Genomic DNA, 42,071 nt, shown 5'->3' on the forward strand with positions numbered 1-42,071 from the left:
TCAAAGACAGATTGATCATAGTCCTGATGTATAGAAACTTCAAGAACATCATATAATTTTTCCAATTGTTTAATTATTTGATCTAAAACAGAATCATTTTTTACTAGTAGAAACATCTTGCTTGTTGAACCATCACCAATTTGTGCACATAAAATTCCTTCAAGATTAAACGCACGACGTGCAAAAAGTCCTGTAATATGACTCATCACTCCAGCATGATTTCTAACATGCAGTTCAATAAGGTAGAAATTAGTATTAATCATTTTAATTTTCACTTCCTATCATCTCTATATTTGATTTACCTGGAGGAACCATTGGAAGAATATTTTCTGTTTCTTCTATGGGAATGTTGATTAAGCATGGACCTTCGATTGATAATAGTTCTTCTAATTTCTCTAATGGACTTTCTTCAATACCTAAATCACATGATTTTATTCCAAAACCATCAGCAATAATTTTAAAATTTGGATTTGAAATGAAATTTGAAGCTATATAATGCTCATTGTAAAATAATTGCTGCTGTTGACGAACTAATCCTAAGTGATGATTATTTAATATTATTACTTTTACATTGAGATTAAAATCTGAAAGAGTAGCGAGTTCTTGAATATTCATTAGAATCGAACCGTCCCCAGAAAAACATACTATTGTTTTGTTTCTATTAATTAATGCGGCACCTATGGCTACAGGAAGTCCAAAGCCCATAGTTCCAAGTCCACTAGATGTTAAATAGGTTTTGGGATGAGTAAAAGGATATCTTTGAGCAACCCACATTTGATGCTCACCAACATCTGTTGTGATAATAGTATCTTTTGAAACTACGGTACTTATAAAAGGAATTATATTAGCAGGATGCAAGTCATTCTTATACGATGGAAGCGGATATTTTTCTTTAAAACATTTAATTCTATCAATCCACGAATTTCTATTTTTTTCCTCAATGTGAGATAATATATCCTCTAGAAAATCATTAACGTCTGCAGCCATAGATAAGCTAGCAGTTTTAACTTTATTTAACTCTGAAGGATCAATATCGATGTGGATTATAGATGCATTAGGACAGAATTTCTCTATATTACCTGTAGCTCTATCATCAAATCTAACACCTAATGCTAGAATTAGGTCAGATTCGTTTAATAAGTAATTGGTAAATGGAGCCCCATGCATTCCTAGCATTCCAAGGTTTAATTCATCATCGTATGGAAAAGCACCAAGTCCCATAAGACTCAAACACACAGGAATATTACTTCTTTTAGCAAATTTATATAAATTCTGCGAAGCATTGGAGTTTATTATACCTCCACCTGCGTAAATTATAGGCCTTTTTGAATTATTAATTAATTCTGCCATGCAGTATAAAGTAGAGCCCTTCAGAGTTTTTCGGATAGGATGAATATTATCTTCAGATTCAGAAGGAAAAACGTCTAATTCTATAACTTCTGTCTGAATATTTTTTGGAATGTCAATTAAAACTGGACCTGGCCTACCTTCTGAGGCAATTTTGAAAGCCTCTGATATTACTGTGAAGAGTTCCTTTATATTTCTAACAAGAAAATTATGTTTTGTAATAGGGATAGTTAATCCATATGCATCCACTTCTTGAAATGCGTCTGTTCCAATTGCTGATAAAGGAACTTGACCTGTTATTGCAACAAGTGGAATGGAATCAAGTTTAGCATCTGCGATAGCAGTCAATAAATTTGTTGCACCAGGACCTGAAGTTGCAAAGCATACACCAACTTTATTTGTACTTCTAGATATTCCTTGTGCAATAAAACCTGCACCCTGTTCATGACGCGCTAATATATGTTTTATTTTACTTTTATATAACGCGTCATAAAGTGGAAGATTAAAGCCACCTGGAATGCCAGATATATATTCTACACCTTGATTTTCTAATAATTTAATAACAATTTCAGCACCATTATATTTCAAAATAATCACTCCTTATAAATACAAAATAATTCAAACAATAATAACTTATGAAATAGATTTAATATTTAGTTGCTAAATTCAGTATTGATGAATAAAAAAACTCTTCATCCTAATATTAATAGGACGAAGAGATAATCACCGCGGTACCACCTAATTTTGTAAATTAAATACACACTTATTTATAATACAGGCTAAGGGATAGCCGATATTATTGCTTTTGTAACGGTAAGCATCCGTTTAAGTCTACTCTCAAATAGATTTCGATTAAAAACTCCAAGGCTACATTCCATATATAAATCATGAGAATTTACAGCAAACATTCTCTCTCTTTGTTTCAATAATATATGTACTCTTCCTTTTCACAGTTTTTAGCTATTGGGTTTGTATTTATTATATTCAAAAAAACATCTCTTTGTCAATAAAATTTTAAAAATTCTGATAAATCAAACAATAATCAAATGTGGAAAAAGAAAAGGTGGGGATTAATGAAATATATATGTTGCAATTGATTTTTTACATTTAACATTTAGATATTTACTTAGCAGATGAACATCCTAAATGTAATTTTATTATTGAAACATATATATAAGGATTTAACTTATAGCATATGTATAAAATAGTTTAAATAATAATTATTATGTAAAGTAAAGTTATATAATAAAGTAAATTTAAGTGTAGATATTAAATTTAAAAAACTAAAAAAATTATAGTTTCCTTTAAAGCTGATTAAAAACATATTATTAGATTATAAAGTATCTATAGATATCTGTATCTTTTTTGGAATATATTTCCTGAGAAATATATATCAAGAAAAATAAGCGCCTCGGTAAGCTGGTTATGTATATTTTATTTTTAATTTTGGATTGTAAGCTTACTATGTTAAAATATAGAGTATACAATTGCAAGAAGGAGTTTAAAATAAATGAATATAATTACTTTAGAAAAAATTAGCAAAAGCTATAGCGATAAGGTATTACTAAAAGATGTATCTTTAGGAATCAATGATGGCGATAAAATAGGATTAATAGGAATAAATGGTGCTGGAAAATCCACATTTTTGAAAATAGTTTCTGGTAAAGAGGAATTTTACGATGGAACAATAACAAAAGGTAAAAATGTAAGAATTGAATACTTAGATCAGAATCCTTATTTTGATAAAGATGCAACTATTTTAGAACAAGTATTTAAAGGCGATACAAAAGAAATGAAGCTCCTTAGAAATTATGAGGAGCTATTAGATAGAATTAATTTATGTGCAAGTGAAGAATTTGATTCATTAAATAACGAGTTGATTAAACTTCAAAGCGAAATTGATTTGTTAAATCTATGGGATATGGAAAGTGAAGCAAAAACTATTCTTACAAAGCTTGGAATAAAAAATTATTCTGAGAAGATAGGCAACTTATCTGGAGGGCAGAAGAAGAGAATTGCTCTTGCATGTGCTCTGATTACTTCATGTGACCTTCTTATATTAGATGAACCTACTAACCATTTAGATTCTGATTCTATTGAGTGGCTTGAAGAATATCTTAATGGGCGAAAAGGTGCTCTTTTAATGATTACTCACGATAGATATTTTTTAGATAGAGTTACAAATAGGATTATTGAACTAGATAGAGGATTATTATATTCATATCCTGGAAATTATACTGCATTTCTTGAAAAGAAAATTGAGAGACTTGAAACTGAGCAAGTACAAGAAGAAAAGAAAAATGCATTAATAAGAAATGAATTGAAATGGGTTAGACGTGGTGCAAAGGCAAGAAGTACTAAGCAAAAGGCCAGACTTCAGAGATTTGATGAACTTGTGAACAGCGAGAGCATAAAGAGGCAAGAAGATGTTGATATTTCTTTTGTAGGATCAAGACTTGGTAAAAAAGTTGTTGAACTATATGATGTATGCAAGGGCTTTGGTGATAAAGTGTTAATCAAAGATTTTAGTTATACATTTCTTAGAAGTGATAGAGTTGGAGTTATTGGAAAAAATGGAGTTGGTAAGACAACTTTAGTCAATTTACTTAGAGGAAACATAGAATTAGATAGTGGAACAATAGAAATTGGTGACACTGTTAAAATAAGCTGCTTTGCTCAAGATAATAGTAATATGGATCCAAAACTCAGAGTGATTGATTATGTTAAGGAAGGTGGAGAATACATTCCAGTAGAGGATGGAACAAAAATAACTGCCTCGACCATGTGCGAAAGGTTTTTATTTGATAGTACAATGCAGTATACACCAATTGAAAAATTATCTGGTGGTGAAAGAAGAAGACTGCATTTGCTTAGAGTGCTTATGGAATCACCTAACTTTTTAATACTTGATGAGCCAACAAATGATTTAGATATAGAGACTCTTAAAATATTAGAGGATTTCTTAGATAAATTTATGGGAGTTATTATTGTTGTATCTCATGATAGATATTTTTTAGACAGGATATGTAATAAAATATTTTCCTATGAAGGTAATGGTTACATAAGAGAATATAATGGTAACTATAGTGATTTTCTAATTTCAAAAGAAATTGAGAGAGCTAAAGATATAATCGATACTAATAATAGTGCTAATACAAAGAATGACGATAAAAATAAAAATTATAAAGAGAAAACTAGGGACAATAAACCTAAGTTTACTTTTAAGGAAAAAAAGGAATATGAAACAATAGATGAGGATATTTCAAAATTAGAGGAAAATATAAAAGAATTAGATAAAGAAATGAGCAAAAATTCTTCGAGTTATGGTAAGCTCAATGAACTTATGAAGGAAAAAGAAAAAGTACAAAAGGAATTAGATAGTAAATATGAGAGATGGGAATATTTAAGCGGAATAGCCGAAGCAATTGAAGCATATGAAGGAAAATAAGATATTTTACATATTTTGAGTAAAAAAGGAGGAATAAGAGAATATTTTTATATTATTCTCTTTTATGCAAGGTGGAAATACATGTTTTTTTAAAAGGAAAATTGGAACCTACTATTTTTAAAGGTGAGCGTATAGATATTTTAGATATTGAGCTTCAAGGAAAAAAGTATAAACAAATAAGATATTTTAGAAAGGGAGTTTCTAAGTCGCAATATATTAGTATAGATTTGATAAAACAGATTAAAGAAGTTACAAAATAAAAATGCAGGTGGTAAAATTGATAAAACAAATATTGCTAGAAGGTTTTAATAAAAATATATCAAATTCAGCTCTTATTAAAGGTCAAAGAGTATTAAAAAATGATCTGGTAAGAGAGATAAATGTTAATGTGGATAAGGACTACATTAAGATTAGCTCTGATGTAGTATCAGAAAGCCTTCTAAGTGAATATTCATGTAAACTTGAAATTGATAATACAACAAAAGAAGTTATAGGTACTCATTGTAGTTGTTTGGAATTTGAAAAAAATGAATTCTTAAAAGATAATTATTGCTGCAAACATCTAATAGCTACTTTTTATACATTCTTACAAAATATTGATGAGGATGCAGAGTTAAGAAATAAAATTACAAATAATCTTAAAGAAAATAAAGTTAAAAGTAGTAAGGATAATGGAGAAGATTTATTATCTGTACTTATAGGAGATACTGGAAAGGATAAACTTAAATTTGAGATTACTATTAATAAAAATAATTGGTCTTCTAAACTTCAAGTAGAATTTAAAATCGGATTGAAAAGCAGAAGTAATAAGATGTATATCATTAAGGACATAAATCAATTTTTAATAGCTCTATATAATAGAGTCCCAATAAAATATGGGAAGGAATTTAGTTTTGATATAAAGACACAATGCTTTTCTTATGAGGATAAGAGATTAATAAAATTTATTAATAACATAAAAAACTTAGAGCAGCATGATAGAAATTTTAGGCGTTCTCAAGATAAATTAATAGATGGTAAGTTTTTAACACTTCCAGACATGATGGTCAAAGAATTTTTATATATTGTGAAGAAGAATAGGATATTTTTAGGGGATGGTTTCTTCTATAGGATATTAGAGTCAGAAGTAATAGAAGAGGATATCCCTATTCCTCTTAGCTTAAAAAGTCAAAAGGATGCTATAGTTTTAGAGGCGGCAAGTGGTATGCCAGAGACTTTAACCCAAAATGAAGATGTATTTTTATATGGAACTTCTATTTATATTCCATCAGTAGAACAATGTGAAAGATTAGCGCCTTATTTAAAAATTTTTAAGGCTACAAATAAAATAAGTTTCAATAAAAATAAAGAAAGTAAAGTATTAAACGAATTAATACCATCAATTCAAAAAGTTACAAGTGATTTTTCATTGTCTAAAGAAATTCGAAACAAAGTAGTTATTGCTCCAGTCAATTTCAAATTCTATTTTGATAGAGATAAGGATATTGCTTTATTATTTAAAGTATCTTATGAAGGTCATGAATTTAATTATTTTGAAGAATATAAAGGAAAGATTATTTATAGAGATACTAGTAAAGAGCATGAAGTATTTGGCCTATTAAAAAGTCTCGGATTTGAAGAAATTAATGGGAAATTGTATTTTCTAAGGGATGATGAGGACGCTTTTAAATTCTTTAAGTATGAAGTAGAAAAACTTCAAAGATATGGAGAAGTTTTCTATTCTGAAAGATTTAAAGGAATAAAAGATATAAATAAATCTGACTTTAAAGGTGAAGTTAGAAAAGGAAAATTTAATTATTTTGAGTTTGAATTTAATATTTCGGATATATCCGAAGAAGAAACTGCAAAAATACTTAGAAGTTTTAGAGATAATTTAAAATATTATAAGCTTGAAAATGGAGAATTTTTAGATTTAGAAGAAGCATCTATAAAAGAGGCCTTAACCTTAATGGACAATCTGCTTTTAGAAGAAGAATTAGTTAATAATAGAATTAATGTACCTATGAATAAAGGAGCTTATCTTGAAGATTATTTAGATGAAAAAGGGTTAAGATTTATACAAAGCTGTGATGAAATTAAGGAACTTAAAGACAGGCTTGGAAACTTAGAAGGAAAAACATTTCAACTGCCACATGGACTCCAAGCTAAGCTTAGAGAATATCAAAAGGAAGGATATAATTGGCTTAGAACACTGGATTACTTGAATTTTGGAGGAATACTAAGTGATGAAATGGGACTTGGAAAAACTCTTCAAACAATAACACTTTTACTTTCAAAATCAAATTCTAAAACCCTAATAGTAGCACCTACTTCTTTAATTTATAATTGGAAGAGTGAATTTAAAAAATTTGCACCATCAATGAAAATAGGAATATCAAATGGCAATAAAGAAGAACGAGAAGTATTAATTAAAAATTATGAGAACTATGATGTGATTTTAACAACTTATAATTTATTAAGGCGTGATATAGAGTTATATAATATGGAATTTGATTATTGTATTTTAGATGAAGCTCAAAATATAAAAAATCAGACATCATTAAGTGCCAAATCTGTTAAAGATATTAAAGCGAAGAATAGATTTGCCCTTACAGGTACTCCAATAGAAAATTCTCTGATGGAGCTTTGGTCAATATTTGATTTTATAATGCCTGGATATTTATATAATGAAAAGAAGTTTACAACACGATATTATAGAAGACTTGAAGAAGGCCCTGAAATATTAGAGGAATTAAATAGGCTTGTGAAGCCATTCATATTAAGAAGATATAAGAAAAATGTTATTCAAGAATTGCCAGATAAAATAGAAAAGAGATTATTAGTACCTTTAAGTGATGAGCAAAAAGTAATTTATGAGACTTATGCAAATTATGTTAAAGATTTAATTCAGAAAAAAGTAGAAGATTTTGAATTCACCAAGAGTAAAATTGAAATTTTATCTTATATAACAAAGTTAAGACAAATCTGCCTAGATCCTTCAGTTACAATGGATAATTATTTAGGAACAAGTGGGAAAATAGATGCTCTTATTGAACTATTGGAACAAAGTGTAGGAGAAGGACATAAAATACTAGTATTCTCTCAATTTACATCTGTTCTTAAAAATATAGGTAGAATATTAAGAGAAAAGAACTTCATGTTCTCTTATTTAGATGGAGCAGTTTCATCTATTAATAGAATGAAAATGGTAGAAGAATTTAATAATGGAGAAAATACAGTATTTTTAGTATCGTTAAAAGCTGGAGGTACAGGGCTCAATTTAACAAGTGCTGATGTTGTAATACACTTTGATCCATGGTGGAATCCAGCTGTTGAAGATCAAGCTACAGATAGAGCTCATAGAATTGGACAAAAGCATGTGGTAGAAGTTATTAAATTAATAGCAAGTGGTACAATAGAAGAAAAAATAGTTGAATTACAAGATTCTAAAAGAGAATTGATAAGCAAAATTTTGGGAGATGATTTAGGTGTAGGAGCTTTTATAAATTCATTGGATGAAGATGAAATTTTGAATTTATTTAGCTATAGCAACTAATAGAAGATTTTATAAAAATTACAATCAGGTGGTTATATGATAAGTTTTATGAATGATTTAAGCATTTATTTAAGGGAAGTAAATACAGCATCTATTATTTTACGATTAACTTTAGCTACCATCTGCGGAGGAATTCTCGGAGCTGAAAGAGGAAGAAAGAAAAGACCAGCAGGTTTTAGAACTCATATACTAGTGTGTATTGGTGCAGCTATGGTCATGATAACAAGCCAATATATGACTGATATTCTTCATATGGCTGGGGATGCCAGCAGAATGGGTGCACAAGTTATAAGTGGGATTGGATTCTTAGGTGCTGGAACAATTATTGTAGTTGGAAGAAATGAAATTAAAGGACTTACAACCGCAGCAGGTCTGTGGTCGTGTGCATGTATGGGGCTTGCTATAGGCATAGGATTTTATGAAGGTGCTATTATATCATGTGGATTTTTATTTGGCGTGTTAACAATTCTTCATAGATTAGATATGTATTCGAGAACTCATTCTAAAATATTAGATGTATATGCTGAACTTAAGGATATATCTGGTGTTACGAACTTTCTTGATGTTGTAAAATCTGATGGAACTAAAATTTCAAATATAGAAGTTAGGAAATCAAATGAAATTGACAGACACATTATTGGTCTATCAATGACTTTAACACTGGATAAAAAAATTGACCATTCAGAATATATTTTGAAGCTTCATACCATTGAAAATGTATCTTCTATTAAAGAAATAATGTAGCTTTTTATGGGGAAAAATACAAGAGGAAATTTAGTCTTTTTTAAATTTTCCCTTGTATTTTCTCTTGTTAATAGTAAAAAAATAAGCTCATAATCTAATGTATATTTTTGATCAGACATGCACATATATTTGCTTCACAATATGAAGAAACCAATAAGAGATAAGTATTTGATTAAACAAAGAAATGTTTAATTTTAACAACAGAGCGTATCAAAAATAATGTTTTGGGGAGAACAATAATTATAATACCTACCTTTAACAGTGATTTATATTGCCTAATCATATAAAACTAATTACAATATAGATGCATTTTATATAGAAAGGATTTATTATATTGAGCGAAATGAATTTAGATAATATAACAATAATGAAACAAAAAGATTTAGCTGTGCTTATAGAACGTTTAACAAATGCTGATGGAGTTCATGATACAATGATACCTGCATTAAACTTGATTCGTGTTTCTCAGGTATCTGAACCGCTATATTCTATTTATGAACCATCATTATGTGTTATTGCACAAGGTTCAAAAATCGTAATGTTAGGAAATGAAACTTATCAATATGATCCTGCATCCTACTTGGTTGCTTCTGTTCACTTACCTGTTACTGGCCATATTATTCAGGCATCCCAACAATCTCCATATTTAGGATTGCGTTTAACTTTTAATTTGAATCAAATACTTGATATTATTAATGAATCAAATCAGGTACTGGATGATGCACAAGATTTAGGACATGGTATATTGATAAGCCGTACTAATGAAAATTTACTTGATGCTTTGCTAAGGCTTGTTAATCTTTTAGATACACCTGAAGATATACCAGTGCTTTCGCATTTAATCACTAAGGAAATTCTTTATCGTATTTTAAATGGAGAACACGGATATCGTATAAAACAATTTGCTATGATGGGAAGTCATTCGCAAACAGTTGTGATGGCTATCAAATATATTAACGATAATTTTTCAAAGAATATAAAAATTGAACAGTTGGCAAGAAATGTAGGCTTGAGTCCGTCTTCATTACATAATTACTTTAAAAAAGTAACAGCGATGAGTCCGTTACAATATCAAAAAATGATACGACTTCAAGAAGCACGTCGTTTATTACTTTCAGAAGAATTAGATGCCGTAACTGTTTCTTTTAAGGTTGGTTATGAAAGTCCATCTCAATTCAATAGAGAATATGCCAGAATGTTTGGATTACCTCCTATTAAAGATAAAAAACAACGTCGAATCTCTTTGACTTCCAACTTTTAATGGATTCACTATTTGTGGTACAATGACGCAAAATCAATAGAATGAAAATAGTATAAATTTTCCTCATATGATAAAAAACAAAAATATTTTGATGCACATGATAAAACCTCAAGTTGTCATTTCTTGAGGTTTTTATCATGTGCATCAATTCAATAATGAAAAATAATCTGGTTAGAAAAATTAGATACTTTTAAACCTTAAAGAGAATTAGGCAATAATTTAAGAGCTCTGTGGATTTAAAAGTATCTTATTTTATCTTAAAATAATAACTGTAAAAAAACTTATAACAAATTCAAAAGGAGGTCATTGATTATAATGAGATTAAATATAATAACTTTTTTATAATATTAATAAACTTTTGGATTCCAAATTTATTAGTAAGTTTCTGAATTTAATTTTACAAGGAGTGTGAAATACTTGAATATAAAAATATTAATCTTAGCAATTGCATGCTTTGTTGTTGGCACAGTAGAAATGGTGATTGCTGGTTTGCTAGGCATGATTAGTACAGATCTACATGTTTCTTTAGGAGTTGCAGGTCAACTAATTTCAGTTTATTCCTTTATATTTGCTATAGGAGGGCCAATATTAAGTGCATTAACATCTAAAATAGAGCGGCGCAAATTATTAGCTTCTGCTATGTTAATTTTCTTTATAGGAAATATTTTATCAATTTTAAGCACAAACTTTACATTACTATTATTATCAAGAGTAATTTTAGCAGCGAGTTGTTCACTGATTGTAGTTATTTCTCTTACAATTGCTGCTAATATTGTCGCTCCAGAACTAAGAGGACGTGCTATTGGTATTATTTTTTCGGGAATTATTGCATCTTTGGTATTAGGAGTTCCGTTTGGTACCTTGATTGCCTCGCGCTGGGGATGGAGAATGACATTTGTTCTAATCGCTGTACTTACTTTGATATCATTTGCATGTATTCTTAGATTTCTTCCTAAGATACCAGCACAAAAAACAAGACCTTTGCATGAGCAAATTAGAAGTTTAAAGAACAAAAAAATAATTTCTGCACATTTTATTTCCATTTTCCAAATGATTGGCCAATTCACAGTATATGCCTATATTACGCCTTTTCTTCATGATACAATGGGATTATCAACTGGTATGATTAGTGTTGTTTTATTAGTTTATGGCTTGGCAGGTACAACTGGCGGTTGGATTGGTGGATCTTTATCAGATAAGTTAGGTGAAGCTAAGACGATTTATATATCACTTATAATACATGCAGCTGCTTTATTTTTATTACCATATGCGTCACACTCAATATACAGTCTACTAATCTTAGTGCTCTTTTGGTGTACCTTTAATATGGCAGCAACACCAGCAATTCAAAACTATCTAATAAAAACGACACCTGAAACCTCTAATATCCAATTAAGTCTAAATACATCATCTTTACATATAGGAATTGCTATGGGTTCGGTAGTTGGTGGTATATTAGTAAATCATTTTTCCATCACTTCTAACACATGGGTAGGAGCATTAATAATTTTGTTTGGTCTATTTTCTGCAATCTACTCATTTAAATGTTCTCAAAAAAATTAAAATCATCTATTTACTTCTTAGTTGAAATATACTTTTTCTAATGTTTAAGAAGATAGGTAAATTGCTTTTTACATATATATTATAGAAGTTATAAGAGAGAAGAGATTAACTTTCTTGCATGTATCAGTGGTGGAAGCAGGTTCGAATTTTCTGAAAACATCGTTTAAAATGATGAATTAGATGAAATTATATGGATATAAAAGTGTATTAGAAATTTATATTACATTATTCAGTAATAGAAGTACGGTATTTTTTATTCGCAATGCTACTACAGGGTGTAAATAAAGGAAATTATATTATGTCATATTACTGTCACAAATCTCTTGTAATATATAAGTATAAAGTAGTTAAACATTATTTATCCCTTATTATATATAAATATCTAGTATTCAGAATGGTCTATTCACCCTAGTAGATCATTCTTTTTTGTTTGAGTTATAATGAATGAATACTATAGATGTTAATTAAATTGTCTTAGATTAGCTGAAAATAAAAATAGGCAATATAGCAATCCAAACAATATGGGAAATGTTTATTAATATATATAATATAACAGCACCGGTAATAAAAATATTGGATAACATAAGCTGTTTATCTGTTGCTTTTTTCATTCTAAAAAATAGAATTATAAAAAGAATTGCTGGCAATAGAATTTTTAAGAAAAAGCTAGCTATATAGCTTTTTACAGTGTTAGACATTAAAGCATTTGCTTCCATATAGAAACCAGTGTTTAAAAGAAAAAAAGTAAATATTATATCTGTAACATTAAGTATATATAGAATTAAAAGTTTATTTCTTAAATTCGTAAGTGCATGGCTTTTTATAAAGAATATCAATTTAAACACCTCTAATATAAATTTTTGCCATAAACTAAAAGAGCTAATCTAAAAAGTACGATTATGAGTTTGAATAATGTAGAATATTATTGTATAAGTGCAATGCTGTTTTGGGGGAGAACAATTATACCAATAGAAAATAAATATTGTAAAGGGGAATTCGCTGCGCTCACCCATTGACAACATTTATTTTCTAAGGAGCTTAGTATTTACCCTAAAAACAATGGAGGCTTTTCCTACAATTTTAGTAGTTGATTCCACATTTTGTGAATATTTTAATTTTGCTTTTGTTCTAGATTTGTTATGAAGTTTTGCCATACAATTGATAAATAGGATTTGATTATACTTAATTAATATTCTTACGAAAATAAAATAATTCTGGAGAGGATCTCTCCAGGATTATTTTATTTCAATTTCAAGCTGTATTGGCCTTGTATTAAGGTAATGTTTATATTCTATTTTATAGTATAGGATTAATTTTCTTCTTCCAGCGTAAGGTAATGTATTTACAAGTGAATCAAATTGAGCTTTTGATGCAAAGCCTTTTTCTTTTATAAGCCATGTTGTAAAGGTCATTAGGACCATTCCCTTCTTTAATATTAATAGGAAACAGAAAGGTGAGTTTCTCTAATCCCATTCAGTCTGGAGGTTATTTAAAAAATATTGGTATTTTTCATGATAATATAAATCAGTTTTTTTAGATTCTTCCTTTGATAATTTAGATAATCACTCGTTATAGTTTATAGTGTCCATATGAATTAAAGGTTTCTTTAGTAGTAAGCCATTTTGTAAATGTAAAATTTCTATAAGTGGGCATAATAAAATATGGGAGGAGAGGAACTAAAAAGAAAAGGTGGCCATAAAAGTGGAAAAGAGAACATATGAATCAAAAACGCTAATTGCAGAGTACAGATATTTAAGTGAACATGAAGAATTTAGATTTTCAGAAATAGCTTATAGGTTAAAGGATGGCTCAGTAATTATTGAGTATGACGGTGCTTCTTTAAGTCTTTATGGGTTGAAATTAAGCTATAAAAAGAATATAGGAAGAAAAGGAATATTTAGTGTTACTGATGATGACTATGAATTTTGGAAGTTATTTAGAGCCAGAATTGAGGGTGGCAGTTTTGTAGATTACGAAGCTGAAAGAAATTATGATATAGAAAAAGTTAGAGAAGAATATTATATAAAATCTATCTCGTTTTAAAATCAGCAGCTTTTTTTGATTTTCCAGAGCCTGCATTTTATCAAAATAGGGACTAACCATAATTTCTTTAACTTCTTTTAGCGGTATATCCAGTTCTTTAAAAAATAAAATCTGCTGTAATGTTTCAAGAGCTTCATTGTTATAAAGCCTGTAACCTGACTCTGTAACTTCACTTGGCTTTAACAATCCTATTTCATCATAGTAATGCAGCATTCGCACACTTATCCCTGTCAGATCCGAAACCTGTTTTGCTGTTCTCATGGCTATTCCCTCCAAATACAATGTAGTTGTGATAATTGTCTATAGCAATATCAACTATGGTGCTGACACATACACTTATATCAGGATGCAGATGTTTTAATTCATTTATTTTTCTTATGGTAGAACTGCGAAGTGTATAACTTCTTTTAATAGCTGGAGTTTCTCCGTCAATAGCAGGGGCAGCACCATTAGGAAGAGGAGTTCTTCTATTATCAAACAGTTCTTTAGTAGAGTTTAAAGAATTTGTTATTCCTATAGAATTAGTTGTATCATTTTGAGTAGTGCTGTTACTAAAAGAATTAGTATTAACGTGAGTATTAGTCTTGAGATCTTCTTTAATAAGAGTATTATTTGATCTACAATCAGAATTAGTTTGAATAATATTAATATAAGAATCATCATCAAAAGAGAAGTAAGATATACAGTCTCCAGCTATAGGAGCTTCGTTAGTAAATCCATATACTTCACCTTCATCATATTCAAAATCATTTTTAGGAAAATTTGATGTTTTTCTTCTAGCCATAAATTATTACCTTCCTTGCAGCAGTATTTTTATGTATTCTCTTAAAGGATATATGGCTATTTATTAGAGATTCTAAAATTCTAAAGAATTTAGGAATATGAATTTTTTAGAATTTTAGAATAAAGGAATATATATTCTTTAGAATATAAGAATGAAAGAACTTAAGAATTTGCTTATAAAATGCGGGCTAAGATGGTAGAAATACAAATTTAATCATAATTTTAATGTTATATCATAGTACAAAACATATATCCATAATAGTAGCAGATAAATTTTTAAATCTGCAGATAAATTATTGGAGGTGCTTAAATATGATTAGGGATGAAATTAAGATTGGTTCAGAAGTAGGAGAAGTTTTTGATAAAAAGCTAATAGCATTGCCAATTAGAAATTCTAAAAAAGTGAGTGATAACATTCCTGGATAATATCATGTGTGTTATACCCGTCAATGAAAGTCCTTCTAGAAATATTATAAATCAAAGGTCTAAATTCTTCAGCTAATTTTTCTTTTGCTTCTTCATCATTATTCTTACATCTAGTAACTAAAGCTTCAATATAATTAAAATCCATATAAACCTCCATCTTCAATATAAGAGTCATGAATTAAAATGATTAATTTATATATAGTGAGTTTACTGTTAGATTTACCTCTACATATGGGTATATGGTTAAAAACCATAAAACGTATATGAGTAATTAAAAAATAATAGATTGTAGAGGAGATGTGTGAAATTAGTAGTTTTATAATAGCTGTAGTCAGCTGCAAGTGGTAATGTTGGTTGTGTGGTGTTATTGAGAAGTTAAATGAGAGCAATTGTACCAGAGCTATAGGAGCTTTAATTGTAGAGTATTTGCAAGATAAAGGCCATGGGTAAATTTGCTTAGGGTAGATGAAAGTAATAGTTATAATTGTGAAGACTACTATATCTTTAAAACTAGTAATTACGTTGATTTAAATCGTAACGAATAGTTCTTTGCAATATATTGTGATTTTTTTTAATTAACTATTTTTATAGGCTTATTCTGTGACAAAATATATAGTAGTAGATGAATGTAACGCTTATCAAAACTCATCTTCTCACATTGAACAACAATTCATTATAATTGTTAAATCATAGTTCTGATAATAAAAGAAAAAGATATTTTTTTGCCACATTACATTGAAGGAATATAATATTGTAAATATTAACTTATATAGTATAATAAAACTGTAAATGAAATAAATATAAGTAATGTAATAGCTAGAAGGATGGTATAGGCATGCTAAATAAACGCTGTTCAACACTAGTATATGAAATCATAAATACCGAAGGGTATATAAGTATTTTGCAATTATCTCAAAAATTTAGAGTAAGTAATAGAACTATTAGATATGACCTTGATAAGATAGATGATTTCTTAAAAAGTAGCAATTTGCCACAATTAATTAGAAAACCTAATGAAGGTATATCTTATAAATGTAGTTTAATAGAAAAAAACACTGTTCTAAATTTGCTTGGAAAAATCGATTTAAATCAATATATATTATCTCAAGATGAGAGAGTTATTATGATTCTTACTGAATTGTTAGAAATTAGAGATTATATAACTATAGATAAGTTATCAGAAATTTTGTTTGTAAGCAGAAGCACAATTTTAAAAGATATGAATAAGGTAAAAGAGTGGATTTTAAATGAGAACTTGGAGCTTAAATCGAGTAAAACACATGGAGTAAAAATAATTGGAGACGAGAGATACATTAGAAAGGCTGCTATTAGTTTACTTACAAATAATGTAGACATTTATAAGGCACTTGATCTGATAAAAGCTTCTAAGGTTTCAAAATCAGAAGTTGGTTTAGATAAGTATCATAAAGAATTCTTTAAAGATATTGATATTTCATATATAGAAAATTGTTTGGATATTGTAGAAAAACAATTAGAAACAAAATTTACAGACGATGCATATTCAGGTTTAGTTATACACATAGCCATTGCAATAAAAAGAATACAAGAAGATAAAGATATAGTTATGGAGAAAGATGAACTTAATGCTCTTGAAATTACAAAAGAATTTGCTGTTGCATCAAGTATTGCCAAAATACTTGAAAATAGATTTAAAGTTGTTATACCAGCTGATGAAATTGGATATATTACAATTCATTTATTAGGAAGTAAAGTTTTTACTTCAAAGAATAATGATATAGATTGGGCAAAGATTGAATTTATTACTAATGAGTTGATTAATAGGGTTAGTTCAATTTTGAATATTGATTTATTTGGTGATCAGCAGCTATTAGATGGTCTTATACAGCATATAAGACCTACGATATATAGACTAAAGCACGGTCTTACATTAAAAAATCCACTGTTAAATGAAATAAAGCAATCATATGAAAAAACATTTTATGCTATTAAAAATTCTACTTACGATATAGAAGAATATGGTGGCAACAAACTAAGTGAAGAGGAAATAGGATATTTAACTTTACATTTTGGAGCAGCAATAGAAAGGATAAATGATATTAACAAGAGAATTGCAAACGTTGTTGTAGTATGTGCTACAGGAATAGGAACAGCAAAACTTGTATCATCAAGAGTGCAGTCACTTTTTAACATAAATGTAATTGACACTATACCATATCATAATTTGGTGAATATAGTTAAGAACAGGAGTGTGGATTTAATTATTACTACAGTTCCTATTAATTTGAATATTAACAGTATTCAGTGTGTTGATGTAAATCCATTTTTAACAGAAAAAAATATAAGTGATATTAGTTCAGCTTTAAGAAAATATAATAGCGGAGTATATACCAATAATAACAAAGTTTCACTAGAAACAATAATGGAGATAATAAGTCACAGTTGCACTATTTTAAATAGTGCAAAATTAGCAGAAGGATTATCAAAATATCTTTCAATAACGAATGACTTTAAGAAAGGAGTGTTTCAACCAATGTTAAAAGATGTGTTGACAACTGATTTTATAAAATTAAATGTAGATGCGGAAAATTGGGAACAAGCTATAAAATGTGGAGGAGAAATATTAAAGAATAATAATGTAATAGATGAAAGATATATAGAAGGTATGATTAATACTGTTAAAACTTTAGGACCATATATTGTAATTGCTCCTGGAATTGCAATGCCACATGCAAGACCAGATGACAGTGTTAAAAAAATAGGTATGAGTCTTATAACTTTAAATAGTCCGATCAATTTTGGAAATAAAGAAAATGATCCAGTTGAAATTGTAGTATGTTTATGTGCAGTAGATCATTCAAGCCATCTGAAAGCATTATCTGAATTAGTTACATTTTTAGGAGAAGAAGAATTTATAAATACTGTTAAAAATTCAACTAATCCTAATGAAATAATAAATTATATTAAAAATAAAGGAGAGATCTAAAATGAATATTATGACCGTATGTGGAATGGGAATGGGATCAAGCTTAATACTTAAAATGAATGTAGATGATATATTAAAGAAAAATGGGATAAAGGCTGATGTTGAAGCATGTGATTTGGGATCTGTAAATGGAAAAGCAACTGATTTAGTTATTACAACTTACGAATTAAAGTCACAAATTGAAGATAAAGGATTTAATGTTGTTTATGTTCATAATGTTGTTGATAAAAAGTCTATAGAAGAAATTGTTCTAGAGGCAATTAATAATTTAAATAAGTAGTAAATGCTTATAATCTAATATGGTTTTAAAGAAAATTTAGTGGTGAAATATCATTTTTTAACCAAAAATATAAAATAATATTTTACCACTTGATAAATAATATTAAAAACTAATGTAAATGTTTACAATGGCTAAATATGAGGAGGGAAAAAATGATTAATTTTATTGTAAGTTTACTTGATCAACCGCCAATTGTTGTTGGAATTATGGCTCTTATAGGATTGATTGTACTAAAGAAGCCACTATCTAAAATTGTTACTGGAACATTTAAAACCATTATTGGTTTTGTAGTATTCCAAATAGGTTCAAATGCAATTTCTGGTTCGCTTGGTGTATTAGGACCTGCATTTGAAAGTGCATTTCATATACAAGGGGTTGTGCCAACTAATGAAGCAGTAATAGCATTAGTTCAGCAAAATTTTGGTACTCAAATGGCTTTGATCATGGCATTTGGATTTATTGCAAACATTATAATTGCTAGAATTACTTCATTTAAATATATATTTTTAACAGGGCATCATATGTTATTTATGGCAGGTTTACTATCAGCAATATTATCTGTTCTAGGATTTACAGGTACTGAACTTATAGTTGTAGGATCATTATTTTTAGCTGCGACTATGGTTATATCACCAGCAGTGGTTCAGCCATTCTATAGAAAGGTAACAGGGAATGATTCTGTTGCAATGGGTCACTTTAATGGTTTAACTTATGCTATTGCAGGGTTAGTTTCAAAAGCTGTAGGGAACAAAGAACGCTCTACAGAAGATATACATGTTCCAGAAGGCTTAAGTTTCTTTAAAGACAATGTAATATCTACAGCTATTGTTATGAACATAATATTTCTTATTACATTACATTTAGCTGATACTGCGGTAGCAACAAAACTTTCAGGTGGAACAAATGTTGCAGTATATGCAATTATGCAAGCATTTACATTTACAGCAGGGTTTGTAATGGTTCTTCAAGGTGTTAGAATGATGCTTGCTGAAATAGTTCCAGCATTTAAGGGGATTTCAGAAAAGTTAGTTCCAAATGCAGTCCCAGCACTTGACTGTCCAGTAATATTCCCATTTGCACCAAATGCAGTAATTATAGGTTTCTTAGCATCTTTGGCAGGTGCAGTGGTATCATTCATTTTATTACCGATTTGTGGATTACCAGTGTTAATACCAGGATTAATACCAGCTTTCTTCGTTGGAGCAGCTGCAGGTGTTCTTGCTAATGCACAAGGAGGATTAAGGGGAACTATAATAGGATGTTTTGTAAATGGATTAATTTTAAATACAATACCAGCATTTTTACTTCCATTACTTGGAAACTTGGGATTTGCAAATTCAACTTTTGGAGACGCAGACTTTGCATTCACTGGCATAGTGGTTGGGAATATAGGTAATGCATTTGCTAAGGTTGGTATTTATGGCTTATTAGGGGTAATATTTATAATAATTGCAGGAATCACCATAAGTTCAAATTTAAAATCAAAATCTAAGAAGATAGAAGAAACTAACGCAAAGGCATAAATTAATTATATGAGGAGAGATTAAGATGAAGTTTTTTTTAGATACAGCAAACATAGAACATATAAAAGAAGCAAATGAAATGGGAGTAATATGTGGAGTAACAACTAACCCATCATTAGTTGCAAAGGAAGGCAGAGATTTTAACGAAGTTATAAAGGAAATAACAGAAATAGTAGATGGACCAATAAGTGGAGAAGTTATAAGCGAAGATGCACAAGGAATGATTAAAGAAGGAAGAGAAATTGCAGCAATTCATAAAAATATGATTGTAAAAATTCCAATAACAGCAGAAGGACTTAAAGCAGTTAAAGTTTTATCTAAAGAAGGAATTAAGACAAATGTAACTTTAATTTTCTCGGCAACACAAGCATTACTTGCAGCTAATGCAGGAGCATCATATGTAAGTCCATTCTTAGGAAGAATAGATGATATATCAATGGATGGAATGGAACTTGTTAGAACTATTGCAGATATATTTGAAATTCATGGAATAGAAACAGAAATAATTGCAGCTAGTGTTAGAAACCCAATTCATGTTATTCAAGCAGCACAAGCTGGAGCAGATATAGCAACAGTACCTTATAAATTAGTTATACAAATGCTTAAACACCCATTAACAGATCACGGACTTGAAAAATTTAAAGCAGATTGGGCAGCAGCTTTTGGCAAGTAATAGTTAACCGTTACGTCTGAAAAGCTTACATCTTTAAAAAAGTATAATAATAAAATAAAAGAGTTATAGTGATAATTATTTTTAATTGATTATTACTATAGCTTTTTATAAAAATAAGTAATATAAAGTGAGGAAAAATATGAGCAGAGAATTAGATAAATTATGTATTAATGCAATAAGAATACTTTCAGCAGATTCTATAGAAAAGTCAAAGTCAGGACATCCAGGATTACCACTTGGAGCAGCTACTATGGCGTACACTTTATGGACAAAGATGAACCATAATGGAAAAAATCCAAATTGGGATAATCGAGACAGATTTGTATTATCAGCAGGACATGGATCAATGCTTGAATATTCATTATTGCATTTGTTTGGATATGGAATAAAAGTTTCCGATATTAAAAGTTCTAGACAATTAGGAAGCTTAACACCAGGACATCCAGAGTATCGACATACTAAAGGTGTTGAAGTTACAACAGGACCACTTGGACAAGGTGTGTGTAATGCAGTAGGTATGGCTATAGCAGAAGCACATCTTGCAGAAAAGTTTAATAAGGAAAACTTTAGTGTAGTTGACCACTATACATATGCGATATGTGGAGACGGTTGCCTTATGGAAGGAATTTCAGGAGAAGCATCATCACTTGCTGGAACTTTAGGATTGGGAAAATTAATTGTATTATATGATTCAAATAATTTTTCAATTGAAGGAAGTACTGATATAGCATTTAGAGAAGATGTAGGTATGAGATACGAAGCTTATGGCTGGCAAGTATTAAAAGTAAAAGACGGCAATGATATTGGTTCAGTAAGTGCAGCAATAGATGAAGCAAAGAAAGAAACTGCAAAACCAACAATGATTATAGTAAAAAATATAATAGGATATGGATGCCCGAATAAACAAGGAAAAGCTTCAGCTCATGGTGAGCCTTTAGGAGCTGAAAATGTAAAAGCAATGAAGGAAAACTTGGGATGGAAGACAGAACCAGCATTTTATGTACCAAATGAAGTATATACAAATATGGATGAATATATAGAAAAAGGTGTTTCAAAAGAAGCAGATTGGAACAAATTGTTTAATAAGTACAAAGAAGCTTATCCAGAATTAGCAGCAGAATATGAAAAATGGATGAGTGATGAATTTGATAAAGAAGCATTATTAAATAATGAAGAATTTTGGAGTTTTGATAATAAGCCAATGGCAACAAGACAATCTTCAGGAATAATGATAAACAGATTAGCTAAATTAATTCCAAACCTTATAGGGGGATCAGCAGATTTAGCACCATCCAATAAGACGCATATGGATGATAGAGGAGATTTCTCAGCAGAGGACAGATGCGGTTCAAATATGCACTTTGGTGTAAGAGAACATGCTATGGCAGCTATAGCTAATGGTATGTATGTTCATGGTGGACTTAAGGTATTCTGTTCAACATTCTTTGTATTTAGCGATTACATGAAGGGTGCTATGAGACTATCAGCACTTATGAAACTTCCAGTAGCTTATGTTTTAACTCATGATAGTATCGGGGTAGGGGAAGATGGTCCGACTCATCAACCTATAGAACAATTAGCAGCACTTAGAAGTATGCCAAACATGACAGTATTTAGACCAGCTGACTCAAAAGAAACAGCAGCAGCGTGGTATTATGCTGTAACTAATGGAACAACACCTACATCATTAGTATTAACAAGACAAAATTTACCACTATATGATGGATGTCCTAAGAGAGCATTAAAAGGTGGATATATACTTAAAGATTCTAAGAAGGAAACTCCAGATGTACTTTTAATGGCATCAGGTTCAGAAGTAGAATTAATATTTAATGCGGCAGATAAGCTTTCAACTAAAGGAATAGATGCAAGAGTTATAAGTATACCATCATTTGAGTTATTCGACGCTCAAGATGAAGCTTATAAAGAATCAGTTATGCCAAACGAGGTAAGAGCTAGAGTAGCTGTTGAAGCACTAAGTTCATTTGGATGGCATAAATATGTAGGTCTTGATGGAGAAGTTATTTCAATTGATACTTTCGGAGCATCAGGAAAAGCAGAAGAATTATTCAAAAAATTTGGTTTTACTGTTGAAAATGTTGTAAATAAAACAATTGAATTAATAAATAAATAAAGTATCATACATTCTTTTTTATAAACAAACGAAAGTATATATTTTTATAAACTTTCTATTAGTGAAAATGTATGAATTAAGATAATTAGAAGAGATTTAAGAAAGTAAATATATGAATTAAGAAAGATATGGTGGATTAATATGGAAAGAATGTTTCAAGTATTCTATGAGCGTTATCCACAGCTGAAAAGTTATGATAAAAAAATTAAAGAAGCATACAAAATTATGGAAGGGTCATACAGTAAAAAAAACAAACTGCTAATTTGCGGTAATGGTGGTAGTGCTTCTGATTCTGATCATATTGTTGGTGAGTTGATGAAGAGCTTCTTATTTAAGCGAAAAATTGAAGAAAGTATTTCTGTAAAGCTCAAAAATCAATACGGAGATGATGGTCTTTTTTTAGCTCAAAATTTAGAGGGCGCATTGCCAGCTATTGCTGTCACACAACATACCGCTTTAAATTCTGCTTTTTTAAATGATGTATCTGGAGAACTGATTTATGCTCAACAAGTGTATGGTTATGGTGAACCAGGCGATGTTTTATTAGGAATTAGTACTTCAGGAAAAGCTAAAAATGTTTTAGCAGCTTTTAAAGTTGCTAAGGTAAAAGGCATAAAAACTATTGCTATCACAGGTTCAAATCCAAATCCATTAACAAAATTGTGTGATGTCATTATCCAATTACCAAGTAATGAAACAACGTATATTCAAGAACAAACAATTCCAATTTATCATTTATGGTGCAGTTTATTGGAAAAACACTTTTTTAAACAAACTAATTAATTATCAGTATTCAGTGTGTTGATGAACTAAATTTCATAAGATAATTCGTATAGTTTAAATTAAGATGTATATTAAAATAAATATTAAATGTTAGGGAGTTAAAAATTATGAAAAATTTTTTAAAAGAATATGCTGATAAAGAATCACAATTAATTACTAATTTAAGTGCAACCGAATTTCAAAAAGCAATAGATATTTTAAATGATGCATACAAAAAAGGTAAGCAAATATTTATCGTAGGTAATGGTGGAAGTGCAAGTACTGCAAATCATTTTGTGTGTGATTTAGGTAAAAATGGTGTTCAAAAGAAGGGACAACGTCGCTTTCGTATTATTTCTTTATCTGACAATACAGAGAAAATCACTGCTTTTGGTAATGATGTTGCGTTTGAAGAAATATTTTCAGAGCAGCTTGAAAATTTAATGAATGATGGAGATGTACTTATTGTTTTAAGTGCAAGTGGAAATTCACCAAATCTAATTAAAGCTTGTGAATTTGCAGAGAAAAAGAATGCCAAAATTATTGGTCTTACAGGTTTTGATGGTGGGAAAGTAATGAATTTTGCACATTCAAATCTTATTGTTCAAGCGGAATCTTATGAACAAATTGAAGACGTTCATCTAATGATTTTGCACATGATTGTATCATACTATAAAGTATATCCTAATGTTCTTACTGATTAAATTATTGTCTAAGCAAAAATAAAGTAAAATAATAAGTATAAATTAGCAATATAAATTATGATGCTAATCACTGACATTACTTAAACGAGAGAATGGTCGGAAGAATTAAAATTCCCACCCATCTTCCGACCATCAACAAGATATGATATATTATTTTAAAATACAATATGTACAGATAAGATATTTTTAATCTAAGGTTTGATTTGTTTTCAATGATAGCTAAATATAATAAAATATTCCCAACTACATCATCCATACTTTTACACTTTTTAATTTTTTCTTGATAATTAATATCTGGCATTTTCATTTGAAATCCTCCTTTATTATTTTTGAGTATATTATTCCAAATCTACCATAAAACAATACAAAAAAGAATGTAGTAGATTTGTTTTATACAAATCTAGCTACATTCCCTCGTAATTTAAATATTTCTTCTATATTTACCTGGAGATATACCCATCTGTTTTGTAAATGTTCGAATGAAATTAGAATAATTTTTAAATCCGGACATATAGCAGGCAGTAGTAACACTTTCATCATCTGCGAGATAGCGAGCAGCTAATGAAATCTTTTTATTAATTATGTATTTTTGTAGGGTAATTCCCGTATGTTCTTTGAACTGACGACTAATGTATGTACCATTTAAATATATCTGTTCTGAAAGCATTTTTAAAGTTATATTTTCCGTAATATTGTCATCTATAAACTTTATGGTATCGGCAAGAAATTTTGGCATAATGTTTTGATTTTCTTCTAATCCTACACTTTTATTATCTTGAAATAAACGATTTGTAATTATCAATAATTGTGATAAATACGAACTTCTTAAAATATCATTTCCATATTCATTGGAATCATATGCATTCTGCATTTTGTGAGATAGTATAATAAATTCATTAACTTCTTGCTGATTTAGGTGGGCTATATGAATAACTCCACCAGGATTTCTTTCAAAGCATGAACACAAATTAGAGTGTGGAGTTGATAGTTGCTGAACATATGACATTTTAATATTTATAGAAATTCGTTCATAAGTCATCGAATCAAGGCATACGGCACGATGAAATTCATTGGGATTGATTGCAATGAGAGTCCCACAATCCAAATGAAAGCATGCATTTTCAAAATAGAAATTAATATTTCCTTTTATAAACAAATATATTTCATAACCATCATGTCTATGAAATATATTTGTATAATTTTTGCCGATTCTATGATTAAATAGGACATCATCAGGGAAAGGCTCATATATATAATCTGTCATAAAAATCCCCCTTTATAATAAATCATTTCATGCAATAAATTATACAATATTTGCAAGGAAATTGCGAATTATTTAATCTATAATATTATTAAAATAAGTATTGGAAAGGTATGAACTTATAAATTATGTAATGGTTTTAATAGAAAAATTATAAATAAAGATATATCGTTACGAATAAAAATCAGTATATTAATTATTAAATGAAACACTTTCTTAAACAGTGTTATTATGAAAATTATTTAATTTCATGCAAGTAAATCTATTGGAAAATAATAAAAATACTTTATTCAGAAAGATGCCATTCATCCACTTCCGGAGATATATGGTTGCAGTAGTATTACAGGTACAGCAGCTATGAAAATAAGGAGAGTATATCAAAATGGGATTCAAATTAAATAAAGATATAATTAGTAAAACTATATATTATAAACTTAGAGAAGAAATTAGTAATTTATATCTTGAGCCTGGGAAGAGTATTTCTGAAAAGGAGGTGAGGCTTATATAGAGTGTGAAATTAAACTCATTAGCTTTCATAAAAATAAATATGTTTGCAAAAATTCGTATAATTAAGTAAAAATTATTATCATTCTTCATTTATTATATTCCGCAAAAATATAAAAAAGAATGACAATAATTTTTACGAAAATCAATGTGAAAATATTATAACATAAGTTATGATAAGTAGCAATCATACTCGTTTTATACAGTGTTTTTTAACCAATCAATCAAAGAAAACGTTATAATAAAGCACTAAATATATGTAAACCACAATAATATGAGTGAATTTATATAATGTATGCTGTTAATCTAAATACAGTTAATATTCTATAAAGAATGAATTATTTATTTGAAAGTTAGATGAGAATTTTTTGTTAAAAAAGTTTTTGTAATTTAGCTGAACAATGGTTAGAGATAGTGAAACACCAGAAAATACTAAATTTCTAAAAGAATCGTTCAAGATATATATTACAACAATGTAGAAGAATATTTTGTATTTAAGAGAAAGAAGGAATTTAAATGTTTAAAAGTAGGAAAGAGAAAAAAATTACTTTATGGACAGGTGTCAGTTATGGTTTGACAGATGTTATGGGTGGTAGCTCTAGTGCGTTGATAGGGGCCTATCTTATGTTTTTCTATACCACCTATGCTGGTTTAACTGCTATTGAGGCAGCATCAATATTTGCAGCCTCAAAGCTATTTGATTCAGTAGCTGTTATTTGTATGGGAAACATTACTGACTATTTTTATCGTACAAAACTTGGAAAGAAATTTGGTCGTAGACGTTTTTTCCTTTTGGTGGGATCTCCATTAATGTTGATTTATGGATCGCTATGGGTTAATGGATTAAACTATTGGTATTACTTTTGGACTTTTATCATTTTTGATCTTTTGGCCAGTATGGTTCTTATTCCATATGAAACATTACCTTCAGAAATGACTTCTGATTTTAGTAAAAGAACAATATTGTCTTCCACCAGAATGTTGTTGTCTGGTTTTTCTGCTTCCATCTGCACTATTATCGGTGGAGGATTAATTCATATAATGGGAGAGAATAATCCTAATGCTTATTTTGTTCTCGGCAGCAGTTTTGCTGTAATCTATATGGTATTTGTATTTATAACTTACCTTAATACTTGGGAGAGGGATTTGACAGCTATGATGATTGCTGAACAAAATAAATCAAAATCATCTAAACATCTCTCTACTGCTGATACATTTGAAAATATTATCAATATTATCAAGAAGTATTTTTCTACCTTTAGAGTGAAAGCATTTCGTCAGCATTTAATGCTTTACTTATTTTCTGTGACAGCACAGGATGCTATTGGAGCTGTTTTTATGTATTATATTGTTTTTAATATGGGTGCTTCTGCTTCTTTAGCTTCTGCTTTAATGTCAATAAGCATTATTAGTGTACCACTAGCACTATTATGGGGATGGCTTTTTGTTAAAATTGGCCCATCAAATTTGCTAAAGTTGTCGTACTCAACAGTTATTTTAGGTGTTATTGGTTACTATTTAATTTATCTCTTTCATCCAGCAAATGGTAGCCTTATTACTGCACTTATTATTGCTTCAGTTATATTCCAGGTAGGGAAATCCCTTGTTTATTTTATTCCATGGAATGTATTTCCATTCATTCCTGATGTAGATGAAATAATAACAGGAGAAAGACGGGAAGGACTTTTTGCTGCTGTAATGACTTTTTTAAGAAAAGCGACAAATGGAATTGCAGCAATTATTGTTGGTATTTGTCTACAATCTAGTGGCTTTGTTAAAGGAGCAGCTACTCAGCCCGAGATAGTCCAACATGTAATTTCATATATTTTATTATTTGGATGCGGTGGTTTAACTGCAATTGCATTGATAGTGACATTTAGATTTAAACTTAATACTTCTACTCATTCTATTTTAATAAATGAAATTCAAAGACTAAAAAACAATGGACTAAAAGAAGATGTAGATGCTAAAACTAAAGTTGCTGTGGAAAGTTTAACAGGTGTAAAATATGAAAGATTATGGCCGATAGTTGACAGTAAAGTAAATAGTATTACAGGTAATGAAAACGTATTAAACGTGGAATGACAACAGACTATACTAAACTAAATAATACAAAATTAAAACGAAGTATCGCTGCTTTACTTATAATATGCAGCAGGAAAAAAGAGTTGAGATTTATATGTTAAATAAAAAAAGTAAATTATATTCTTCTTGGTTAGGCCATAGTAATATTGAAAACAGCAAGTATAAATAATATCTTGAAAATAATTTAATTTTCTATAAAAGTTAAATTATTGATTCTATATTGTCAGAATTTAAAAGGGTGCTTGAAGGAACCAGCGATGTTAAAAAATCTCAGGCAGTTTATGAAAGTGAAAAAGATATTAAAGATGTTAAACATATAAGATTAATTAAAAAAGAAGATGAAAGCTTAATATGTATATAGCATAATATCTAATTTAGATGGTTTTATGGTAAAGGCCTATTCAGATGGGAGGCTAGGACTATTTACTTATGGACGTAATAATGCAGAGCGAGCAAATATGGTTTGAGAAGCACTCTTACCATATGGAGGAATATTAATATGGAGATGGTTTGTATATAATTGTAAACAAGATTGAAGAGATCACTCAAATAGATAGAACTGAGGCTACATATGATTGTTTTGTGCCATTATAGTAGGTAATGATGAAAATTAGGCGGGACATTTCTGTGTAAATTTAACTTAGATCGAATGTTCTTGAAGGAGTTAATAATAAGTTTGTAAAAGCTAGTATATTTTAACAATAACTTTTAACATCCACTATGAAACCCACGAAAATTTGTTGAGTTTTCGTGGGGATTATATTTATATGTTGAATACTATTAGTTATTGATAAGTAGATATTTGGAAATGTGATGTTTATTTTGCATATGAAGGTGATTTAAAAATAAAATAGAGTAATTTAATTCATTTTATAGTGAATTTAATTATCATATGGAATACACATTAACAATAAGTCATTTTATGCAATAAATTATATAAGAATTGCAAGGAAATTGCGGATTATTTAATGAATAATATAATTAAAATCAACTTTAGAGAGGAAAGCATTTATGAATTATGTTATGGATATTGAAGACGGTGGAATATTATTAACAGAAAGAGGCAAAAAGATAACTATATATGTATCGCAAAACGAAAGTCAAGCTGTCAAATGTGCAGCTAATAATTTGTTAGGTGATATTTATAAGGTGTGCGGATGCAGTGGAGAGTTCTCTAATGATGTTAATGAATGCAAATTAATCATAGGAACAATTGGGAAAAGTAAAGCTATAGATAAGATGATTGAGGAAGGAAATCTTGATGTATATGAATTACAGAAGAATGACGGCTCATTAGTATGGGAAGGGTATCAGCTTAAAAATATTGGAGAGTGTCTATATATTATAGGGACGGACAGTAGAGGTACTATATTTGGAATCTATGATCTATGTGAAGCTATGGGGGTATCACCGTGGTACTATTTTGCTGATGTCCCTGTTAAGAAAAAGAATTATATCTCTATACCTAAAAATTTTTGTAAAACAGATAGTCCGTCAATTATGTATAGGGGTATATTTATTAATGATGAGGAAGAGTTAAATGCATGGGCGATTTCACATACTAAGGATGGTACCATTGGTCCTGAAACCTATAGACATGTATTCGAACTTTTGCTAAGGCTTAAAGCAAATTATATATGGCCTGCAATGCATGTAAACTATTTTAATGAAAATCCTGAAAATGGAAAAATGGCAAAAGAGATGGGGATTGTAGTTGGTACGTCACATTGTGATATGCTTCTGCGTAGTAATCAGAATGAATGGGAACCATGGATAGAAAAGAAAAAGTATAAAGATAGCAGTTATGATTATTCTATACCAGGAAGAAACAGAGAAATATTAAAGGAATACTGGCGTGAAAGCGTTGAGCAGAATAAGGATTATGAGGTTTGCTATACAGTTGGAATGCGGGGCATTCATGATTATGGTTTTAAGACAGAAGTAATAGATAAAGATAGTACCCTTACTAGTGGAGAAAAGCAAGCAGCACGAGTTAAACTTCTTGGTGAAGTTATCAGAGATCAGAGAAATATTTTAAAGGATGTGCTTCATAACGAAAATACCTTACAGATATTTATTCCATATAAAGAGGTGCTTCCTCTTTATGATAATGGTCTAGAATTATCTGAAGATATTACATTAATTTGGGTAAATGATAATTTTGGGTATATGCGTCGTTTCCCAGATCAAAAAGAATTGAAGAGATCAGGAGGGCATGGGCTTTATTACCATAATTCATATTGGGGACATCCAGGAATGAGTTATCTTTTTATTAATTCTATCCCATTAGCACATACAGGAAATGAACTCAGAAAATCATATGAATCTGGAATAAGGAAAATATGGGTTCTAAATGTAGGTTCAATTAAGCCTTTGGAACAGGATATAGAATACTTTCTGAAATATGGATGGGAAGTAGGCAAGGAAGAAACCACTACTAAAGATGCTTTTGAATTTACAAAACATTGGATTGACAATAATTTTTCTGGTGGACATGGTGAAGAAGCGGCAAAATTGTATGATGAATTTACACAGCTTACTAATGTATGTAAGGTTGAGCATATGTATTCTGATGTATTTTCACAAACTACTTACGGAGATGAGGCAGGAAGAAGGCTTAATAAACTTAAAGAAATTTTTCATAGGGCAAATAATATTTATTATGCACTGTCTGAAAATGAGAAGGAAGCCTTTTTTCAAATGTTCTTAATGAAGATTCATGCTTCTTATTATATTAATCATGAATTCTATTATGCTGATAGGAGCACACTATCATATAATCAAGGAAAAATGCAATGTGCGGATTTTTATTTAGAATTATCAAGAAAAATGTGTGATTATAAGCGTGCTATGCTATATTTCTATAATAAAAAAATGTCCAGTGGAAAATGGGACAAAATACTGACTCCTGAAAGTTTTCCTCCTCCATGTACAGCGCTGTATCCAGCAGGAAAGCCAGCTTTAAAAATAGGTGATGCAGAAATGGACGTAATTGTATGGAATGAAAAAGTGCCAGAGATCAATCATCAGTCTATTACCTTTTCACCTTATGGAATAAGGGAAAAATGGTTAGAAATTTTCAATAAAGGTGCTGGAAATATACATTTTGATATTCGGTGTGAAGGTTGTGATGAATGGATTAGTTTATCCGAGGCTAGTGGTGAAATAATAGGTGAAAAGAGGATACTGTTATCTGTTTCTGATTGGGCTCTGGCTTCTGGGCATAGTGGGTGTCTAGTTATTAATGATATTATAACTGGAAAAAGCAAAACTGTGGTGATTGAGACGGAATCAGGATGCAGTATTCCAGATAAATTTGAGGGATATGTTGAGGCAGAGGGGTACATATCTATAATTGCCAGCAAATATGACGGGAAAATAGATTTCAATTACAGTAAATGGATTGTTATTAAGAATATAGGAAGATACGAAGGAGATGCTGTCCAAGCAGTATGTCATGAATCGCTAGAAAAGGAAGTGAAAAAGAATCCATACTTAGAGTACAATATTCTTTTTGAAAGTGAAGGCAATTTTTTATTGGAAATATACCGTTTCCTAACATTAAATTCCAAAGGAAAAATCCGTTTTGGGGTAGGGGTTGATGGTGGCGAACCAATCATTGTTGAGTCCGAGATAACTGACGAATGGCGAGGCGAATGGAAAAGTTCAGTTGTAAGTAATGGAGAAAAAATGTATCTAAAGCTTCCATTTATTAATTCAGGAATGCACAAATTAAGATTATATGTGATAGATAATTATGTAACGATTTCTAAGATGATTATATATACAAATGGATTTATCAATACAAATCTTGGACCTGAGGTTAGTTATCATACAAAGTATAATTTAAAAGAAAGAAACAGAAATGAACTACCATTAGTTCATTTTGAGGAATTAGAGAAAATAAGGACAGAACAGTATAGAACTGAATTTGAAGAGGTCGATTTGCCGAAAATTATATATGCAGATAAGAATTTTTGGAAATATAACAGACTGTATATGCCAAATGAAGAGTATGGGCAGCAGTACCTTGGAGAAAAGAAATATATGGCAGATTCCAATGGTGGAAAAGATATAATAAGCAAATTTGGATGTGGAGTATTTGAAGAGAAGGATGGGAAAATCGCAATAGAGGCTGAGTATGCATTAGAAGAATCCGAAAATGCATATTTGACTAAAAGTATGGAGTGGCAGGATAACGTTTGGAGCCATACACAGTCTGAAACAAATGGAAGGTCAGGCTTAGCAATGTATGTATCCACACCAGGAATTGAATATAAGGATGTACAAAAGTCTCCAGGAATGCATTATAGAATACATGTTAATAATGGAGGCATGTATAACGTTTGGCTTTTAGTTAAATTTGATGATAATACTTCAGATTCTTGTTATGTTGCACTTGATGGGAAAATACAGCCTTTAGCATGTCAAAAATCTGGTGGAAGTTTATTTACATTTAGTACACAACAAATATGGTTTTGGACATTGCTTTCTGAACTTGAAATACCAAGAGGAATTCATACTTTTTCTATATATGCAAGAAAATCGAGATTTAGAATTGACCGAATTTATCTAACAAAAGGAGATGAGTTGCCATGGTCAGATGCTCAATGGGAAGATTCTGACAGAAATAACTATATATAAAAAATTCAAATAAGGACTTTAAAAAAGTATAATAGCCAGATTAAGATATAATAACTAAGTAAACAGGACATTATACCATTAAAATTCACACCAATAATGGGTGGTAAGCTTATAGCAAGCACTCCTAAGACCTCAGGGGTCTAAATATTTCACTACGCCTTATGTTGAAATTTCCATCCAACATAAGGTGTGGGTTAAAATACTATATAAAATATTAAGGAATCAAAAATCAAATGAGTTATTCTGTAAGTAATCAAGTACATAAATATTTAAATGGTTTTATTGTACTGAAATTAAAGAACGAGCAGAATTAATGGCTAAAAGAGTTGCAAGGATTTATGTGGGACTCCATATATTAATAAATTTGAATTAGATGAAAATATATGTCAATCAAATAACTTAAATATAAAAAAGTTTCAAAGTCCTACTGGAGAATGGGCTATTTTTGTATTAAATAATAGAGATAGAAGATTCCTAAATAAAGCTAGCATTGAGTGCAACCACGATAATAAGTATGATTTGGTAGTAGGACCTGTTGCAGAATATGAGGAAAGTTCTAGCTATATTTATGAACTGCTAAGTGATGAATTAAATGAAGGTTTATTAATTCAAAAAGAACAATAATATAAATAAAAGCTTAAGTATATTTAATCGATGTATAGGAAAATTTTAAAATACGTTAAAATATCGTCCGAATTCAAGTTATAAGTGGTATTGGATTCTTAGGTGCTGGAACAATTATGGTTGTTGGTAGAAAGAAAAAATACAATAAGAACTTGAGGATTAGTATAATTAAAATACAGTGAATATTTGAAAAAAGCTTAATGAAATTGACACAATAATAATGAAAAGAACACTATTTGATATAGTGTTCTTCTCATCCCTTTAAAGTATTCATACCGGTAAAAATAAACCTAATAATCTCAGAAATTAGAAGTTCTTGAGGTATTGGTCTCTTCTGAACTTCCCATTTGTAAATTACATTATAAATAGAAGTGCTCATCATTGTTGCAACTAATTGGGCTCGTATTTGTTCATTTTCAGCTAATTCATGGTCTTTTATTAGCAATGCATAGATCGTAGAATATAGCTCACCAACTATTTTATCTCCTATTAAAGGTAAAATAGAGGCAAAACCGCATTTGCAGATGCCTTTTACCATTTCAAAGTATTCACAAACGCAAAGAATGAGGATTCGTATAGTATTCTCATTTAGGTGCATCTCGCTCTGTAGCTTAGGGGAAAAGATCTCAGAGAATTTCTCTACTATGACGGTGTCCAGTAGTGCATATTTATCTGTAAAATGTGCATAGAAGGTTGCACGGTTTATGGTGGCAGCAGTAGTAATATCCTTAACTGTAATGGAGTCAAAGCCTTTTTTAGTAACCAATGAAATAAAAGCAGTGATAATAAGATCACGGGTTCTTTTTACTCTAGGATTATTTATATTTAATGACATATTATTACCTCATTTAAAAGAATTTTAGTTAAACTCATATTGTAAATAAAGTGTTTTTAAGCAACACTTTATGAATTTTGTTGGTTGAAAAATATATAAGCTGATTTTATAATCATTATAAGCAACACGAGTTGTTTTTGCAATATATGTAGCTATAATAATTGTTTGAAATAAGTATTTATTACTAGGAGGTAAATATGTCAACTATAAATCCGAACTGTAAATGTATTAATAAAAGCTGTAAAAACCACGGGAATTGTAAAGCATGTCGAGAGGCTCACAAATCACAATCATATCTTAATCAAACGTATTGTCAGGCTGGTGCAGTTAAATTCATAACTAAAGGATTAATATCTAAGTTAAAGTTACATTCTTAGAACACAACCCAGCAATTCAAATGAAGATTTACTATAAAATAAAAAGGGTGGGAGTGTTGAAATATGAACTTAGATAATCCGATTTTCAAGAAGCCAATTATAGAGGTTATAAAAGCAAGAACATCTATGAGGTCATATAATGGAGTGCCGTTGGACAAAACAATAGGCGATAGTATAATAGATGTTATAAATCAGGTTAAAGCACCTTTTGGCACAAATATACGAGTTAAGCTGATAAACTCTAAAGATTCAGATACAAAGCTTGGAACCTATGGTGTTATAAAAGGAACTTCTACCTTCATAGTCTCATCAATTTCAAAATCAGATAATGCATTAGTTGATTTAGGATATTCATTGGAAAGAGCAGTGCTGTATGCAACTGATTTAAATTTGGGTACATGTTGGTTAGGTGGTACATTTAATAAAGGTCAATTTGCAGAGGTTATGGAGCTTAAAGATAATGAAATCCTTCCAATAGTTATACCTGTAGGGTATCCTAGTGAAGCAAGAAGAGGCATGGATACTTTCGTTAGGTTTATGGTAGGTTCTAAAAATAGAAAAGCCTGGTCTAAACTATTCTTTGATGTAGATTTCAATACACCTTTAAAGGAGCTGGAAAGCTTAGAGTATTTTATTCCCCTTCAAATGGTAAGGCTTGCACCTTCAGCAGCAAACAAGCAACCTTGGAGAATAATTAAAAGTTCTAATTCATACGATTTCTATTTAGAACAAAGTAAAGACTCAAAAAGTGATAGTTATAATGATATGCACAAAATAGATATGGGCATAGCTATGTGTCATTTTGAGTTAACTTCAGCAGAATTAGGTTTAGAGGGGCATTGGGAGAAAATACAACTTTCCTCTCAAGATAATAAAAAATATATTATTTCTTGGGTTAGAAAATAGGGAAGGAAATTGGCTTGACGGAGTTCAAGTTCCTAAGTGTATCTAATTATATTATTGAAAATTGAAATTATTAACTGAAAAAGTTATCAAGAATGCTAAAAACATTATTGAATTGTTTCCAGTAATGTGACACGTGGAGGTGGCAATTTTGATGACGAATAGTGGCTCTAAGGGGAAGTGAGACGGGTAAGCCACAATATGTAGTAGTTTTAAAGTGAAAAATGAGAAAAAATCGGGACTGAAAAATGTGTTTTTCAGCCCGATTTTTTTGCCCTGTTTATAGATGACATCCGAGATTTTCATTGGTTGCTAATTAATGGATCAATAGAATAAGACAATATAAAACTCTATTGTGCGAATATTTATCTAACTTGTAGGGGCACTTCATTTCTTGAGAATAACTTTTTTACTCAAAATATGAATTCCACTCCAGCATAGCAATAATAACACCTGTGCTAGGACAACAAGCCATAGTATCTGCATGTATCCACCTATAATGCAAAATATGGTATTAACCAGAGGAAAACCCAGGAATGTAAACATGATAGGAAAATCGTTTTTGTAATCCATAGAACTAATGACCTTACGATCCCAGAACTTGACGAAGGCTAACACTAAAACTCCAGCTGAAATTACAGAAAGAGAGATCAACATTACCCATTGCATATTAGAAGCTCTGGAGAAAAATGGTCCCATATAATTAAAAAAGTTGGATAAAGGCGAAACCAAACATGCTAGAGAAAGAATTGCAGCCAAAAACGGATATATGTATCCAATTAGATTACTATAGTTTTTCTTTTTATGCCACCATTCACCTAGTAATATGAATACAGTCCAGTACCCACCTATGTAAATCCATCCTGTAAAATTCATGACAGGTTCACCATATATTAAAGGTTCACCAGGAAGAGGAATAAAGCTCCACCTTCCAATAACTCCTTCCGCTGTATGAAAAATCTGTTTAATGGCCACCGGATCCATGGAAAAGTCAAAAATCATAGCCATGAGTCCAACAATAAATGGTTTACTCCAAAAAGGTATATTGACCATCTTTAAAACACGCAACGTTGAGTAAACTATAAGAAACTCGATAATTGGAACAGTTAGTGGTATATTGAATATCATTAGGATACTGTGCCCATATGCGTAAAAACCTTCTTTCCCCATAACTCCCATAGTTGCCGCAACATTTTCAAAGGCTGAGGCGTAGAAAAAGACAAAACATATGAATTGCATTAATACAATCTTTGGACGTTCCTCGTTTTTAATTATATAGAAGACCATTAATATGGCGATGATTAGAACTAAAATATCTTGAATAATCCATACAGGTACTATAGTTATATTTCCCATTGTGTTACCTCCATTTAAAATTATAATTTATTTGAACGTTCAAATATGTTGTATGTTAAATATATTATAAGTACACAGTGCTACTTAATCAACAGGCAGTTCGATAACATTACGTTCGATATCTTACAAATCAGATAAGTGTTGTTCGTTCACTGAATTATTTAGGGAGGGTAAATAAGAACAACTCAATCATTTTTTTAGTTTAAGGCAAGAAAATATTTTTGGGATTTAAAATTATAGAAAATCTATGTAGTAAATGTGGAATTATTACTGAGATTATAGTTAATACTTAAAATGAAGAAGATTAATAATTATAGGGATTTTATACGAAAACTTAACTTATACATGCATAAGTTAATAGTTGAAGTAGAAACCCTATATGTGAAGCTTTCAAAAGATTTTTTAAAGGACTAACAGATAGATCAAGGTTCAAAAGCAGAAGAAGGTCTAAAACATCATTCTATAATGACAATATAAAACTAAAAGTCAAAGCCAATATGGTTTTAATTGAAAAAGTGGGATGGATTTAAACAGCCGAACAAATACCAATTGGTGTTAAGTATACGAATCCAAGAGTGAGTTTTGATGGTAAGTATTGGTATGAATCTGTAGGCGTAGAAAAAGAACCACTAGTAATGGAATTAACCACTGAATCAATAGGCATAGATGTCGGAATTAAAGAACTAGCTATATGCTATAATGGAATGACTTTTGAAAATATAAATAAAACACGATTAGTTAAGAAATTAGAAAAAGGATTACGTAGGTTGCAGCGTAAACTATCAAGAAAATATGAGTTAAATAAAGAAGGGGGGAAGGTTGTCAAAACTAGCAACAGTATAAAGCTTGAAAAGCAGATTATATTACTTCAATAAAAGTAGTATATTCTTTTAGGATTACAAAATCGGACACATTGAACAGGGAATTAAACAAGCGTTATAAAGTTTTGGCAACAGTATCATGGCATACGAAAAAGCAGACCGCCGGGTGAGATATACAAAGAGGGTTATAAAAAACAGTTTACTGGAACTTATGAAAGAGCGTCCTATCAGCAAAGTTACAGTGACAGATATATGCAAAAAAGCAGATATCAATCGCAATACTTTTTATTCACATTATGCGAATCAGTTTGAACTTCTTTCAAATATTGAAGGTGAGTTATATGAAGAAATCAAACAGGTTGCGGAACGTACTTTGAACCTTGAAACTTATGAAAAACTGTCATATGAAATTTGCAAGTATATAAAAGCAAATAGCAATATATGTGGAGTATTATTTTCAGAGAACGGGGATAAAGAATTATTGAAACGTATTATTTATATCAGCCACGAATTAAATATTGAGAAATGGAAGAAGGAAGAAAAATATATTGATCAAAAACTATTTGATAATTGGTACACATTTACCGCATATGGTACTATAGCTGTAATAGAAAAGTGGGTCAATAGTGGTATGAAGGAAAGTCCAAGTAAAATTGCTGCTTTTATTAATAAAGCGACAGAAGCAGTATCAAAAGATTTTTATTGATACTCTCTAGAACTATCTATATCAATAGCTACTTCAAGTTTAGCTGATATTATAGTATTTGACTTGTTAATTGATGATGATAACCGATAAATTGTACAATAACGAAAGGACAAAAGGGCGTTTGTTTGGATCTATAAACACAGTGAAGATAAGCATGGGACTATTGTTAAAAAGGGAGCAATAACGTAATTTAGTCTTTATTGAAAGACCGTATTATTCAGATGAATTTGCGGTATTTTTTTTGTACAAGTAATGCGTAACTCTAATATAATATCAAATGCTGAGCAATTAATTATTAAATGTCTGAAAAATAGAAGAGTATAGCATATTCATGAACTGATTTATGAACAAAGGAGTACTAATTGAAAGGCTTACTATATTTCTAAGAATATAGTAAAGCGGCAAGGTCGGTTAAAAAACTGACCTTGCTGCTTTTTTTATGTAGACATATCCACTGGTAGGAAGTGTGGATGATTTATAGTTCAGTAGTTAGTGGAAACATATGAGCAGTAAAGTTTGTGCATTTTGGTAGCTTGCAGGAATATGCCCATTATTTTTTAGAATAAGGCGTTATCCCATTTTTATATAGGGTATCTACTAACTTGAAAAATTCTTCTGAGGATAAATCCTTTTCTTGCTTGATCCAAAGGCGAAATAAGGAAAGGGATGTTGATATGTAAAATTCAATCAAGTATGGCTTTAAGAAACCATATTCTTGAAAGTTCAAGTCCAATACATCAAAGGGAATTTCTCTTTTCAAGCGCTCTAAAAAATGAACACTTCCATAGTCACCTAAGAGAGCCTTGAGAACTGAGATATGCTTGCTATTTTTTATACAATTAAGTGCATTTTGGATAGAAGCCGTAGATGCTTTCATATTTGTCAATTCCTCTTTTATGTAGCTTAATAAATCACTTTCAACAAAGTCTAACAATTCGTAAATATCAGCGAAGTGTTGATAAAATGTGCTACGGTTATATCCCGCTTTATTGGCAATATCTTGAACTGAGATTTTTTCAATGGGTTTTTGACTATATAACTCACAAAAAACATCTATAAACGCTTGCCTTGTTTTTTCTGTAACTTCAGGTTGCTTTTTCATTTTATCCTCCTTTTGTAAACAAATATATCAACCAACAAATAATAAAAATCTGATGGTTGATAAAGCTGTAATAACCATTTACAATTCTATTATACAACGCGTTGTTGCATAGTCAAGATATAAATAAATAGGAGTGATTTTTATGTCAGTAAAACTAAATAGAATTTTAATTTTTGGTGCAGGCGTCATAGGGAGCATATACGCAATCAAATTCATTGAAGCAGGGCTTGACGTTACTATGTTTGCACGTTCTAATAGATTTAAAACATTGAAAGAAAATGGCCTAAAATATAATGATAAAGGTGCAGTTAAATCTATAAAAGTAAATGTAATTGATAACCTTGAAAATGATGATGTATATGATTTTATTTTCGTTACAGTTCGTTACGATCAAGCCGAATCAGCCTTGTTAGCACTAAAAGAGAATCAAAGCAAAAATATTGTTACAATGACTAATAATTCAATTGGATTTTCTTCATGGTTAGATATAGTTGGAGACAGGCTTTTACCAGGTTTTCCTGGCGCTGGCGGACAGATTAAAGGTGGAATATTGTATGCTCGAATTCCACCAAAGGTTCTATTTGCTACTATGTTTGGAGAAATTAATAGTTTAGAGACAGAACGTATAAAAAAACTCACAAAACTATTTAAAACAGCCAAACTTCCCTATACAATTAATAAGGATATGAAATCATTTCTAATAACGCATTCAGTATCGGATATTGCACTGTTGGGTAGTTTATATTTTGAAAATAAGATAAGTGACGAAAAAACAGCTACAACCAGAAAAACGGCACACCAAATAACAATCACTTTAAAAGCGTATTTAAGGGCAATACAAAAGGCTGGTGTTGTTATTAATCCATCTGCATTTAAAATTATGCTTAAATGTCCAAATTTCATTCTGGATTTTTTCTTTATGATGTGGCTTCGGACTAAAATGGTGAAGGATATGATGCTGCCGGATTATGCGAATAATGCAAATAATGAAGTTGTGCAACTGAATAACGATTTACTAAAATTTTTAAGTCAAAATGATGTCACAATGTAAGAATGAAAAAATGGTAAAGAAGTTTAATTAAGAGTTTATATTTCTCTGCCCATTCGAAAAAATAGCTGAAAAGCATCATAATGTTGTACTACTTCGTATGAATATGGATTATCCTGAATTGCCGGAAAAATATTAGAAAAAAGTTTATCTTTCGATAATAACATATGCAAGGTTATAGCGGATTTAAAAAACAAAAAATATAGTATAATGTCCTGACAAAGTATCTTTTGATATGTTAAATTATGTAACATTTCAATAAAATTAATCATATATTGAACTATACCAAAGATTTAGGAGGCGTAGTGTGATGCATGATTTAAAAGATAAAATAAAAACGGTGGAAATAAATCTTCCAAAAGGGAAAGTAGTGATTGTTCTACCGGAAGATGTGCCTGTAGATGATTCAGAGATTAAAAAGATTGAGAAGCAACAAAGAGAAGCTGATCTTGGTACCTCTAACGGAGTTCCTGCAACAATTTCATTAGCTTCTGTAAGTGGAGATTTACTTCAAACTTATAGAACAACTGATGAATTCTTTCTATATTTCAATTATATATCAAAAACTGTAGTCCTAAAGTCAGAACATTTACTTGCAAGGACCTATGATATGAATTTAAATGTAATAGATACTAAGATAGTATCAAAAGTAGTAATGTCATTAAAGGACTTTATTGCTGCCAGATTTAATTTCTTATCCTTACCGTCTCAAAACCCACAAAATGCACCAATGCATGTGAATGAAATATGGGTTGCTAACGATGCTATTGTTTATAACACAAGAAATGTGGATGATATCACGCTTTTAGGGCATAAGGGAATTGGTCTAGTTACTACAGAGGAAACTGCGCTCTTTACAGTTTTGTATCAAAATGGCAAGGTTACAGCGGAGAATGTTTCTACTTTCATGATTGTTTCTACAAAGCGTTTAACCACTTATTTATATAACGCAATAGATACTAATTTATCATAATTTAAAAGGGGATATTGCAACAGCCCCTTTTGTGGGTATAATATACAATTGCAAATTATTTTAGTTCTTAAAAATATTTATCTTTATTAAATACTTGGATATAATAATATGCCAATCAACTGTTAGAAAATAACAAAAGAAACATAGCAAGAATTAGTGTAAAATAAAATTCATGAAAAAACATTTTATCTTAAAACTAATAGAATTATATTGTTATGTTTCTGCTATCTGTGATAGCAGAATAGCGTATTCTGTGCAACGTTTTAGTAATAATTGTTTACTCAAATTCGCAGATGAGGAGATAATAACGATATATTTATGGGCTACAATGCAAAAGCAATTTACTAAAAAGGATGTTTACATGTCGTAAGGTTAGAACAAAAGGTAGGGGTATATAATAAAGATTCTAATTTTGCATTATCATTTCAGGAATAACTGGTAAGATAAATTCTTACCTATTATTATTTGTAGTAATAAAAAAATTGGAAGTTAAACTTCCCAAATTAGGACCTCTGGGTAATAGTAGTGAGTTTACGAACGACTTGCTAACCGATATAAATAACAATATTGTTTTTTAAAAGAGCACAACAATCTTAACTAGCACAATAAAAGATAGTTTATCATCATATAATAATCTTTCG

Annotated in this window: 33 protein-coding genes, 5 pseudogenes and 1 other annotated feature; of the genes and pseudogenes, 25 read left to right on the forward strand and 13 right to left on the reverse strand. The window is 30.0% G+C overall.

Annotated elements, in window-relative coordinates; all coding sequences use genetic code 11:
• Both ilvN and ilvB read right to left on the reverse strand, forming a co-directional pair.
• Window positions 1-263 (reverse strand): acetolactate synthase small subunit (gene ilvN, locus CLOBL_RS16860; RefSeq protein WP_077860105.1); only part of this gene is annotated, 263 nt, incomplete at its 3' end.
• Window position 264: 1 nt separating this feature from the next.
• A complete protein-coding gene (ilvB, locus tag CLOBL_RS16865; RefSeq protein ID WP_077860106.1) occupies window positions 265-1,935 on the reverse strand; it encodes a biosynthetic-type acetolactate synthase large subunit in 1,671 nt (556 codons plus the stop codon).
• A gap of 116 nt (window positions 1,936-2,051) precedes the next feature.
• Window positions 2,052-2,307: a binding site (T-box leader), on the reverse strand.
• 550 nt (window positions 2,308-2,857) lie between these two features.
• On the opposite strand from ilvB, the gene CLOBL_RS16870 reads away from it, so the two are divergent.
• From CLOBL_RS16870 to CLOBL_RS16895, 6 genes are all read left to right on the forward strand, one after another.
• Window positions 2,858-4,795, forward strand: a complete 1,938-nt coding sequence (locus tag CLOBL_RS16870) for an ABC-F family ATP-binding cassette domain-containing protein (RefSeq protein WP_077860107.1) — start codon at window positions 2,858-2,860, stop codon at window positions 4,793-4,795.
• A 71-nt stretch (window positions 4,796-4,866) separates the two neighbouring features.
• Window positions 4,867-5,055: a hypothetical protein gene (locus tag CLOBL_RS28565; RefSeq protein ID WP_077860108.1), complete on the forward strand. Its 189-nt coding sequence runs from the start codon at window positions 4,867-4,869 to the stop codon at window positions 5,053-5,055.
• 17 nt (window positions 5,056-5,072) lie between these two features.
• Window positions 5,073-8,330 (forward strand): SNF2 helicase associated domain-containing protein, encoded by a 3,258-nt coding sequence (locus CLOBL_RS16880; protein WP_077860109.1) that lies wholly within the window; start codon window positions 5,073-5,075, stop codon window positions 8,328-8,330.
• A gap of 36 nt (window positions 8,331-8,366) precedes the next feature.
• On the forward strand, window positions 8,367-9,074 hold the full coding sequence (locus CLOBL_RS16885; RefSeq protein WP_077860110.1) for an MgtC/SapB family protein: 708 nt from the start codon (window positions 8,367-8,369) through the stop codon (window positions 9,072-9,074).
• Between the two features lie 343 nt (window positions 9,075-9,417).
• Entirely contained in the window at window positions 9,418-10,335 is a 918-nt protein-coding gene (locus CLOBL_RS16890; RefSeq protein WP_179117783.1) for an AraC family transcriptional regulator, read from the forward strand.
• 417 nt (window positions 10,336-10,752) lie between these two features.
• Window positions 10,753-11,898, forward strand: coding sequence for an MFS transporter (locus tag CLOBL_RS16895; protein WP_077860112.1), 1,146 nt, complete (start codon window positions 10,753-10,755; stop codon window positions 11,896-11,898).
• A 479-nt stretch (window positions 11,899-12,377) separates the two neighbouring features.
• Here the strand turns inward: CLOBL_RS16895 and CLOBL_RS28985 are convergent, their stop codons facing one another.
• From CLOBL_RS28985 to CLOBL_RS29170, 3 genes and pseudogenes are all read right to left on the reverse strand, one after another.
• A complete protein-coding gene (locus CLOBL_RS28985) occupies window positions 12,378-12,743 on the reverse strand; it encodes a DUF5658 family protein (RefSeq protein WP_278281339.1) in 366 nt (121 codons plus the stop codon).
• A gap of 390 nt (window positions 12,744-13,133) precedes the next feature.
• A complete protein-coding gene (locus CLOBL_RS28095) occupies window positions 13,134-13,310 on the reverse strand; it encodes a hypothetical protein (protein ID WP_179117780.1) in 177 nt (58 codons plus the stop codon).
• A gap of 51 nt (window positions 13,311-13,361) precedes the next feature.
• Window positions 13,362-13,551, reverse strand: a pseudogene (locus CLOBL_RS29170) (hypothetical protein).
• A 48-nt stretch (window positions 13,552-13,599) separates the two neighbouring features.
• Here CLOBL_RS29170 and CLOBL_RS16910 point away from each other — a divergent pair.
• On the forward strand, window positions 13,600-13,941 hold the full coding sequence (locus CLOBL_RS16910) for a hypothetical protein (RefSeq protein WP_077860114.1): 342 nt from the start codon (window positions 13,600-13,602) through the stop codon (window positions 13,939-13,941).
• On the opposite strand, the pseudogene CLOBL_RS16915 reads toward CLOBL_RS16910, so the two are convergent.
• The 3 genes and pseudogenes from CLOBL_RS16915 to CLOBL_RS16925 all read right to left on the reverse strand — a co-directional run.
• Window positions 13,933-14,202: pseudogene (locus tag CLOBL_RS16915) on the reverse strand (MerR family transcriptional regulator); the annotation flags it as partial. The gene CLOBL_RS16910 and the pseudogene CLOBL_RS16915 overlap by 9 nt on opposite strands.
• Window positions 14,138-14,725, reverse strand: a complete 588-nt coding sequence (locus tag CLOBL_RS16920; RefSeq protein ID WP_242953863.1) for a hypothetical protein — start codon at window positions 14,723-14,725, stop codon at window positions 14,138-14,140. The pseudogene CLOBL_RS16915 and the gene CLOBL_RS16920, both read right to left, overlap by 65 nt.
• Window positions 14,726-15,121: 396 nt before the next feature.
• Window positions 15,122-15,295, reverse strand: a pseudogene (locus CLOBL_RS16925) (helix-turn-helix domain-containing protein); the annotation flags it as partial.
• A 209-nt stretch (window positions 15,296-15,504) separates the two neighbouring features.
• On the opposite strand from CLOBL_RS16925, the pseudogene CLOBL_RS28575 reads away from it, so the two are divergent.
• The 8 genes and pseudogenes from CLOBL_RS28575 to CLOBL_RS16965 all read left to right on the forward strand — a co-directional run.
• A pseudogene (locus CLOBL_RS28575) lies at window positions 15,505-15,650 on the forward strand (N-acetylmuramoyl-L-alanine amidase); the annotation flags it as partial.
• A 335-nt stretch (window positions 15,651-15,985) separates the two neighbouring features.
• Window positions 15,986-18,115, forward strand: coding sequence for a BglG family transcription antiterminator (locus CLOBL_RS16935; RefSeq protein WP_077860115.1), 2,130 nt, complete (start codon window positions 15,986-15,988; stop codon window positions 18,113-18,115).
• Window position 18,116: 1 nt separating this feature from the next.
• The gene (locus CLOBL_RS16940; RefSeq protein ID WP_077860116.1) at window positions 18,117-18,395 is read left to right on the forward strand and encodes a PTS sugar transporter subunit IIB; all 279 of its coding nucleotides are present in this window, start codon (window positions 18,117-18,119) and stop codon (window positions 18,393-18,395) included.
• A gap of 152 nt (window positions 18,396-18,547) precedes the next feature.
• Window positions 18,548-19,918: a PTS ascorbate transporter subunit IIC gene (locus CLOBL_RS16945; RefSeq protein ID WP_207652364.1), complete on the forward strand. Its 1,371-nt coding sequence runs from the start codon at window positions 18,548-18,550 to the stop codon at window positions 19,916-19,918.
• Window positions 19,919-19,943: 25 nt separating this feature from the next.
• Window positions 19,944-20,591, forward strand: a complete 648-nt coding sequence (gene fsa / locus CLOBL_RS16950; protein ID WP_077860117.1) for a fructose-6-phosphate aldolase — start codon at window positions 19,944-19,946, stop codon at window positions 20,589-20,591.
• A 139-nt stretch (window positions 20,592-20,730) separates the two neighbouring features.
• Window positions 20,731-22,725: a transketolase gene (gene tkt / locus CLOBL_RS16955; protein WP_077860118.1), complete on the forward strand. Its 1,995-nt coding sequence runs from the start codon at window positions 20,731-20,733 to the stop codon at window positions 22,723-22,725.
• Between the two features lie 141 nt (window positions 22,726-22,866).
• On the forward strand, window positions 22,867-23,508 hold the full coding sequence (locus CLOBL_RS16960; RefSeq protein WP_143323885.1) for an SIS domain-containing protein: 642 nt from the start codon (window positions 22,867-22,869) through the stop codon (window positions 23,506-23,508).
• A 107-nt stretch (window positions 23,509-23,615) separates the two neighbouring features.
• Window positions 23,616-24,191 (forward strand): SIS domain-containing protein, encoded by a 576-nt coding sequence (locus CLOBL_RS16965; RefSeq protein WP_077860119.1) that lies wholly within the window; start codon window positions 23,616-23,618, stop codon window positions 24,189-24,191.
• Window positions 24,192-24,267: 76 nt separating this feature from the next.
• On the opposite strand, the gene CLOBL_RS16970 is transcribed toward CLOBL_RS16965, so the two are convergent.
• On the reverse strand, window positions 24,268-24,498 hold the full coding sequence (locus tag CLOBL_RS16970; protein ID WP_077860120.1) for a hypothetical protein: 231 nt from the start codon (window positions 24,496-24,498) through the stop codon (window positions 24,268-24,270).
• A gap of 114 nt (window positions 24,499-24,612) precedes the next feature.
• The gene (locus CLOBL_RS16975; protein ID WP_077860121.1) at window positions 24,613-25,455 is read right to left on the reverse strand and encodes an AraC family transcriptional regulator; all 843 of its coding nucleotides are present in this window, start codon (window positions 25,453-25,455) and stop codon (window positions 24,613-24,615) included.
• 379 nt (window positions 25,456-25,834) lie between these two features.
• On the opposite strand from CLOBL_RS16975, the gene CLOBL_RS28990 reads away from it, so the two are divergent.
• From CLOBL_RS28990 to CLOBL_RS16985, 5 genes are all read left to right on the forward strand, one after another.
• Window positions 25,835-25,960, forward strand: coding sequence for a hypothetical protein (locus CLOBL_RS28990; RefSeq protein WP_278281340.1), 126 nt, complete (start codon window positions 25,835-25,837; stop codon window positions 25,958-25,960).
• Between the two features lie 512 nt (window positions 25,961-26,472).
• Window positions 26,473-28,041 carry an MFS transporter gene (locus CLOBL_RS16980; RefSeq protein WP_077860122.1) on the forward strand — a complete coding sequence of 523 codons (1,569 nt, stop codon included), beginning with the start codon at window positions 26,473-26,475 and terminating at the stop codon, window positions 28,039-28,041.
• A 220-nt stretch (window positions 28,042-28,261) separates the two neighbouring features.
• Window positions 28,262-28,402 (forward strand): hypothetical protein, encoded by a 141-nt coding sequence (locus CLOBL_RS28580; RefSeq protein ID WP_179117781.1) that lies wholly within the window; start codon window positions 28,262-28,264, stop codon window positions 28,400-28,402.
• Window positions 28,403-28,427: 25 nt separating this feature from the next.
• Window positions 28,428-28,508, forward strand: coding sequence for a hypothetical protein (locus CLOBL_RS28585; RefSeq protein WP_242953865.1), 81 nt, complete (start codon window positions 28,428-28,430; stop codon window positions 28,506-28,508).
• Window positions 28,509-29,052: 544 nt separating this feature from the next.
• On the forward strand, window positions 29,053-32,685 hold the full coding sequence (locus tag CLOBL_RS16985; protein ID WP_207652365.1) for a glycosyl hydrolase 115 family protein: 3,633 nt from the start codon (window positions 29,053-29,055) through the stop codon (window positions 32,683-32,685).
• Window positions 32,686-33,562: 877 nt separating this feature from the next.
• On the opposite strand, the gene CLOBL_RS16995 is transcribed toward CLOBL_RS16985, so the two are convergent.
• A complete protein-coding gene (locus tag CLOBL_RS16995) occupies window positions 33,563-34,144 on the reverse strand; it encodes a TetR/AcrR family transcriptional regulator (RefSeq protein ID WP_077860124.1) in 582 nt (193 codons plus the stop codon).
• A gap of 440 nt (window positions 34,145-34,584) precedes the next feature.
• On the opposite strand from CLOBL_RS16995, the gene CLOBL_RS17005 reads away from it, so the two are divergent.
• Window positions 34,585-35,427 (forward strand): nitroreductase family protein, encoded by an 843-nt coding sequence (locus CLOBL_RS17005; protein WP_077860125.1) that lies wholly within the window; start codon window positions 34,585-34,587, stop codon window positions 35,425-35,427.
• A 384-nt stretch (window positions 35,428-35,811) separates the two neighbouring features.
• On the opposite strand, the gene CLOBL_RS17010 is transcribed toward CLOBL_RS17005, so the two are convergent.
• Complete coding sequence (locus CLOBL_RS17010; protein WP_077860126.1) at window positions 35,812-36,780, reverse strand: carotenoid biosynthesis protein; 969 nt, start codon at window positions 36,778-36,780, stop codon at window positions 35,812-35,814.
• A gap of 285 nt (window positions 36,781-37,065) precedes the next feature.
• On the opposite strand from CLOBL_RS17010, the pseudogene CLOBL_RS28380 reads away from it, so the two are divergent.
• Together CLOBL_RS28380 and CLOBL_RS17020 are read left to right on the forward strand one after the other, a co-directional pair.
• A pseudogene (locus CLOBL_RS28380) lies at window positions 37,066-37,649 on the forward strand (transposase); the annotation flags it as partial.
• A gap of 118 nt (window positions 37,650-37,767) precedes the next feature.
• The gene (locus CLOBL_RS17020) at window positions 37,768-38,307 is read left to right on the forward strand and encodes a TetR/AcrR family transcriptional regulator (protein WP_242953864.1); all 540 of its coding nucleotides are present in this window, start codon (window positions 37,768-37,770) and stop codon (window positions 38,305-38,307) included.
• 550 nt (window positions 38,308-38,857) lie between these two features.
• Here the strand turns inward: CLOBL_RS17020 and CLOBL_RS17025 are convergent.
• The gene (locus CLOBL_RS17025; RefSeq protein ID WP_077860128.1) at window positions 38,858-39,409 is read right to left on the reverse strand and encodes a TetR/AcrR family transcriptional regulator; all 552 of its coding nucleotides are present in this window, start codon (window positions 39,407-39,409) and stop codon (window positions 38,858-38,860) included.
• Between the two features lie 142 nt (window positions 39,410-39,551).
• Here CLOBL_RS17025 and CLOBL_RS17030 point away from each other — a divergent pair, with 142 nt between their 5' ends.
• Together CLOBL_RS17030 and CLOBL_RS17035 are read left to right on the forward strand one after the other, a co-directional pair.
• Window positions 39,552-40,460 (forward strand): 2-dehydropantoate 2-reductase N-terminal domain-containing protein, encoded by a 909-nt coding sequence (locus CLOBL_RS17030; protein ID WP_077860129.1) that lies wholly within the window; start codon window positions 39,552-39,554, stop codon window positions 40,458-40,460.
• A 307-nt stretch (window positions 40,461-40,767) separates the two neighbouring features.
• The gene (locus tag CLOBL_RS17035) at window positions 40,768-41,430 is read left to right on the forward strand and encodes a hypothetical protein (protein ID WP_077860130.1); all 663 of its coding nucleotides are present in this window, start codon (window positions 40,768-40,770) and stop codon (window positions 41,428-41,430) included.
• The last annotated feature ends 641 nt before the right edge of the window (window positions 41,431-42,071 follow it).

Origin of the sequence: Clostridium sp. BL-8, from assembly GCF_002006495.1 — a bacterium.
Lineage (GTDB): Bacteria > Bacillota > Clostridia > Clostridiales > Clostridiaceae > Clostridium.

Excerpts from the sequence above, each read along its gene's own strand:
- CLOBL_RS17030 (WP_077860129.1), top strand. The coding sequence starts at position 39,552 with ATGTCAGTAAAACTAAATAGAATTTTAATTTTTGGTGCAGGCGTCATA.
- CLOBL_RS16935 (WP_077860115.1), top strand. The coding sequence starts at position 15,986 with ATGCTAAATAAACGCTGTTCAACACTAGTATATGAAATCATAAATACC.
- CLOBL_RS17010 (WP_077860126.1), bottom strand. The coding sequence starts at position 36,780 with ATGGGAAATATAACTATAGTACCTGTATGGATTATTCAAGATATTTTA.
- fsa (WP_077860117.1), top strand. The coding sequence starts at position 19,944 with ATGAAGTTTTTTTTAGATACAGCAAACATAGAACATATAAAAGAAGCA.
- CLOBL_RS16920 (WP_242953863.1), bottom strand. The coding sequence starts at position 14,725 with ATGGCTAGAAGAAAAACATCAAATTTTCCTAAAAATGATTTTGAATAT.
- CLOBL_RS17035 (WP_077860130.1), top strand. The coding sequence starts at position 40,768 with ATGCATGATTTAAAAGATAAAATAAAAACGGTGGAAATAAATCTTCCA.
- tkt (WP_077860118.1), top strand. The coding sequence starts at position 20,731 with ATGAGCAGAGAATTAGATAAATTATGTATTAATGCAATAAGAATACTT.
- CLOBL_RS16870 (WP_077860107.1), top strand. The coding sequence starts at position 2,858 with ATGAATATAATTACTTTAGAAAAAATTAGCAAAAGCTATAGCGATAAG.
- CLOBL_RS16960 (WP_143323885.1), top strand. The coding sequence starts at position 22,867 with ATGGAAAGAATGTTTCAAGTATTCTATGAGCGTTATCCACAGCTGAAA.
- CLOBL_RS16985 (WP_207652365.1), top strand. The coding sequence starts at position 29,053 with ATGAATTATGTTATGGATATTGAAGACGGTGGAATATTATTAACAGAA.
- CLOBL_RS16995 (WP_077860124.1), bottom strand. The coding sequence starts at position 34,144 with ATGTCATTAAATATAAATAATCCTAGAGTAAAAAGAACCCGTGATCTT.
- CLOBL_RS16945 (WP_207652364.1), top strand. The coding sequence starts at position 18,548 with ATGATTAATTTTATTGTAAGTTTACTTGATCAACCGCCAATTGTTGTT.
- CLOBL_RS28585 (WP_242953865.1), top strand. The coding sequence starts at position 28,428 with ATGGTAAAGGCCTATTCAGATGGGAGGCTAGGACTATTTACTTATGGA.
- CLOBL_RS16975 (WP_077860121.1), bottom strand. The coding sequence starts at position 25,455 with ATGACAGATTATATATATGAGCCTTTCCCTGATGATGTCCTATTTAAT.
- CLOBL_RS16980 (WP_077860122.1), top strand. The coding sequence starts at position 26,473 with ATGTTTAAAAGTAGGAAAGAGAAAAAAATTACTTTATGGACAGGTGTC.
- CLOBL_RS16965 (WP_077860119.1), top strand. The coding sequence starts at position 23,616 with ATGAAAAATTTTTTAAAAGAATATGCTGATAAAGAATCACAATTAATT.
- CLOBL_RS16970 (WP_077860120.1), bottom strand. The coding sequence starts at position 24,498 with ATGAAAATGCCAGATATTAATTATCAAGAAAAAATTAAAAAGTGTAAA.
- CLOBL_RS17005 (WP_077860125.1), top strand. The coding sequence starts at position 34,585 with ATGAACTTAGATAATCCGATTTTCAAGAAGCCAATTATAGAGGTTATA.
- CLOBL_RS17025 (WP_077860128.1), bottom strand. The coding sequence starts at position 39,409 with ATGAAAAAGCAACCTGAAGTTACAGAAAAAACAAGGCAAGCGTTTATA.
- CLOBL_RS16940 (WP_077860116.1), top strand. The coding sequence starts at position 18,117 with ATGAATATTATGACCGTATGTGGAATGGGAATGGGATCAAGCTTAATA.
- CLOBL_RS28095 (WP_179117780.1), bottom strand. The coding sequence starts at position 13,310 with ATGACCTTTACAACATGGCTTATAAAAGAAAAAGGCTTTGCATCAAAA.
- CLOBL_RS28990 (WP_278281340.1), top strand. The coding sequence starts at position 25,835 with ATGGGATTCAAATTAAATAAAGATATAATTAGTAAAACTATATATTAT.
- CLOBL_RS16885 (WP_077860110.1), top strand. The coding sequence starts at position 8,367 with ATGATAAGTTTTATGAATGATTTAAGCATTTATTTAAGGGAAGTAAAT.
- CLOBL_RS16890 (WP_179117783.1), top strand. The coding sequence starts at position 9,418 with ATGAATTTAGATAATATAACAATAATGAAACAAAAAGATTTAGCTGTG.